Raw genomic sequence first — 57,671 nt, forward strand, 5'->3', positions numbered from 1 at the left:
TGAATGACTGGAACCTCAGCCGTTCGCGCTATTGGGGTACTCCGCTGCCCATCTGGCGCACGGAGGACAATAGCGAGGAAAAATGTATCGAGTCTGTAGAAGAGCTCTACAACGAAATAGAGAAATCCGTGGCTGCCGGCCTGATGCAGTCCAATCCTTACAAGGAGAAGGGCTTCCAGCCGGGTGTATATACCAAAGAGAATTACGACAAGATAGACTTGCACCGTCCTTACGTGGACGATGTCATCCTTGTTTCTAAAGACGGCAAGCCGATGAAACGCGAAACGGACTTGATTGACGTTTGGTTCGATTCCGGTGCCATGCCTTATGCACAGATACACTATCCGTTCGAGAATAAGGAACTGCTGGATAGCCACCAGGTATATCCTGCCGATTTCATCGCCGAAGGGGTGGACCAGACACGCGGTTGGTTCTTCACGTTGCACGCCATCGCTACAATGGTGTTCGACAGTATTTCTTATAAGGCTGTCATTTCCAACGGCTTGGTGCTCGACAAAAATGGTAACAAGATGTCCAAGCGTCTGGGCAATGCCGTAGACCCCTTCTCGACCATCGAGAAATACGGGTCCGACCCGTTGCGCTGGTACATGATCACCAACTCTTCTCCGTGGGACAATCTTAAGTTCGACGTGGATGGAGTGGAAGAGGTGCGCCGCAAGTTCTTCGGAACACTCTATAACACCTATTCATTCTTCGCCCTCTATGCCAATGTAGACGAATTTGACTACAAAGAAGCCGATGTGCCCATGGCAGAACGCCCTGAGATAGACCGTTGGATTCTCTCTGTACTGAATACGTTGGTGAAGAACGTGGATACCTGCTACAATGAATACGAGCCCACGAAAGCAGGACGTCTCATTTCCGAATTCGTGAACGACAACCTCTCCAACTGGTATGTCCGCCTGAACCGCAAACGTTTCTGGGGCGGTGGTATGACGCAGGACAAGCTCTCTGCATTCCAGACACTCTATACATGCCTCGAAACCGTGGCTAAGCTGATGGCACCCATCGCTCCGTTCTATGCTGATATGCTCTATTCCGACCTGATTGCAGCTACGGGACGCGACAATGTGGTTTCCGTACACCTTGCCAAGTTCCCCGAATATAAGGAGGAAATGATAGACAAGGAATTGGAAGTCCGCATGCAGATGGCACAAGACGTCACTTCCATGGTATTGGCATTGCGCCGCAAGGTGAACATCAAAGTCCGCCAACCGCTTCAGTGCATCATGATACCGGTAGTGGATGAAGAACAGCGTGCACACATCGAGGCTGTGAAAGCACTTATCATGAACGAGGTGAATGTAAAAGAAATCCAGTTTGTGGACGGTGCTGCCGGTGTACTGGTAAAGAAAGTGAAATGCGACTTCAAGAAGCTGGGACCGAAATTCGGTAAGCAGATGAAAGCCGTGGCTGCTGCTGTGGCGGAAATGTCCCAGGAAGCCATTGCCGAGCTGGAGAAGAAAGGCTCTTATACGTTCAATCTGGACGGTGCAGAAGCCGTGATTGAAACGGCAGATGTGGAAATCTTCAGTGAGGATATTCCGGGATGGCTGGTTGCCAACGAGGGCAAACTGACCGTGGCTCTGGAAGTTACCGTTACCGAAGAGTTGCGCCGTGAGGGTATTGCACGCGAGCTGGTAAACCGCATTCAGAATATCCGCAAGTCGAGCGGTTTTGAGATAACAGATAAAATAAAGATTACATTATCAAAAAATCCTCAAACAGATGATGCGGTAAATGAATATAATGACTATATTCGCAACCAAGTTTTAGGAACTTCACTGACGCTGGCAGACAACGTAGAAAATGGTACAGAACTGAACTTCGACGATTTCTCGCTGTACGTGAGCGTAGTGAAAGAATAATTAAATACTAACCCTGATTAACACGTAAAAGTTATGGCAGAAAAGACAAGATACTCAGATGCTGAATTGGAAGAATTCCGCGCTATCATTATGGAGAAGTTAGAGTTGGCACAACGTGACTATGAACTGTTAAAGGCCAGCCTGACGGGTGCAGACGGTAATGACACCGACGATACATCTCCTACGTACAAAGTACTGGAAGAAGGTGCCAACACCTTATCCAAGGAAGAAACCACACGTCTGGCCCAACGCCAGTTGAAGTTCATCCAAGGATTGCAGGCTGCTTTGGTGCGCATTGAGAACAAAACATATGGCATTTGCCGCGAAACCGGCAAACTGATACCGGCAGAGCGCCTTCGTGCAGTGCCCCATGCCACTTTGAGCATCGAAGCTAAAAACAACGGCAAGAAATAAAAATGGGTAAATTCTTTACGAAGGGCCGGATAGCCTGCCTTATCATATTTTCGGTATTGGTTATAGACCAAATTATCAAGATTTGGATAAAGACCCACATGTACTGGCATGAGAGTATCCGGATTACGGATTGGTTCTATATATACTTTACCGAGAATAGTGGTATGGCTTTCGGTATGGAAATATTCGCCAAACTGTTCCTGACCTTGTTCCGCATTGCTGCAGTCACGGTCATTGGCTGGTTTCTGTACAAGTTCGTGAAGCAAGGCATGAAGACCGGATTTATCATCTGTGTGTCTTTGGTCTTGACGGGAGCCTTGGGAAACATTGTCGACAGTGTGTTCTATGGCGTGCTGTTCAACGAAAGCACCCATTCGCAGATAGCCTCCTTCATGCCTGAAGGAGGGGGATATGCCCCGTGGTTCCATGGCAAGGTGGTGGATATGTTCTATTTCCCCATCATTGATACAAACTGGCCCGCATGGATGCCGTTTGTCGGTGGAGAACATTTCATTTTCTTCAGCCCGATATTCAATTTTGCGGATGCAGCAATCAGTTGCGGTATCATTGCTTTGCTGTTGTTCTACGGCAAGGACTTCAATGATGCCTATCATGCTGCCATAAAGAAATCATGAAAGGAATAAATCGAATTCAATGGTGTAGCGTAGTCCTTCTGGTGTTCAGTCTGACGGCTTGTAAGGTGAAAAGACCTGAGACCGTCCTTCCGGATGCCAAGATGGAAAACGTGCTTTATGATTATCACATAGCCAAAGCTATGGGTGAAGAAGTGCCGTATAACGAAAGTTATAAGCGGGTGCTATACATTGAGTCGGTTTTCAAGAAATATGGCATTACTCAGGCCGATTTTGACTCTTCTATGGTCTGGTTTGCCCGTAACCCGGAAGTACTTACCAAAATCTACGAGAAAGTGAATGTACGGTTGAAAGCCGAGAGAGACGGTATCAACCACTTGATTGCCCTGCGTGACAACAAGCCGAAAGAATCACTTCCCGGAGACAGTATCGACGTGTGGATATGGCAGCATATCTATCAGTTGACGGGTATGCCCCTGGACAACAAGATAACGTTTACGTTGCCATCAGACACCAATTTCCACGACCGTGACACGCTGCGCTGGAGCGTGCGCTTCCGTTTCCACAACGGTGCACCGGACAGCATACATGCTCCGTTGATGGCGATGCAGGTTCTTTACGAAAAGAATGACAGTGTCATCAGTGCCATTCGGAAAGTACAAGACACAGGTGTGGAAACGCTCACCTTGTTTGCCGATACTTTAGGAGAAATCAAGGAAATACGCGGGTTCATCTATTATCCGCAGCAGGAGACTCCACAGCCTTTGCTGGCAGACCGTATCTCACTGATGCGCTATCACGCCACGGACAGCTTGGTCATTGCCCCAAAGGACAGCCTTCAGCAAGCGACAGACTCCCTTCGCAAAGACAGTATCGGAAAACCTGAGAAATTGAAACCTCTGGAAATTCAGGAGCAGGAAAATACCACGACTCCCAGAACCATACGTCCCCGTCCGAAAGCATGAAACGCTACGCTTCCCATTTTCTGTTTCTTCCCGGGCATGGCTATCTGAAACAATATGTGGTGGAGATAGGTGAAGGACAATGGGTATCACGTATCTTCCCATTGACAGAAGAGGTGGAGAATACGGAATGGCTACCGGGAGTCATAGCTTTGCTTACGGAGGTGGAAACAGACTATCCTCATTTTGATACGTGCTGCAATATACTGACGGCAATCCCTCCGGTTATCGAGGAAGAATTGCCTTATTTGATTCCCTGGTTGTTTTTTCCTTTTGATTTTACTACAATGCAGCCTGGCGCCGGAACTCAGCGCAAACTACTGCTGTGGCAATAGCCACGTTCAATGACTCCGAGGTCTCACGGCTGGCGGGATAATTCGGTATGTATAGTTTGCGGTTGATGAGTGCCTCCACTTCTTTTCCGATGCCATTTCCTTCATTACCCATCACAATCAGCCCATTTTTCGAAAGCGGTTGTCCGTACATATTCTCTCCGTCCAGGAAAGTGCCGTAAACGGGAATATCCTTCAGTGAGCGGATGAACTCGGGTAGGGGAGTATAATGCAGTCTGACGCGTGCGATACCTCCCATCGTGGCCTGCACAGTTTTGGGATTATAGATATCCACCGTGTTGGGCGAACAGAAAATATGCTCTATCCCAAACCAATCAGCAAGGCGGACAATCGTTCCCAGGTTACCGGGGTCTTGCACATCATCCAAAGCCAGACAGAGGGAGTGACTGATGACGGAAATATCCGTCTCCTCATCCGGCTGCCGGAACACAGCCAGCACTTGTTGGGGAGTTTTCAGCAGGCTGGCACGCGAAAGTTCCTCCTCCGATACTTCCGTGGCATCCGTTACGGTGGAGAGAGGGCGGTTCCGGGAAAGCCATTCTGAAGTTGCCAGCAAGAACTGACAAGGAAAATGTCCCAACAAATCCCCTACGAGTTTAGGTCCTTCTGCCAGAAATACCTTGTCGGCCTTCCGGTTCTTTTTCTGCTCCAACGAGTGGATATATTTAATGCGATTTTTACTTAATGCCATAGGACACACATGTTATCATTTGACAAAAATACGTGATTATTTCAATATAATCAAAAACTCTGCACTCTTCCGGCGTTTTTTATTTCGGGAACAAAAAAATACAAGTATATTTGTAGCTGTTTATGCGCAATTAATGACTCGGTATGAATAAAGGTTTCCGCTACGCGATACTTACTACTATCGTACTTTTGTTGGCTTCCTGTTCTTCTACCAAATATGTGCCGGACGGCTCGTATTTGCTGGATGAAGTGCGCATACATACTGATAATAAGGAAGTAAAACCATCCAATCTCTCCATGTACATCCGCCAGAATCCCAATGCGAAGTGGTTCAGCCTGATAAAGACCCAGTTGTATGTCTACAACTGGTCCGGACGGGACTCTACACGCTGGATAAACCGTACATTGAGGAAATTAGGTGATGCCCCGGTCATATACAGTGAGGAGGAAACCAACCGGACCAGGGAAGAAATCACTAAGGCTGTGCAGAATATGGGCTATATGGGCGCCCTGGTGGAACCGGTACGCCAAGTCAAGAAGAAAAAGATGAAGTTGGTCTATAAGGTGACAACCGGCAAGCCCTATAAAGTTCGTACCTTGAAATATGATATCCAGGACAGTAAAATAAAGGAATACATGCGGCAGGATTCCGCAGTAACCTTATTATCCGAAGGCATGTATTTTGATGTCAATGTACTGGATGCAGAACGCCAGCGCATCACAAACAAACTGCTTCAGAATGGATATTACAAGTTCAATAAAGAGTACATATCCTATACTGCGGATACTGTCCGTAATTCTTATCTGGTAGATTTGACACTGCATTTGGCTCCATACAGACAGCATAACGAGGATACGCCGCAGAATCACCGGCAATACACTATCAATAAAGTGAGTTTCATTACCGATTATAATGTGTTGCAGGCATCCACCCAGAACAGCATCGAGGTGAATGATTCATTGCATTACAAAGGCTTTCCCATCTACTACAAAGACAAGCTTTATCTGCGCCCCAAAGTGCTGACCAACAATCTGCGCATCACTCCGGGAACTCTCTATAACGAGCAGAACGTGCAGCGTACCTACTCCAACTACGGACGCCTGCAAGCCCTGAAATATACCAATATCCGTTTTTTTGAAGTGCAACAGAGTGACAGTGCAAAGCTCAACGCCTATGTGATGCTGACCAGAGGCAAGCATCAGTCCGTATCTTTTGAGGTGGAAGGCACAAACTCTGCCGGCGATTTGGGAGCTGCCGCTTCGGTGGCTTTTCAGCACCGCAACATGTTCAAAGGTTCCGAAACATTCATGTTCAAGCTACGTGGGGCATACGAGGCTGTGTCCGGTTTGCAGAGCTCCTTGAATCAAGACTACATAGAATTAGGTGCGGAAGCAACCATCAACTTCCCACGGTTTATGTTTCCCTTTGTATCCAGCGATTTCAAGCGGAGGATAAGGGCTACTACAGAATTCGGATTGCAATATAACTACCAGATGAGACCCGAATTCACGCGCATTGTAGCATCTGCCGGATGGAGCTACAAATGGGGGGTACAACAACAGCGTTCGCAGCATCGCATTGATTTGCTGGACATCAACTATCTGTATATGCCCAGCATAGACCAGACATTCAAAGAGGATTATCTGGAGAAAGACGAGAACTACATCCTCAAATACAATTATGAAGACCGCTTTATTGTCCGCACCGGCTATAGCTATATCTACAACAGTGCCGGAAGAGCATTGATGAATAACTCCGGTATCGGAAATTCCTATACCATCCGCCTCAATTTTGAATCGGCGGGTAACTTGTTGTATGCTGTGGCAAAGCTCGGAGGAATGAAGAAGAATGCATCGGGGGAATACACTTTGTTGAACATTCCTTTTGCCCAATACCTGAAAGGCGATTTTGACTTTGCCAAGAATCTGGTCATTGACAACCGCAATTCATTGGCATTTCATTTTGGTGCCGGTATCGCCATTCCATACGGCAATGCAACAATGCTTCCATTTGAGAAACGCTACTTCTCCGGCGGCGCCAACAGTGTGCGCGGATGGTCTGTACGTGATTTGGGGCCCGGTTCTTTCCCCGGCGATAATAACTTCATGAACCAGTCGGGAGACATCAAGCTGGATGCCAGCATTGAATACCGCACACGGTTGTTCTGGAAATTCAGAGGAGCCCTCTTTGTAGATGCCGGGAATATCTGGACAATACGGGATTATAAAGACCAGCCGGGAGGTCAGTTTGAATTTGACAAGTTCTATAAACAGATTGCCGTGGCATATGGTTTAGGATTGCGTCTTGACTTGGATTTCTTTGTATTGCGTTTCGACGGGGGTATGAAGGCCGTCAATCCGGCGTATGAGAAGAAAAAAGACCGTTATCCCATTATCCATCCTAAATTCAGCCGCGATTTTGCCTTCCACTTTGCTGTGGGATATCCGTTCTAATGGGAAGTGGAAAGGTGAAAATGGTTATTGGGCATCTATGCACCCAGCCATTTTCAACTTTCACCTTTCCATTTTCAACTTTTAATTAAAAGCGTAATAGCTGTCAATCATCGTCGCCTGACGTGCTGCTGCCACACCTTGGGCATCCAGCGTCACTGTCATTTCCTCACCGTTCGGAAGGGTCATTTGTGCAGTGCCGTCATTGTTCATTTGCAGCAATTCTGTGCTGACACCATCGGCAACAACATTCCAAGTATTCAACTCTTTGTTGTAAATGAGTTCCATAGAAGCAGTCTCACCTTCTTTGGTGATAGAATAGCCGTTTTCAAGTGTCTCTACCAGGTAGTCACCGTTTTCGCCTTTCACTTTCTTTACATCACCAATGCTGGCCATAGGGTTTGAACCACTCCAGAATTCGATGGAGTTGATGACCAATGCATCGGCCAGATAGCAAACGCCATATACCGGGATAATATTGAATGCCAGATAAACCAGTTCGTTTACAAACTTGGTACCAATACCTTGATTCCAGCTGACCAGTTTACTATGCAGTCCAAAAGAACCGATACAAGAACTGAAAAGAAACGAGCCGCAAATCATTACGGTCGCAGCCATCTTCAAATTGAACTTTTTCATAATCACTCTTTTTTATTTTACTGTGTTTAATTAGCTTTATAGCTCATCGAGTTATTTTAAGCATCCGCAAATATAGGATTTTTTACGAAAATACATCCTATTTGAGCTTAAAATCTGTTTTCAGTAAAACGGAAGTGTCTATTTACGAGCCTTTTGGAAAAGAGCTTTTCTTATCCAGCGGTCAACGGCAAACTTGCCCGGACCTATGATATACATCAATATGAACACTACCAGATATACAAAAGCCAACTCTTTCGTGGCAAACGGGTCATTACCATGAATTACAAAAAAGGCAACAGCCATTGTAAACACCATTGGTATCATAGCCAAACGATAGAGAAAACCTATAATGAATGCCATGGAACATGCCAATTCACCAAAGATAGCCAGTCCTAAAGACAGCGGACTGCCTACACCCAGCGGGTCAGGGAAAACGGCCGACAGCTCTTGAAAGTTAGTCCACTTCTGGATACCGTGGTTCATTAATAATATACCGAATACAATTCTTGCAATCAATAGCATAGCAGATGTTGCCGTTCCGTCCGGTTTGGCGGGAAATAAAAGTTGTTTTAACATATTCATTTGTTTTTAAGTTCGTATATGAACTATAACAAATATTACTCAATAAAAGTTTACTCCCGCTTCAAGGGTTTGATGATAATCCGTAAAGACGGGTCATAGGTAAAGTAACTCCACATCCAGTCTACGAAGATGAAAAGACGGTTTTTTACACCCACAATACTCATCAAATGGATGAATAGCCACACAGCCCATGCCGGAAAACCGCCAAAACGCAGTTTCTTAAGCTCGACTACGGCATGATTGCGGCCAATGGTCGCCATGGAGCCTTTGTTTTGATATATAAACGGCTGCAACGGCAGGCCTGTTTCTGCACGCTGCAAGTTCCTTATCAAGTTGCGGGCCTGCTGGATGGCTGGTTGCACCACTTGCGGGTGTCCTTTGGGATACTCCTCAGAAATCATAAGGGCCGTATCCCCGATAGCGAAAATATTGGGATATTGAGAAAGACGGTTATAAGTGTCCACCTTCAAGCGGTTTCCCGGTCCATAGGCATCGGCAGGCAATCCTTGAAGGCTGTTTGCCTTGACACCGGCCACCCAGAATACATTTTTGGTATCGATGGCAGTCCCGTCATTCAATGCCAATTGATAATTCTCGTATCCCATCACCCGTTGGTTCAATTTGATTTCCACATCACGCTTCTTCAGATAATCGGCCACTTCTTTGGAAGACTCTTCTGAAAAAGCAGACAAGAGCCGGGAAGAGCCATCCAACAAGATGATACGCATCTCATTGATATTCAAGTCCGGATAGTCTTGAGGAAGGACAAACTTCCTCATCTCGGCCAAAGCACCAGCCAACTCTATTCCCGTAGCTCCACCGCCTACAATGGCAAAGGTCATCAGACGCCTGCGCTCTTCTTTATTACCGGTGTTCTGGGCTTGTTCAAAACTATCCAATATCTGGTTTCGGTTGAACAAGGCTTCCGAAGTATTCTTTAGTGCCATGGTCTGTTTCTCCAGCCCGTCGTTTCCAAAATAATTTGTGTTGCAGCCGGTGGCAATGACCAAATAGTCGTATGCCAGCGTGCCGATGGAAGTCTCCAGCAGATTGTGTTCCGGGAAGACTTGCTGTGCTTCACAAATACGTATATGGAAATGCTCTCTTTTTTTGAAGATTTTTCGGTATGGGAATGATATGGCACTCGGTTCAATACCTGCTGTGGCCACTTGATAGAGTAACGGTTGGAAGATGTGATGGTTATTCTTATCCAGTAAAACTATCTGAAACTTGTTGCTTTTCAATTTTCGTGCCAGCTTTAATCCGCCAAAGCCGCCGCCTACGATTACCAGTCGTTTCTGTCCCTCTTTATCGGGAATGTCCATTGCTGTTTTCATAATTCAATATCATGTTGTTCTTTGTAATATTAAAATAACAGTATAAATCGAGGAAAGTTCTATAAATGATGTAGTTAAAAAGAGTGAACCCCACATGCAATGTAGAAATGAACATTAAAAGAGAAAAATTGGAAACAAAAAGAACAGTAACATTGTTGTAATGAAGAACATAAAAACTAACTTTGCCACGGAAGTTTTCTACAAGTAATGGACACTAAATTGACAAAATGGATATTACCAATATTGATGCTGATTACAGAAACGGCTGTTCATGCACAAACACACCTTGCAGAAGCAAAAAACTCTGTGGACTCAATTTCTACGTATCCGATAGACTCGCTTCCCAAGAAACGCAGTTTTTTCGGAAAAATTTTGAATTACTTCAACGATGCCAACAAAGAAAAGAAAAACAAGAAATTTGATTTCAGCATTATAGGCGGGCCTCATTATTCCAGTGACACCAAATTTGGAATCGGACTGGTGGCGGCAGGACTCTACCGTACCGACCGGAACGATAGTATTCTCCCTCCGTCCAATGTCTCTCTGTATGGGGATGTCTCCACAGTGGGATTCTATTTGCTGGGAGTACGTGGAAACCATCTGTTTCCCCAAGACAAATACCGGTTGAACTACAATCTGTATTTCTATTCTTTCCCAAGCCTTTACTGGGGACAAGGATATGACAATGGAGCCAATGATGACAATGAGAGTGAATACGATCGCTTTCAGGCGCAGGTTAAGGTGGACTTCATGTTCCGGATGGCACGTAACTTTTATATCGGTCCGATGACAACATTTGATTACGTGTATGGACATGACTTTGAAAAACCGGAATTATGGAAAGGAATGAAAGCGCGTAGCACCAACGTGAGCTTGGGGTTTTCCTTGTTGTATGATTCACGCGATTTTCTGACAAATGCCTATAAAGGATATTACCTACGGATAGACCAGCGCTTCAGTCCGGCCTTTTTGGGAAATAAATATGCATTCAGCAATACGGAACTGACGACCAGCTATTACCAGTCCGTGTGGAAGGGTGGGGTGTTGGCAGGCCAGTTCCATACTCTGCTGAACTACGGAAATCCGCCCTGGGGACTGATGGCAACATTGGGAAGTTCCTATTCTATGCGTGGCTATTATGAGGGGCGCTACCGTGACAAGTGTGCAATGGATGTCCAGCTGGAACTACGCCAACATGTATGGAAGCGAAATGGAGTTGCCGTATGGGTAGGGGCGGGAACCATATTCCCGAATTTCTCGGAATTGGAGGCCAGGCATATTCTTCCTAATTATGGTTTCGGCTACCGCTGGGAGTTCAAAAAGAGAGTAAACGTACGTTTGGATTTAGGTTTTGGCAAACACCAGACCGGATTTATATTCAATATCAATGAAGCTTTTTAGAGACATAAAAAAATGGTTCGACAATCAGGAACATTTGTTCTATCTGTTTCTGGTCATTCTGATAGTGCCCAATGTAGTGCTATGCTTTACAGAACCCATATCATGGACGGCAAAGATATGTAATATCCTGCTACCCCTTTCTATATATTATGCTGTAATGGCTTGGTCGAGAAACTGTGGCAGGACATTCTGGCTGCTATTTCCGTTCATCTTCTTCGGAGCCTTCCAGCTTGTATTGCTGTATCTTTTCGGTCAGTCCATTATCGCAGTGGATATGTTTCTGAATCTGGTGACAACCAATTCGAGCGAGGCGCTGGAACTGCTGGACAATCTGATACCTGCCATCGTTATTGTGGTAGTGCTCTATATACCTGCATTAATTCTGGCAACCATATCCATTGTACACAAACGCAGACTGTCCGAAGCATTCATCCGGCAAGCTCGCCGTCGCACTCTGTATGTGTTGTCTGCCGGAATATTATCCTTAGGCACTGCTTATTTGACAGATGACCGGTATGAGCCGAAATCCGAACTGTATCCTGCCAACGTATGCTACAACATAGCACTTGCTTTTCAACGGACGGCCCAGACGCGGAATTATCGCAAGACCTCTAAAGATTTTACCTTTCATGCTAGAAGTACTCATCAGGCTGATGAAAGGGAAGTATATGTAATGGTGGTGGGAGAAACCTCACGGGCATGCAACTGGGCCTTGTACGGCTACGAACGGGAGACTAACCCGGGACTGTCGGGCATTGGCGGACTGACAGCTTTCAGCCATGTGCTGACAGAATCAAACACCACCCACAAGAGTGTTCCGATGTTGCTGTCGCCGGTCAGTGCTTCCAGTTTTGATTCCATCTATTATCAAAAAGGGATTATCACAGCATTCAAGGAAGCCGGTTACCAGACCGCCTTTTTCTCGAACCAGCGCTATAACCACTCATTTATAGACTTCTTCGGCAAAGAAGCCGACACGTATGATTTCATTAAAGAAGATGTGGGGGATTCCAATTACAACCCCTCTGATGACGAACTGTTGAAACTGGTAGCAAAAGAACTGGGCAAAGGAGTTTCCAGGGTTTCCAGGCAATTTATAGTTCTCCACACTTACGGTTCTCATTTTAATTATAAAGAGCGCTATCCGGCAGAGCAGGCTTTCTTCCTGCCGGACATGCCCGTTGATGCGGAAGTGAAATACAAAGACAACCTGATCAATGCCTATGACAATTCTATCCGCTACACGGATAATTTTCTGGTTCGTCTGATAGATATGCTTCAAGAACAACATGTCAATTCTGCCCTGATATACACTTCAGACCATGGAGAAGATATTTTCGATGACAACCGGCATCTCTTTCTGCATGCTTCACCGGTACCTTCCTATTATCAGATACATGTGCCATTCTTTATTTGGATGTCCGAAAACTACCGGCAGAGATACCCATCGTTATTGGAGGCCGCACAAGCCAATAGGCAGAAGAATGTATCTTCCAGTGCCTCATTCTTCCAGACAATGCTGGAAATAGGTGGAGTGGAGACCCCATACCGGAATGACTCTTTATCTGTCACCAGCGCTCTGTTTATCGAAAGACCCAGAGTCTATCTGAACGACCACAATGAAGCCCGCACACTGGATGATGTCGGTATGCTCAAGGAAGACTTCAAGATGCTGGAAGAGAAAGGCATCAGGTAATCAGGGAAAGAGAGCAGGCTGTTGCTATTTTGCCCTGATTCTTGATATAAAATTCTGAATCACCGGATACATCTCCTCTACCGTATTCAGCTCCATGCAAGCCGTCTCCAACGGGCACCAGCCGGTCTTGTCACGGTTAATGATATGGGGAACCTCTTGGGCAAAAGTCGTTTCAATTCCTGCTTCGCACAGCAATGCCAGCGCAGGAGTGCTGATTATATCGGCATAGACCGTTTTAAAGCCTCCCAGTACCATCAAAGCAGCGGCACCTTTCCCTATAACCTTATCGGCAATGGCAGCCCCCTTCATAAATGCAGAATCTGCCTGGTACAAATCATACAAATCCGCTACTCCCCGTTGGGTGAAAGTACGGACTTCCTCCCGGTTCTTCATAACACAAGAGTATCCTCCCTTGTGCAGTATGTCAATGATACTCTCCATTTTATAAAGTCTCTTGTTTCAACTGTTCTACAAATTTGTCAATACGATGCAGTTCTTTGGGAATATCAATCGTTTGCGGGCAATGCGGAGAACACTGGTTGCACCCGGTACAATGGTCGGCCTGCCTCAGTTTGGGTACACTTCGGTCATATCCTACGAGAAAAGCACGACGTGCTTTCCGATAATTCTCATCCTGGCTGCTTTCCGGCACATTTCCTTCATTGACACATTTATTGTAATGTATCAAGATGGCAGGAATGTCAATTCCATACGGGCAAGGCATGCAGTACTTGCAGTCGTTGCAAGGTATGGTGGGGTACTCCATCATCAAATCTGCCGTATCATACAGATACTGAGTTTCTTCTTCTGTGAGTGGTACCAATGGAGAGTAAGTACGGATGTTATCCTGCAAATGTTCCATATAAGTCATGCCGCTCAGCACTGTCAGTACATCCTGGGGAGAACCGGCATAACGGAATGCCCAAGACGCCACACTGCGTTCGGGTTCGCGCTGCTTCAGCCGTGCCACAATATGGTCGGGGACATTGGAGAGCCGCCCACCCAGCAGAGGCTCCATAATGACAGCAGGGATCTTACGCTTGGCCAGCTCGTCATACAGATACTCTGCCTTGAAGTTGCTGCCCGAAGCATGTTTCCAGTCCACATAATTCAACTGTATTTGTACAAAGTCCCAATGAACTTCACCACGGTCATGCATCTGCAAGGCATAGTCATAGACTTCGATATCTCCGTGGAACGACCATCCCAAACGGCGGATGCGTCCTGCTTCACGCTCCTTGACAAGAAAATCAATCATACCGTTGTCTATGTAGCGTTTGCGGAATTGCTCCATGCCACCGCCACCAATCATGTGTAGCAGATAGTAGTCTATATAGTCCACCTGCATATCCTCGAACGACTTACGGTACATGGCGATGGAACCCTCGCGAGTCCAGGTATCAGGATGAAAATTGGATAGTTTGGTGGCAAGATAGAACGATTCGCGTGGATGGCGTTTCAGAGCTATTCCCGTAGACTTCTCACTCCATCCTTGTACATACATCGGAGACGTATCGAAATAATTCACGCCATGGGCAATGGCATAATCCACCAGTTCGTTTACAGCATCCTGGTCTATCATTTCCCCTTTTCCATCCGGAGCAGGAACGGTAGGCCAGCGCATACAGCCATATCCTAAAATAGAAACTTTGTCACTCCCCAAACCAGGAAAACTACGATAGGTCATTTTATCCGTCGGAATGGGGCCCAATACTTTACTGCCTTCACTGCTTCCTTCCTTAGAACCACATCCATAGAGGGCAGCAGTAGATGTGGCGGTTGTAATTCCCACTATCTTCAAGAAATCACGACGGTTCATATTGTTTTTATGATGTTCTTCCATACTTATAGAAATTCTACTTTGTTATATAATTCGATGTCTTTCATGTCCTTCCACATAGATGGCACTGAACGGACGGGCCGGACAAAGATTCTCACATGCCCCGCAGCCGATACAACGCTCCACATTGATTACCGGAATCTTTGGAGAATCCTTGTCTTCAGGTATACTCGGCACCATTTGTATGGCTCCCGTCGGACAATGGCGTGCACAGTTGCCACACTGCACACCATCCGTCAGTGGTATGCAATTTTTCTTTACCCACACGGCATGCCCTATCTGAACGGATGATTTATCAGCTTTGGTTATCGGACGGATAGCCCCTGCAGGACATACCTCCGAACATTTTGTACATTCCGGTCTACAATAGCCGCGTTCGTATGACATTTCCGGTTGCATCAATTTCCTTAAGTCTGCAGAAGGACGAAGAACCTGATTGGGACATGCCGACACACAGAGCTGGCAGGCCGTGCAGTGTTGCGCCATATTGCGGGCACTCAATGAGCCGGGAGGAGTGAGGGGAGTGCTTCGCTTAGGAATCTTCTTATCTTCAATGGCTGCCAGTCCTCCGTCTACTTTCTTTTCCTGCGCTTTTAAAACAGAAGTGGCTGCAACCAGAGCCGTTGCTGTGAAAAAACTGCGGCGGGTTTCGTTTATCTGTTCCGAATCTGCCTTGCCCGCAGCAGGTTTACCGAAAGGATGATACTTGTAGGAAATGGCTCCATGCTTGCACTTCTCAATGCAGTTCATGCAAACCACACACCGGCTTGCATCAATCTGATGCTCCTTAAAGTTGATGCAGGCTGCCTTGCAGTTGCGTGAACAAAGACTGCATTGGTTGCACTTTTCCGAATCTATTGTGATGCGGAAAAGCGAATAACGTGAAAGGAAGCCCAAGACCGTTCCTACCGGGCAAATCGTATTACAATAGGTTCGTCCGTTGCGTCCGGCCAGAACAACAAGCACAGCCAAAGTAGCGGCAGCAATAATAAAAGTCGGCAGGCTCTTCAACCATACATCCGTTTCATAAAAGGCATAACTGTCTGCCCGTTCAGCCAGATAAGCAAGCAGATTGTTGCCCCATTGCCATATAGGTTGAAAAAGATTATTGGCAATACGTCCGTATGCACTATAGGGTGCAAGTAGAGCAGCCAATGAACCAATTCCGGCAATCAAAGCAATGATAAACACATCCAATACGCCATAGCGCAGCCAAGATAAGGCCGGAGAATAAGAGTAAGGAAGCTTCCTGCGTTTTTTAGGTTGCCGGCCCAGCCATGCCAGTATATCCTGAAATACCCCTAAGGGACAAATCACAGAACAATAGATACGCCCGCATACCAAAGTGAGAATTACAAGAAACAATATCACTCCCACATTTAGCGCCAATACAGCCGGCAAAAACTGGATTTTGGCCAACCAGCCGAACCACCCATGCAACGTTCCCGTAAAATCAAGGAACAACAAGGTGATGAGTACAAAGCAAATCATTGCAAAAGTCAGTCTAATCTTCCGTAACATGATAATCCTTTATTTTGAGTTCCTAAACTATATCAGCGATATGAGTACAAAACAACTGCCGAAATAGTGAAATTTTATTTATGCAAAAATACATAAAAAAAGAAAGGTATCATCATTCAATGGAATTAAAAACGAAAGAAAGAAGGACAAATACAAAATGCTCCCATTTGCAGTATTAATTAAGTTCCCCTCCTCGTTACGGCCGGATAAAAGCCAATCTCTTATTTTCTTCTGCAAACAGAATAGCCGTATTGACTAATGCCAAATGCGAATAAGCTTGTGGAAAATTCCCCAGTTGTTCCTTCGTATTAAAATCAATATCCTCACTGAATAATCCCAAATGATTGGAATATGTCAGAACATCATCAAACAAACAACGGGCTTCTTCCTTTTCTCCGATAACAAAAAGCGCACGTATCAGCCAAAAAGTGCAAATGGTAAAAGCCGAGGAAGGAAGCCCGAAATCATCTTCGCTGTTATACCGGTACATCAATCCCTTATGCAAAAGAGCTTTTTTCACAGCCTTCACTGTCTTATGGTATCGGATATCGTCTGCTGCAATAAAACCGTAAGGTTCCATCAACAGCAAAGAGGAATCCATTGCCATATTATCATAAGTCTGCGAGAAACTTTGAAGTTCTTCCTTCCATCCATATGTCATTACATCCTGCCATACCTTGTCAGCTTCCTTTTGCCAACGTTCACTATAACCGTATTTATTGAGCATGGAAGCTATCTTTGCACCACGGTCCAAAGCCACCCAACACATCACTTTGGATGAAACAAAATGGCGGCTTTCTCCTCTGATTTCCCATATCCCCTTATCTGGTTTCTTCCAATCTTCCATTACCGTGGAAAGAATGCTCTTTACCATTTCCCACATATCCTCTATTTCGTCTAATGTACCGGGCATCAGCCGATAGTACTGGTAAATCAAATCCATCAGATAACCGAACGAGTCATTCTGCTTTTGATGGTAAGCATCATTACCTATCCGTACTGGTTTGGAATTCTTATATCCGGACAAATGCTCCAGAATAATCTCGGTCAGCTGCCTTTCTCCCCGAATGCCGTACATTATCTGATAGGATTCGTGCTTGGATACGAAAGTGGACTGTATGAACTTCATAAAACGTCTTGCTGCTCCTATATGGCCTATCTGGAACAAAGTTTCGATAGACATGGAGGCATCCCTCAACCAACAGAACCGATAATCCCAATTACGTACTTCGCCGACGGATTCGGGCAAACTGGTAGTAAGGGCGGCCAGTACGGCTCCGTTATAGTAAGACATCAGTTTCAAAACCAGCATGCTTCTTTCTATCACATCATTATAGAGAGAATATTTCTTAGTACGGTTGGTCCAATTAAGCCAATAAACCAAAGTACGGCAATATTCAATTTTTTCCCGTTCAATGTCCACCGGAATGACCTTTTCATTGTATGACAAAAGAAAGAACTCATCTTTTTCCAATATAATTTCTTTTTTCTGTTCGATGTTCTGCAAAGGAAGGGAAGAATACAAATATTGTCTATCTTTATTATCAGAAGAACAATAGCTTTCTATAAATTCAGAAGTGACATTATGAATCACTTTACCTTGCGCATAATTGGGAGCAGGGACATAGTTTACTTTGAAACGGGGCTTACCTTTTATCCACCTCACATATCGATACAATTCTGCCGGAAGATAATGGGCATTTTCGCAGGAACGGTAATAAGGCATGTAATCAAGTACGACAAATTCTCCCTCTTTCGAAGAAAAAGAAGTAGACAATATGTTAGTGTGAGGAACGTAAGATTGTGAGATATGATAGTCTTCTGTAACGTCAAATCCAAAACTTCCTCCTCTTTCCCGATCAAGTAGTGATGCAAAGATAGACGGAGAATCAAAATCGGGAAAACACAACCAGTCTATGCTGCCTTTTTCGGATATAAGTGCGGCAGTCCGACAATTGCCTACTACCCCATAATTTAAATTACTCATTTTTACTATTTTGTTTTTAACAAGTCTCTGAAAAAATCGAATACCCCTTTCAAGCTTGTTTTGACATTCTCGCCAATGGGTTGTTTCATGTCTTTCTTGTTCGCCAGAATTTGAAGAAAAGGCAGGACTTCCGTTTGTGATGGCATATTATAGCTTGCTGCCTCCGACACATATCCCACCTTGATTGTCACTGCATTCACCGGCAAAGCTTTGAACATATCTTCATCCGTAGTATCATCTCCCATAGCTATGATAAAGTCATAATGTTTCTTTTCCAACTGGCGTCTCACTTCGGAACCTTTATTATAATCGGGAGACTTAATCTCCACCACTTTATCTCCTTGTATGATTTGCAGCTTTTGCTGTATACAGATGTTAACCAGCACATTGATAAGTTGCTGTGCCCGCAAAGCTCCTAACCATGCATCACTTTCCCGGTAATGCCATGCCAAAGCCGTTTCCTTGACTTCAAGGTGGGAACGAGGCGTCTTTTCGACAAAAAGCTTCAAGATGGACACCAATCCGGAACTCCATTCCGCTTTGTTTATGTTTTTGTGCCAGATGCCATTTTCCTTATAGAAAGCACCATGTTCCGCAGCCATTGCAATCGGTAAATTTCCCAACCATTTTTCTAAAGTAAAATGGTCGCGACCACTATTCACAACAACATGGTTGGCCGGGTCGGAAACCAGCTTCTGCAATGTGGCAATGAGTTCAGGGGTGGGCTTAGCATTTTCCGGTCGTGTCTTGAGCGACGCCAACGTTCCGTCATAATCCAGCAAGATAAGCCGTTGCTTAGCCTGGTTATATTTCATTTTGATGGCACCAATAATACCGGCGGATATCCTTTTCTTACGAAGCTGTTCATTCTTACGGCACGTATCGCTCCATTCACTTACAAAGTCTGCCGCCCACTTATTAACCGTTTGTACGGAAATAATTTTCTGCATGTGTTGCAAGCGTTTCAGTTGTTCCTGTTCGGGCATCTCCAAAGCCCGACAAATGGCCTGCTTTATCTCCTCAGTGTCATTGGGGTTAATCAACAATGCATCCGTCATCTCAATAGCTGCACCTGCCATTTCACTCAAAATCAAAACACCCGGATTATTATTTTTCGAGGCTACATATTCCTTGGCAACCAAATTCATGCCATCACGAAGTGGAGTTACCAAAGCTACATCAGCTATATAGTACATTGCCACCAGTTCTTCAAATGAAAAACCGTGATAGAAATAGCAAACCGGAGTCCAGTCCATCGTAGAATACTGTCCGTTTATAGAACCTATTTCTTCGTCAATCTTGGTTTTTAGCTCAGCATAACTATCTACATGGTCACGTGATGGAACAATGACCATTGCCAATGTAACTTTTCCACAATATTCAGGATGACATTCTAAAAAAGCAGCAAATCCCCATAAACGGTGCAGAATGCCTTTGCTATAATCCAAGCGGTCTACAGAAAGAATCAACTTATGATTCCCGAAAAATTTCCGTGTACGGTCTATCGCCCGCCGTACTTCCGGTCTGGAAGAAGCATTGTGATACAGTCCGTAGTTGATTCCCATAGGAAGAGCGTCGGTCCTAACTACTCTATTCCCGAGTTGTGCTTCGTCCAGTTTAAAGTCAATACGCAATACCCGTTCGACAGCACTGATAAAATGCCGCATATAGTCATGAGTATGGAAAGCTATAAAGTCAGCACCCAATAATCCTTTCAGGATTTCTGCACGCTCCGGTAATATCCGGAAAAGTTCATAGGAAGGAAAAGGGATATGATGGAAATATCCGATATTTAAATCCGGGTAAACCTTCCGAAGCATTCCGGGAAGCAGCATTAACTGATAGTCTTGAATCCACACCTTATCACCTGGACGTATCACGCGGCAAATGGCATCGCAGAACAACTGGTTCACTTCCTGATACGATTGCCAGAAAGAGTTCCGATACAGCGTATAAACAAAAAAGTAGTGACATAATGGCCAAATAGTACTATTACTATAGCCTTCATAATAATTCTTTATCTGTATTTCGGACAAGAATACTGGGTGGAAATTTATTCCTTCCAATCTAGAAGTGATTTCCTCTTTACTTTCTTCGTTGTCAACGCATATTCCAGGCCATCCAATCCAATGTTTTTCGTAGGAAATCTGAAGTGAGTCCAAACCGGTAGCCAGTCCGCCTTCACTTCGTGAAAACACGAACGTTTCATCCTCTTTGGTAACCTTAACGGGTAATCTGTTTGATATAATATAAAGTTTCATGTATGAGTTAACACAAGAAATATGCCAATTCATACAATATTTTATTTATTGCTTAAAATCAGTATTTTAGAAAAAGATAAAGAGAAAAACAAACATTCAAAAATGAAAAAGAATGTTCCATTTCGATATGGTCCTACTATTACCAATTATCACTGAAAATGTCTTTCTTCACCAATGCTTCAATTCTTTGCTTATAGCAATTTATCCCTTCTGCTATATTTTTACTAGCTTCCGAAGTCCCCATTCCATAGACTACAAGAGGAGTTTGCCATATCATTCCAGCATGTACAGCACTTGCTTGATAAGGTCTTAACAACTCATCCACCGTAAAACGATTTCTTCCTCCGCTTCTATAAGCATCATGTTCAGAGCCGGCAGTAGTGACCACCATCAATGTCTTACCAGCCACAGCAGGAGTTTTTGCCAGATAAGTAAATACTTCATCCAACCATCTCTTCAATAAAGAAGGAGCCGACATCCAATAGAACGGAAACTGAAATACAAGCGCAGATGCATGCGATATGATAGTGCTCCATATCTCTGCATTAAAAGCATCTTCCACACGCATCTCATATAAATTGTATATGGCCACCTCTCCCATGTCACTAATAGCATCCATCAATGCCTTGTTAGCTCGCGACTCTTTTATATTGGGATGTGTCAGAAGAACCACTACTTGCTTTGAATCTTTATCCATATTGTTTTTCTTTTAGTTTAAAATCATTGATGTGTGTACAAATATACAAAATATAGATATACGAGTAGGAGGAAATAAAAGTTTTCTTCCTACTTTCATTTTCTGACATATATTTTCGAATGTGACGAAAGAGGCGGAAAGCGGGTGAGGGCAAAGGTATAAAAACAAACTTCTGAAGAATTTATTATGCGGACTAACGAAAAATAATGTATCATCCCCATATAGATTTACTAGTGATTCCGTATGAGGAGCTTATACCCATCAAAGCATGTTCTTGTTAAGACAAATTAAAAAAGGAACAACAGTAGTTGTTCCTTTTTTAAGTACACCCTCAGGGATTCGAACCCTGGACCCACTGATTAAGAGTCAGTTGCTCTACCAACTGAGCTAAGAGTGCATTCCTTATTTCTTGTTTGCGGGTGCAAAAGTAGTCCTTTTATTTTATTCGTGCAAACAAAACGGTGTATTTTTTGCGATGAAATGGGATTTTTTATTCAAACTCGTATAAATCAGAAGGAGTAGTACGCTTCAAAGCACACAACTGTACATCCTTTCCTACGATAATTCCTTTTTCCCTTAATTTCCATTCCACTGTTTTATATGCCAATTCAGGATGATTGTTGTCCTTGCTCAAATGGCAAAGCCAAATATACTGTAAATGTTCCGTCATATTTTCCGAAAGAAATTCAGCAGTAGCAATATTACTCATGTGTCCGGTGCGGCTGGTAATCCGTTCTTTCAGGTATTGGGGGTAGGTACCCATGCGTAACATTTCCTCATCGTAGTTGGCTTCCAATATCAGATAATTGGCCTTTCTGATATATTCTGCGGCCGTAGGAGTAATTTCACCAAGGTCTGTAAGAAAAGCAAACACTTTTCCGTCTATCTCAATACAATAGCCCACATTGTCCGTGCCGTCATGAGGTACCTCGAAAGATTCGATATGAAAATCTTCCAACTGCATGGGTTGCTGCTTTTCCAGGTAACGGACAGACGAATATAACTTTTCTGTCATGCAATAGCTCCGGTTAATACCCTCATGAATCCGGGCAGTTGTATAAATAGGAATATTCTGTTTCTCACCCAATCCGCCTACCGCTTTAATATGATCTGCATGGTCGTGCGTAACAAATACCGCACGTATCATTTCCATGCTGATACCTGCTTCCTTCAGTCCTTTTTTTATCGTCCGTACTGCAATGCCGGCGTCGATGAGTATTCCATATTTTTCTGTGCCTATATAATAACAGTTGCCGCTGCTTCCACTGGCAAGGCTTATAAATTTTACTTTCATCCTAATCTCCTTAATTACAAAAAAGCCGTCGCTTTTAAAAAAAGTGACGGCAAATATACAAAAAGTATGCAATATATAAACCTTATGCCTTCTTCTTTTTGTCGATGAATTCGGTAGTTTTGGCAAAAACGAATAATGCTATTGCCGCAACCAATCCTATAGCAGCGAAATAATACCAGATATAATGTGCATTGACACTGGCTGCTTCCCACGCTTCGCGGGTTTCAAACAAGACTGGATCAGGACAATATTTTGTCAGAAGCACCCCCGCAATACCGAATCCGAAAATAGAAGAGAGGAATGAATGAAGATGACTGAAACCGAGGTACATACCTTCTTCGCCCTTTGGGGCCTGCAAAGAGAAGTATTCCAGATAACGCGGTGAGATAAAACATTCTGCCAAAGCTTGCACAACAATACCAAACACCATCATCAAAGTAATATTGCTCATGCCGGAAATAATATCGTTGCCCAGCAAATTACCGCATGCCATCAGCAATGCCGATACCGGAATAAGAAACATGCCTATATTCATAGAAGTAATAGCTGTGCGCTTTGCCATCCACCGGGTGATAAAACTTACGCAGCAAACCACTACAAACGGGTTTACATTGGCTATCCACCCCGGTTTGGCTGTTTCACCCGCCATACGGATGACATATTTGGGCATAGTTGCATAGAGCTGTTGCTGCACCATCCAAAAGCCGGTTACGATGAGGATAAGAATCAACAAACGCCAATTAGTGATAATACGCAGAAAACCTTGCCCAATTTCACGCATGCTTTTCCCTTCACCTGCTGTATGTGCCGATTTATACAATAAGATGACAGCCAATAATGCCAGCACTGTCATGGCAGCCGAGAAGTAATTGATATAAATATAAGCTTGCTCACCGATAACATTCCGTAGAGGGTCGACCACCGTTTTTCCGGTAAAAGCTCCTATATTCACCATCATATAGAAGATGGAATAGCCGCGAGCACGGGTAGCCTCTGTTGTTTCCTTAGCCACCGATCCCGATATGATAGACTTGATGAACGAACCTCCTACCATGATAACAAACAATACGGGGACAATCATCCAGCGGTCATTACTATCCGGCAATCCTGAAAAACGGGTTGTCTCGCCATACTCCACCAGACCGGCTGTTTCCAGTAGGGTGGGAAGCAATCCCAAGCCCAAATACCCGATGGAAAGCAGTGAGAAAGCAATAATCATCGACTTTCGGAAACCTATCTTATCGGCATATGCGCCCGTAAAGATAGGCAACAAATAGAGCCCTCCCGAAAACAGACCGGAAATCATGCTTGACTCAAAATCATTGAAACCTAAAATATTGGAAAGATAAATGGTAAGAACAATAAATACAGCATAATATGCCATGCGTTCGAACAGTTCTACTGTACTGCTTACCCAAAAAGCTCTGCTGAAGCCTTTGGAAGCGGGTTGGGGTGATGTCATCATCCTTTTGTACGATTAAAATTTATGTATTAAATGAAAAAATAAATGCAAAAATAGGAAATTAATATCGTGTTTGCAAGATATTAATTTTCTGCAAACACAATATTAATAAGTTGCAGACAAGATATTAACTTCCCATTTATCACTATTTATCTTTTCATTTATATAGAATACTCCGTATCTTTGGACGCTTTTATAAAACGACCATTCATGAAAGATAAAATCGAATTTATAGCTTTTGACGCTGATGACACACTGTGGGAAAGCGAACTTTATATTCAGGAGTTCGAGCACAAATTCTGTAACCTTTTAAGGCAATATCTGCCTGCTTCATCCATATCACAAAGGTTTTTTGAAACAGAAATGAAGAATCTGCATATGTATGGCTATGGGCTGAAGAGCATAATGCTCAGTATGACTGAAACCATCTGCAAAGTGACAGACGGAAACGGGAATATGCATCTTATAGATGAAGTAATAGGATGGGGACAAGAGCTTCTGCAGAAACCGGTTACACTACTGGAAGGCGTGAAGGAGACCATATCGTCACTTCATGGGAAATATAAATTGGTGTTGGCCACTAAGGGGGACTTGTTCGACCAGAAAAGAAAAATAGAAGCTTCCGGACTGCGAGAATATTTCCATCATATCGAAATTATGAGTGACAAGAAAATCGATGATTACCAGAGGCTGATTGATACATTGGGCTGTCCGCCTGAAAAACTCCTGATGATAGGTAATTCTGTAAAATCAGACATACTTCCGGTATTGGAACTTGGGGGATACGCTGCCCATGTACCATACCACGTGACTTGGGCATACGAGCAACATGAAGGGGAAATACGACATCCCAATTTTATACGATTGGATAGTATCAAAGGAATATTAGATAAGCTATAAGTTATGGGTGAAACTGCATAACTTATAGCTTACTATTGCTTTTTAGAATTGGAAGAAATTCTTAGCGTTATAATAGCTGATATCTTCAATCATCTGGTTTACGCGTTCCATCTCGGAAATAGGAATTTCACCATTTTCTACATCACGGCCTACAAGATTACACAATGTACGGCGGAAATATTCATGGCGCGGATAGGAGAGGAAGGAACGGGAATCGGTCAGCATACCAACAAATCGGCTCAATAAGCCCAGTACAGAAAGGGCATTCATCTGCTTTTCCATACCATCCTTCTGGTCAAGGAACCACCAACCGGAACCGAATTGAATCTTACCGGCAACCGTACCATCCTGGAAGTTACCCAGCATAGTAGCAATGACTTCGTTGGCGCATGGATTCAAATTATAAAGAATAGTCTTGGTCAGCTTACCATTGGAGTTTAAGCGGTCGAGAAATTTAGCCATAGCTTTTGCTGTAGTAAATTCGCCAATGGAATCAAAACCGGTATCAGGACCTAACAGTTTGAACATCTTACTATTGTTGTTGCGAATAGCACCATAATGGAACTGTTGTGTCCAACCTTTCTCCCAATCCATTTCGCCGAACACAACCAGCATGGCCGACTTGAATTTCAGAATTTCCTCCTTCGTCAATCCAGTACCGCCATATACCTTGTTAAAGATAGCCTTAACTTCCGCTCCTGTATAATCCTCGGCATAGAATTCTTCAATTCCGTGGTCAGACAGTTTACATCCTTGTTCCGCGAAAAAATCGTGACGCTTACGCAAGGCAGCAACCATATCGTCAAAGCAGGAAATAGCCACATCGCTCACTTCGGCCAACTTTTCTACATATGCGCGAAAATCGGCAGGAACTTCCACCGCCATTGCCTTATCCGGACGCCAAGTAGGCAACATCTTGATTTCAAAACCGCTCTCGCGTGTCTTGATATGATATTCCAAGGAATCAATAGGATCATCTGTAGTACAAACCACTTCCACGTGATAACGGCGCATCATGCCACGGGCGGAATATTCAGGCTGTTTCAGCTTCTCATTACATTCATCATAAATTTCACAGGCCGTATGAGGATTGAGAATTTTATCGATTCCAAAAGCGGTCTTCAATTCAAGGTGGGTCCAGTGGTACAACGGATTACGGAAAGTATAAGGTACCGTTTCGGCCCACTTTTCAAACTTTTCCCAATCTGTAGTATCCTTACCGGTACAGAAACGTTCGTCCACACCATTGGTACGCATGGCACGCCACTTGTAGTGGTCACCTCCCAACCAAATCTGAGTCAGTGACTTAAACTGATAGTCTTCCGCCACCATTTGAGGAATCAAGTGACAATGATAGTCGATAATCGGCATTTTAGCCGCATGCTCGTGGTACAACTTCTGTGATGTTTCCGTTTGCAACAGAAAGTTTCCGTCCATAAAGTTTTTCATCTTCTTGTGTTTTAAGTATCTAAAAATATTACTTTCTATTTATTACACCTATATAGTATTGATTGTAAAGCTAATAGGTCGTATAATTGTTTTTAGTTTTATTAACCGTTATCGAACACAAAAGTAGAAATTTTACTTGGAGAAACAAAATAATTCGTATCTTTGCGGCGAATATTTATAATATTTAAGCTTCAGACGTCTCACCTTTACCGCCTTAGGCAGCATACCTCAAGATGGAAAACAAGAACTATACCATTAAAGACATAGCACGCATGGCCGGCGTCTCTGCCGGCACTGTAGACCGCGTACTGCACAACCGCGGAGACGTATCCGTTTCCAGTAGGGAAAAAGTCCAGAAAGTACTCGACGAGATAGATTATCATCCCAATATGTTTGCCATCGGGCTGGCGGCTAAAAAGCGCTATCATATTGTCTGCATTATACCTTATTATATAGAACATGATTATTGGCATGCTGTAGCAGCGGGAATTGACCGTGCCGCACAAGAATTACGGCCGTTCAATGTTGGGGTTAGCTATCTGTACTATCGGCATGCGGACAAATCCTCCTATAAAGAAGCATGTGCTGTGCTCCGGGAGGAAAATGCCGACGCCGTACTTGTTGCCCCGAATTTCCGAGAGGAGACCATAAAACTCACTACTTATTTGGAGGAAGCGGATATTCCCTATGCATTCATAGACTTCAATATTGAACAGACGCATGCCTTGTGTTATATCGGACAAGATTCCAAAACCAGCGGATACATTGCTGCCAAGATTCTGATGCGTAGCTATGAAAAAGGGCAGGAGCTTGTGTTATTCCTGAGCAATCAGAAAAACAATCCGGCAGAAATCCAGATGCAACGCCGCCTCGAGGGGTTCATGCAATACCTTTCCGAGGAACATAAGGATTTGACTATCCATGACATTGTGTTGCACAAGGAAGATACTGACGGCAACAGACGGATATTGGATGCTTTTTTTAAAGAACATCCCCAAGCCGTACTGGGAGCTGTTTTTAATTCCCGTGTTTATCAAGTGGCAAGTTATCTGCACGAAAAGGGGTGGAAGCTGGCAGGACTTGTGGGATATGACCTTTTACACAAAAATACAGAGTTCCTGAAAACCGGTGAAGTAACCTTTCTCATCGGTCAACGTCCAAGCCTGCAAGGCTATTGTGGCGTAAAGACTTTATGCAACCACGTGGTATTTAAAAGACCGGTCACTGCAGTGAAATACATGCCCATCGACATATTGATGAAGGAAAACATAGACTTTTACTTTGAGTTTGAATAATTAAAAAATTACATATCAACCATTTAAATCATTTTTTAAATGAAAGCATTAAACAAAGAAACTGCTCCCAAAGCACAACGCCCGGAACGCATTATCCAGTTTGGCGAAGGTAATTTCCTTCGCGCATTTGTGGATTGGATTATTTATAACATGAATCAAAAGACCGATTTCAACAGCAATGTGGTAGTAGTCCAACCCATCGATAAAGGTATGGTTGACATGCTGAATGCCCAGGATGACCTTTATCATGTAAATCTGCAAGGTCTGGATAAAGGAGAAACCATCAACAGTCTGACTATGATAGATGTAATCAGCCGTGCCTTAAACCCCTATACTCAAAACGATGAGTTCATGAAATTGGCCGAACAACCGGAAATGCGTTTTGTCATTTCCAACACGACGGAAGCAGGTATAGCCTTTGACCCTGCTTGTAAGCTGACAGATACACCGGCGTCTTCTTATCCGGGTAAACTGACACAGCTGTTGTATCACCGCTTCAAGACATTCAACGGCGACAAGAGCAAAGGGCTGATTATCTTCCCCTGCGAACTCATCTTCCTGAATGGCCACAAGTTGAAGGAGACAATCTATCAATACATTGAATTATGGCAGTTGGGTGATGAGTTCAGAACTTGGTTTGAGGAAGCCTGCGGTGTATATGCAACACTAGTAGACCGTATCGTTCCAGGATTCCCCCGCAAAGACATTGCCGCTATAAAAGAAAAGATACAGTACGATGACAATTTGGTAGTGCAGGCTGAAATTTTCCATTTATGGGTCATCGAGGCTCCGCAAGAAGTCGCCGAAGAATTCCCTGCCGACAAAGCCGGACTGAATGTATTGTTTGTTCCTTCCGAAAAACCTTACCACGAAAGAAAAGTAACCTTGCTGAATGGACCTCATACCGTACTGTCTCCGGTAGCCTATCTGTCGGGGGTAAATATTGTACGCGATGCCTGCCAGCATCCTATAATCGGACAATACATCCATAAAGTGATGTTTGACGAGCTGATGGAAACGTTGAACCTGCCGAAAAACGAATTGAAAAAGTTTGCAGAAGATGTATTGGAGCGCTTCAACAATCCATTTGTTGACCATGCCATAACCAGCATCATGCTGAACTCTTTCCCTAAATACCAAACCCGTGACCTTCCCGGCCTAAAAACCTACTTGAAACGTAAAGGAGAACTGCCGAAAGGTCTGGCATTGGGACTGGCTGCCATCATCACGTACTACAAAGGAGGTACCCGCGCAGACGGCACAGAAATCATCCCGAATGATGCTCCCGAAATCATGCAGTTATTGAAAGACCTTTGGGCAACGGGGGATACTCACAAAGTGGCAGAAGGCGTATTGGCAGCCAAAGACCTTATTTGGGGGGAACACGGAGACTTGAATACCGTTCCAGGATTGACAGACATGATTACCTGCTTCTTAAAATCCATCCAAGAAAAAGGTATGTCAGAAACAGTAAAAGGCATTCTTTAATTCCTATGACTTTAAACAAGCAGACCGTACAAAAACTTTTTTTGTACGGTCTGCTTTATTTATACCACATTTAATGGGAAATACACAGTTTTCTTTTTTGTCTAAAGGCTCTCTTGTTCTGCCGCTCGCAATATAAAAGTAGTGGCACCAATAGTTACAATGGCTCCATCCTCAATGCGAATGCGGTCTTTGTCACCCAAAATTTCATTATTAAGGAAAGTTCCCGTCAGGCTGGGAGCATCGCGTAAGGTATAAATCAACACTCCCTGCTTATTACGCTTTACATTAATGATACAGTGACGCCGGTCCATACTCATATCCGAAGTCTCAATCGGCACATCGATAACATTCCCCACGCAACGCCGGCCTATGATATTGTCACCTTCTTGCAATGGAAGTACCTGCTTAAAACCAAACACGTTCTCAATGACCGTGATGCTGCCAAAAGCCTCTTTAAACTCCGCTTCATCCGGACGTTCTTCCTTTTGAGGGGCTTTCATCTTTGATTTACCTAAACGGATACTGAACTGCTTCTTACACTGGTCACATACAAAGACCAGTGATTGGCCTTCGGTATACTTGGTTTCATCGAATGTTAAGTAATTCTCACATTTGGGACAACGGATACGCTTCATGATAGTTAAAAATTAAAGAATTAAAAAATAAAGCAAGGGTAGATTACTTTCTACTTCTTTAATACCCAAGCGTTCTTATACGTTTCATTCTGGCGAACTCTGTTCAATGCCTGATATGCTTCTGTTTCTGTGCCACAAGACTCAATGCTGACACGCATTTTACCATCTCCAACAATTGCTTTTGCATGAGGGTAACCTTTTTCAATCAGTTGCTTTGCCATTGCTTCGGCATCCTTCTCAGTACCTACACTGGCAATGATGACGTGGTATTTCTGTGCAGAGACAAGTGACGGGGCGACAGTCCCTGCTGTGGTCTTTTGAATTTCACTCTTTGTTGTTACAGATGTTGAAGAGGACACTTCTGCCGCCTGCTGCTTAGGCTGAGAAACAACCGGAGCATTCTGCGCGTTAGCTTGGCCCACCTTAACCTCTCTTACGGCAACCGGAACCACCTTTTTCTTTGCCTTCTGCCCCGTGTTTTTTTGAGCCGACGCTTTCGGAGTGTCGGCCTTCCGGCTAACAACAATCGGATTAATGGCAAGGGATTCCTTTTCTATCATCTCAAAAAGTTCATTCGGAAGTAATTGCGCATAATTTCCTTCAACCACTTCCGTATTCTCTATCGGTGTAGACAAAAAGAAAAACAAGGCAACCACTGCAATCATGGCAACCGCATTCGACAAATAGGAACGGTTGAATTTAATCTCAAACCTTCGCTTTTTGTCTTCCGGCACAACTGGAACAGAATAACGGATGGTCTTTTCCATGTACGGTTTCTTCAGTTCCGCCAGTTCCTGCATTTCAAAACTATCCAACCCATATAAGTAAGGAGTGGTTATCTTGTGGTCATAGGGAACAAAGTCATAAATACCATGAATGGAGTAACGCAATTCGCCAATGTTGGGCAAATCCACCTTACCTTCTTCATGGAGAGCAGTGAATATATGCGCCACTTCTTTTTCTACAATCCGCGTAGCATCAGAAAAATCAGTATCATAGACAGCCATATAAGATTGTACAAGTAAGCCGTCATTCATCTTCAGTTGAGGATTGAAACCGATAATACGGGTAGGGGGCAGAAAAACATTCTCTTCTGCTACTCTCATTGCCGGAGTATAATGGGCTACAAATCCTCCCAAACCGGGAACAATGACACAATCGTTCTCCAATAACAATACTTCTATGTGCTGTGCTAATTCAATCATGCTACAAAAGTAGCGGAAATATCGGATATACGCTAGTTTCAGAGCTTTTTTCTTATCAACAAATTATGAACATTGCACATTGAAAATGTATTTGAAAAAGGTTTTTCGGCAAGAGAAGGGATTTTTACCGGAAAAATTTCTACTTTTGTACCGTTTAGCTATGCTTGTCAAGAATAGAAGGACAATTGCCCTCGCAAGAGTATACAAACCTAAACACTTAACAAAAGACTATTATGCGTATTATCTTCTGTTTGATGGTTTTCTTGTTCATAGGAAAAAACACGATGCTGGCACAACAACTGTCCTCATTCGTAGAATATGGAACAACCCTGCATACCGGTGACAACACCCCTCTTTGGCAGGTCAGCAACCAGCAAGGACTCACTTCGCTCGACAACAATACTTACATACGTGGAGGAATATCCTACAAACACCAACTTGGAAAATGGAAGTTTGAAGAAGCACTGGATTTGGTTGCAGCAGCCGGATTCAGCACGACCTCCTTCATTGTACAGCAGGCTTACGTAGACATCCGTTACAAGTGGTTTGGATTCTTTGCCGGAAGCCGGGAACAGAATTCTCCATTGCTGAATCAAGAGCTGAGCAGTGGCGGCATGACCTGGTCGGGTAATGCGCGTCCCATCCCACAAGTACAGATAGGCATACCCGAGTATGTACAGTTGCTACCCCGTTTAGGCCTGAAAGGAGAAATCTCGTACGGATGGTTTACAGATAACAAATACCAGCGGGAGCAAGTCGGAGAAAAATACTGGTACACCAAGAGTATCAAATACCATCATAAAGAAGGGTTCCTGCGTATCGGTATACCCAAAGGAAAATGGCAACTGGAACTCGGAATGACCCTCGACACCCAATTCGGAGGATACAAGATTGGAGGTTCCGAATCGGGAGACTTGGGCAACGGATGGAAGGATTACGTACGCGTATTCTTCCCCGGCCACGGGCGTGAGGACGGACCGGTAGGTGAACATCTGGCTTTCCAAGGCAATTTTCTGGGTAGCGAATATATCAAAATGACTTATCGTCCTAAGGAAGATTTCTCCATCAGCGCCTATCTGGACAATCATTTTGATGACTTCTCCGCCATGGCCAAACTCAACGGTTGGGATGGCTTATGGGGTGTGGAATATAAATCCAACCATAGACAAGCCATCAACGGAATCGTTATCGAATATCTCCAGACTACCAATATGAGCGGTCCACTGCACGGTTTGCAAAATTCTGTAGTAGGTAAGACCGGAGGAGCCGACAACTACTACAACAACGGTTACTACCCAGGATGGGCACATTGGGGTATGGCGATAGCCAATCCGTTGATAGCATCGCCTATCTATAATAAGGATGGCGATATGAGTTTCAAGTACAATCGCGTTAAGGCCCTGCATCTGGGATGGAGCGGCGACATCAGCAGTGAGTGGAGATATGTGGCAAAATTGTCCCACAACAGAACTTGGGGAACTCCTCATCGTCCAATACCCGATATATTAGAAAATTTTTCTACTTTTGCATCGTTTTACTATATTCCCCGTAAATGGAAGGGCTGGTGCTTCAACGCGTCCCTTGCATTGGATATGGGAGAGATATATGGAGACAATTTTGGATTCCAACTGAAAGTACATAAAACATTTTAAGAAAATGAACTACATACAAACAGAGATTGACGGCGTATGGCTGATTGAGCCGAAAGTATTCCATGATGCCCGCGGATACTTTATGGAAGCATTTAAGGAAGAAGAGTTCCGTGCACATGTCGGAAACGTTCACTTCATCCAGGACAATGAGTCCAAATCCTCTTTCGGTGTATTACGTGGTCTTCATTACCAGAAGGGTGATTGCAGCCAGGCCAAACTGGTACGTGTCATTAAGGGAAAAGTGCTGGACGTGGCTGTCGACTTAAGAAAATCTTCTCCCACTTTCGGAAAGTATGTCAGTGTGGAGCTAAGTGAGGGGAACAAAAGACAATTCTTCATTCCGCGTGGTTTTGCCCACGGTTTTCTGGTGCTGAGCGATGAAGCTGTCTTTACATACAAGGTAGACAACGTATACGCACCACAATCCGAGGCATCCATCCGTTTTGACGACGAAACCATCGGTATTGAATGGCCCGTTGCTACGGAACAGCTTCTATTATCAGATAAAGACGGACATGCCGTATCGTTCAAGGATGCGGTCTATTATGAATAAAATATGAAAATAGCCATTGTCGGTACAGGATACGTCGGTTTGGTAACCGGAACCTGCTTTGCGGAAATCGGTGTCAACGTTATTTGCGTAGACACGAACAGTGAAAAGATAGAGTCACTGAAAAAGGGTGTTATTCCTATCTATGAAAATGGACTGGAAGAAATGGTTAGCCGGAATGTGAAAGCAGGACGCCTGCAATTCACCACGTCTCTGGAGAGTTGTCTGAATGAGGTGGAAGTGGTATTCAGTGCCGTAGGTACACCACCCGATGAGGATGGAAGTGCCGACTTGAGCTATGTGCTGGAAGTTGCCCGCACCATTGGACGCAATATGCAGAAATATGTGTTGGTGGTAACCAAAAGTACCGTTCCCGTAGGTACTGCCAGAAAAGTGCGGGCTACCATTCAAGAAGAACTTGATAAGAGAGGGATGAACATTGACTTCGATGTCGCTTCGAATCCCGAGTTTCTGAAAGAAGGTAATGCTATCAACGATTTTATGAGTCCCGACCGTGTAGTGGTGGGAGTAGAGTCCGAACGAGCCAAGAAGATAATGAGCAAGCTCTACAAACCATTCCTGCTGAACAACTTCCGTGTCATCTTTATGGACATCCCTTCTGCAGAAATGACAAAGTATGCAGCTAACTCCATGCTTGCCACCCGCATCAGCTTCATGAACGACATTGCCAATTTGTGCGAATTGGTGGGAGCGGATGTAAACATGGTGCGCAGTGGTATCGGTTCGGATACCCGTATCGGACGCAAGTTCCTCTATCCGGGGATAGGTTACGGCGGTTCATGCTTCCCTAAGGATGTAAAGGCACTGATTAAAACGGCTGAACTGAGCGGCTACAAGATGCGTGTACTCCATGCAGTAGAGGAGGTGAACGAGAAACAGAAGAGTATCTTATTCGAAAAGTTGCAGAAGCATTTCAATAATGATTTGGAGGGAAAGACCATTGCCATTTGGGGGCTGGCCTTTAAACCCGAAACAGATGACATGCGTGAAGCCCCGGCTCTGGTATTGATTGACGAGTTGCTGAAGGCCGGTTGTAAAGTACGTGCCTACGACCCGGCTGCCATGAACGAATGCCGACGCCGCATAGGAGAAAGTATTTATTATGCGACAGATATGTATGATGCTGCGCTGGATGCAGATGCACTGATGCTGGTGACCGAATGGAAAGAATTCCGCCTGCCTTCATGGGCAGTCATCAAGAAAACTATGGAGCAGCCGTTGGTATTGGACGGACGTAACATTTATGACAAGAAAGATATGGAAGAACAAGGTTTCACATATCATTGCATCGGAAAATAAAGTTGCAGAAAAAAGAAAAGAAATAAATAGGGACGTTATGACAATAAAAGGAAGTGCGATTCTCATTGTACTTGTTGTCTCATTGGCCTCATGCAGCAACAGACAAACAGGAGAGGTTTCCGTAAAGGAAGACCTCATTGCAAAACAACTGTTACAAGGCATCTGGGTGAACGATGAAACAGAAATGCCGTTGATGCGCATCGAAGGGGATACGGTATATTATGCCAACCCGCAAAGCGCTCCCGTACCTTTCAAGGTTGTTCACGATACAATCTACATATACAGCAATGAACCGGTGGCCTATAAGATAGACCGTCAAACGGAATACAGCTTCTGGTTCCACTCGCTGGCCGACGAAGTAATTAAACTGCATAAATCAGAGAATGCGGAAGATTCTTTGGTTTTCACCAGTCGAGAAGTAGAGGTCATTTCTACTACTCCGGAAGTGATAAAGAAAGACAGTATCGTAACATACAAGAATACAAGATATAGGGGATATGTATATATCAACCCCTCAAAGATGAAGGTTTTCAAGACTTCCTATTCTGAAAATGGAATCAGTGTGGACAATGTGTATTATGATAATGTAATCCACATCTGTGTATACGAAGGGAAGAAGATGCTTTATGGCCAGGACATCACTAAAAAGATGTTTGCGGATATATTCCCTGCCGAAATGCTGGACCAGGCCATTCTTGCCGATATGAATTTCATGGGTGTGGATAGTAAGGGGTACCATTATCAGGCAACCCTCGGCATACCCGAAAGTTCCGTATACAATTTGGTAAATATGATTATTGGTTTTGACAATACAATGAACATAGAAAAAGCGGAATAAATCCGCTTTTTCTATTTCTTTTCTTCACCACAATGTTTATTTCTTCTCGCCGCCATTCTGTGGACGTTTGGCTCTGGGCTTTCCACCTTTACTGTTGTTACGGCCGTTCTTGTTTCCTCCTGGCTTACGTCCGTTTCCACGGCCGCCCCGTCTTCCTCCGTCAAATGCTCTCGGCTTGTATTCGGGGGCTTCGCCCAGCTCCTCGGGAACCGGTATCTTATAGATGTCCCTATCCAGGAATTTTTCGATATTCTTAAAGTTCCCCTGCTCCTTTTCGGAAACGAAAGTGATGGCTACGCCGTCATTATTGGCACGCGCCGTACGTCCGATGCGGTGCACATAATCTTCACTGTCGTGGGGAACGTCATAGTTTATCACCAGACGGATGTCATCGATATCAATACCTCTCGCAACGATATCTGTAGCTACCAGGATATTGATACGTCCTGCCTTGAATTCGTACATCACTTCTTCGCGCTGTGCCTGCTCTAAATCGGAGTGCATTTCACCAACGTTCAGTTTCATCTGCTTCAAGGCTTTGGTCACTTCCTTCACTTTCAGTTTGGAAGAAGCAAAGATGATGACGCGTTCCGGCGTCTCCTCTGCAAAGAGGCTACGGATGATGCCCAGCTTCTGATTCTCGTAGCAGACATAGGCTGCCTGCACAATCTTTTCCGCTGGTTTGGAAACCGCCAACTTCACTTCGGCGGGATTGTTCAGAATGTTGCCAGCCAACTGTTGTATCTTGGCAGGCATGGTAGCAGAGAACATAATGGTCTGCCGCTCTTTAGGGAGAAACTTGACAATCTGCATAATGTCATCATAGAATCCCATATCCAGCATCCGGTCTGCTTCATCCAAAATAAAATAAGAGACACGGGAAAGATCTACATAACCAAGGCTAAGATGGGCTATCAAACGCCCCGGGGTAGCAATAACGACATCAGCACCCAGTGTCAACCCTCTTTTCTGCTGCTCGAACAGTATTCCGTCATTACCGCCATACACAGCCACGCTGGAAACCGGCATGAAATAAGAGAAACCTTCCATCTGTTGGTCTATCTGTTGCGCCAACTCGCGGGTAGGAGCCATGACAATGCAATTGATGGCATCGGCAGGGTGTCCGCCCTCTGAAAGCTTGTTCAATATAGGCAACAAATATGCGGCTGTTTTTCCCGTTCCGGTTTGTGCCACTGCTATTAAATCTCGACCTTCGAGTATGACGGGAATTGATTTTTCTTGTATGGGGGTGCACTCTTCAAAGCGCATGGCATCCAGTGCCTCCAGCACATCGCCATTTAAATGTAGTTCTGAAAACTTCATGTATCTCTTTTAAATTTGCGTACAAAGATAGGAAAAAGACTTATAAAATAGACTCTTACAGTAAAAAAATAAGCCCTTGGGACAATAATTATCTCAAGGGCTTGCAAATTTGTTTCAAGCATCTGCCTTCAACGGGGAATATCAATGTATGAATCCTTAAATCCCAGAAAGTAAAGTACGCCATCTAAGCCGATGGTGTTGATGGATTGCTTGGCATTGGCAACTACTTTGGGCTTTGCATGGAAAGCGATTCCAAGGCCGGCAATTCCCAGCATGGGCAGGTCGTTGGCACCGTCGCCCACAGCAATAGTCTGCGCAATATCCACTTTCTCCACCTGAGCTATCAAACGCAGCAACTCCGCCTTACGCTTACCGTCGACTACATCACCGAGATAGCGGCCGGTCAGTTTGCCATCCTCTATTTCCAGCTCGTTGGCATACACATAGTCTATACCGTACTTCTTCTGGAGGTACTGCCCGAAGTAGGTAAACCCTCCCGAAAGAATAGCTATCTTGTAACCGTATTTCTTCAAAACATACATCAGGCGATCCACACCTTCCGTAATGGGAAGATTCTCTGCAATCTCCTGCATCACGGACTCATCCAATCCTTTCAACAAAGCCACTCGTTCGCGAAAGCTCTCGATGAAATCTATCTCACCACGCATGGCACGTTCGGTAATGGCCTTCACCTGGTCGCCCACACCTGCACGTATGGCCAATTCATCAATCACTTCCGTTTCAATCAGCGTAGAGTCCATATCGAAGCAAATGAGGCGGCGCATCCGGCGGTACATATTGTCCAACTGGAAAGAGAAATCCATTTCCAGTTCGGTTGCCAGTTTCATTAACTGTTCTTGCATGGCAATACGGTCTTTCGGAGTGCCACGAACGGAAAATTCGATGCAGGCGCGTGTACGCGATTCGCATTCGTCCAGCGGGATACGTCCTGTAAGGCGCTTGATGGCATCGATATTCATGCCTTGCTCTGCAAGAATACGGGTAACGGCAGATATTTGACGGGCAGACAACTTACGCCCCAATAAAGTAAGAATATAGCGGTTCTTTCCCTGCATATTCACCCAATCCTCGTACTCTTTGGTAGTAATGGGGTAGAAACGGACAGTCACTCCCAGGGAGGAAGCCTTGAAAAGCAGTTCCTTCATAATGAACCCCGAGTGTTGTTCTTCCGTCTTGCACAAAATGCCCAACGAAAGAGTATTGTGAATATCTGCCTGGCCAATATCCAGAATGGTAGCATCATATTTCGCCAGAATTTCCGTCACGGAAGCTGTCAGTCCCGGACGGTCTTCACCCGTAATACGTATCAGGATGAGTTCAGTGTTCAATGGTTGCATAAGTCATCTTTTTGATAGAATAATAGGCTACAAAAGTAAGGAAAATTCCCGCTATTTATGCTAAATAACATAAAAATATGCCTCTAAAAAGTGAGAAAAATGCTTGTTTATTTGGAAGTTTGTTTAGGAATTACTTACCTTTGCACCCGATTTCAGAATTAAAAGCTTTGATTATCAGTGTCTTTATCACTATTCAAGGCTTTGACAAGACGATGTTCCGGGAAGAAATCACTGTTGAAGGACAGTCCCGGATAGTATTAACCAAAACCGTGCCGCATGAAATATGCAAAATGGATTTTTGTTGTATTACTAATAAGTTCCTTGACTTCTTTTGTAGAAAAAGACAAACCTACCGGAGGTTTGAATGTGGGTGACATGGCCCCGGATTTCAAAATCCAAACCATGTCGGCAGAGCAATCCCAAACCGAACTTTCAGACTTGAGAGGAAAGTATGTATTGCTCAGTTTTTGGGCAAGTTACGACGCGCAGTCCCGGATGCAAAACGCAAGTTTGAGCAATGCGCTTCGCTCTACTGCCCGCAACAATGTGAAGATGGTTTCAGTTTCATTCGATGAGTATCAGTCAATCTTTGAAGAAACCATCCGTAAGGACCAAATAGTTACGCCCACTTGTTTCGTGGAAACTAAAGGCGAATATTCCGGCCTCTTTAAGAAATATCGCTTGGGCCGCGGATTCACTAACTATTTACTGGATGATAATGGTGTAATTATTGCCAAAAACATCTCTGCTGCAGAACTTTCCGCTTACTTGAATTAAGCTTGCTGATGCCCGGTGCATACAACAGCAACTTAAAGAACCTGTAAGACGAAAGTGAGGGTGTTCCCTAGAAACCGACGTCTCTTTCCGGCAAAAAAGGGAACAGAACAAAAGAGGAAAATGAATACAACAAAAAGCCCCTCCCGCACTTGTACAACGCAAGAGTGGGAGGGCTTCTTATTTTAATGGGCTTCCAGAGACAAACATCCTAAACCTCTGCTTTAGTACGCCAAACCTCAACTTGAGCAAGCTGAAGTAGAGGTTTAGAATGCTTATTTCGGCGCTTTCCTATATAGATAGAATGCAATGAAGGCATACATTATATTCGGTATCCACACAGCGATGACCGGAGGCATGTTGCCGTTCACGGCAAATGTGGAAGCAATGGTCTGAAACAGAATATAAGAGAAACTCAATGCCAAGCCTATACCTAAATGCAATCCCATTCCACCTTTCGTTTTCTTGGAAGACAAAGACACTCCAATCAGCGTCAGGATAAAGGAGGCAAACGACATGGCAATGCGTTTGTGGTACTCTATCTCAAATTCCTTAATGTTGGCAAAGCCGCGTTGCCGCTGCCTGTTGATGTACTCGCTCAGCTGAGGGCTGGTCAACATCTCCTGCTGGTTCTTCATAATCAGGAAGTCGGCAGGCTCCATAAAAAGGGTAGTGTCTATGCGGTCACCCTTCGTGATACTCTCTTTCATGCCATCCATCTGGCGAATCATATAATCCTTGATTTTCCACTTATGCACGGCCGTCGTGTCGTAGGTAATGGAACGGGCTGTAAGGTGGGAGACCAGTTGCTTGTCATTGAACTTGTCCAAAGAAAAGCGATAACCGGTCTTGCTGTAGTCTTCAAAACGTTCGATATAGGCAATTACCCCCGAATCCACTTCCAGCTGGATGTTCCGTGCCGTATTCGCCTTACGGGGTTTGTAGTACTTGTCCTCAAAATTGATACGTGTCACACTGCCTTTGGGAATGACATAAGACCCGAGGCAGAACGTCACTACCGCAATGATTGCCGCAGATACCATATAAGGGCGCAACATACGCTTGAAACTCATTCCCGTAGAGAACATGGCAATAATCTCCGAGTTCTCCGCCAGTTTGGAAGTAAAGAAGATTACGGCGATAAATACAAACAGCGGACTGAACAGATTGGCAAAGTAGGGGATGAAGTTCAGATAATAATCAAAGACAATAGCATTCCACGGCGCTTCATGAGACATGAAGCGGTCCATCTTCTCGTTGAAGTCGAACACCACCGCAATGGAGATAATCAATGCGATGGCAAAGACATATGTACCCAGGAACTTCTTAATAATGTACCAGTCCAGCCGCTTCAGGAATTTACCTCTCGGCAGCTTTATATTCTTCCATATCCTCCAGTTCATTTTTCTCATAATCTTGTCGATACGCGTTTCACCATCATCGGTTTCCAGATAGCAAAGTCGCCTGCAATGATATGCTTACGTGCCTCGCCTGCCAGCCACAGATAGAAAGCCAAGTTGTGGATAGATGCTATCTGCATGGCAAGCAGCTCTTGTGCATGGAACAGATGGCGCAAGTATGCCTTGCTGTACATGGTATCTACGTAGGAGGCACCGTCTGCTTCAATGGGAGAGAAATCCGTTTCCCATTTCTTGTTGCGCATATTCATGATACCGTCCTTGGTAAACAGCATGCCGTTACGTCCGTTGCGGGTAGGCATCACGCAGTCGAACATATCGACACCGCGTTCAATGCCTTCCAGGATATTTACCGGAGTCCCGACTCCCATCAGATAGCGAGGCTTGTCTTTGGGAAGAATCCCGTTCACCAACTCAATCATCTCGTACATCTTGTCTACAGGCTCGCCCACAGCCAGACCTCCGATGGCATTACCGTCAGCACCTTTAGAGGCAACAAATTCTGCCGACTGCTCGCGGAGGTCGCGATAGACGCAGCCCTGCACAATGGGGAATAGGGATTGCTGATAACCGTACTTCGGCTCCGTTTCATTAAAACGCTTGATACAACGGTCCAGCCAGCGATGTGTCAGTCCCAGTGATTTCTTGGCATATTCGTAGTCCGAATCCCCCGGAGGACATTCATCAAAGGCCATCATGATGTCTGCACCGATAGTACGTTCTATATCCATCACCTTCTCCGGCGTAAAGATATGCTTGCTGCCGTCGATGTGCGAACGGAATTCCGCACCTTCTTCGCGCAACTTGCGGATACCGGACAACGAGAACACCTGGAAGCCGCCACTGTCTGTCAGCATAGGACGGTCAAAGCCGTTGAACTTATGCAGTCCACCGGCTTTTTCTATCACTTCCAGTCCCGGACGCAGATAAAGATGATAGGTATTACCCAATATAATCTGCGCCTTTATATCCTCTTTCAGCTCAGGCAGATGCACGCCTTTCACTGTTCCCACTGTACCTACCGGCATAAAGATAGGTGTCTCAATCTGCCCGTGGTCAGTAGTAATCAGTCCGGCACGTGCATTGGTCTTGCTGTCTGTATATTGTAACTCGAATGTCATTCCTCTTTCTTTTCGGTCTTTTCTTTCTTTACGGACAAGTCGATGGCATCGGCTACTTTTTCATCAGTCAGCGCAATGGCAAACACTTCCTTAATATCTTTCACATAGTGGAAAGTCAGTCCTTTCAGATATATATCCTGTATCTCTTCTATATTCTTGCGGTTCTCGTCGCTCAAGATAATCTCCTTGATACCGGCACGCTTGGCAGCCAGTATCTTCTCCTTGATGCCTCCTACTGGAAGTACCTTACCGCGAAGTGTTATCTCTCCCGTCATGGCAAGATTGGCCTTCACCTTTTTCTGGGTGAGGGCAGAAGCGAGGGAGGTAGCCATCGTGATACCGGCAGACGGACCGTCTTTCGGAATGGCGCCTTCGGGCACATGGACATGGATGTTCCAGTTATCAAAAATCTCTTCGTCAAGATTCAGCAGGGAGGCATGCGCCTTGATGTATTCCAATGCCAGCATGGCCGACTCTTTCATTACATCACCCAAATTGCCGGTCAATGTCAAACGTCCACCCTTGCCACGGCTCAAGCTGGTTTCCACGAAAAGTATTTCACCACCTACGGCAGTCCACGCCAGACCGGTCACCACCCCTGCATACTCATTACCCTGATACTTGTCCCGGGTATATTCGGGTGCACCCAGGAATTCATACAAGTCTCCCGGTTTTATTTCGGTCTTCGCAAAATAACCGTCCGTAGCATATTGGCGTGCAGATTTACGGAGTATCTTTCCGATTTTCTTTTCCAGTTCGCGCACGCCGCTCTCACGGGTATAATTCTCTATAATGGCTTCCAGTGTGTTCTTCGGAATCTTGATATCATTCTTTTTCATACCGTTTGCCTCCAATTCCTTCGGAACCAGATGGCGGCGGGCAATCTCAATCTTTTCTTCCGTGATATAGCCGCTTACCTCAATCAGCTCCATACGGTCCAGCAACGGTCCGGGGATGGTATTCAGATTATTGGCAGTAGCGATGAACATCACTTTGGACAAATCATAGTCCACATCCAGAAAGTTATCATGGAATGTAGTATTCTGTTCCGGGTCGAGCACTTCGAGGAGGGCAGAGGAGGGGTCTCCCTGGCGGTCGGCACTCACCTTGTCTATTTCATCCAGAATAAATACCGGATTGGAGGAGCCTGCCTTTATCAGATTCTTGATAATCCGTCCCGGCATGGCACCGATATAGGTTTTACGATGACCGCGAATCTCAGCTTCATCATGCACGCCTCCCAGCGACATACGGATATACTTACGCTTCAAAGCGGCAGCAATGGAACGCCCCAAAGAGGTTTTTCCCACACCTGGAGGGCCATACAGACAGATGATGGGGGACTTCATATCGCCCTTCAGCTTTAATACAGCAAGATGTTCCAGAATGCGTTCCTTCACCTTCTCCAAACCATAATGGTCTTTGTTCAGTGTCTTTTCTGCATTGACAAGGCTCAGATTATCCGTCGTATAAATGCCCCACGGTAAACTAAGCATCGTCTGCAGATAGTTCAGCTGCACGCTATAGTCGGGAGACTGGGGATGGGTACGTTCCAACTTATCCACCTCTTTCAGGAACGTAGCCTTCACCTCATCATTCCATTTGATGGTCTCCGCCTTCTTACGCATCTCCTCTATTTCCTGCTCTTGACCGCCGCCACCCAGCTCATCCTGAATGGTTTTAATCTGCTGCTGCAGGAAATACTCACGCTGCTGCTGGTCTATATCCTCACGTGCACGCATCTGGATAGACTCTTTGATTTCGGCAAGCTGCACTTCACGATTCAGAATCTCAAGCAGGCGGTAGGTACGCGCCCGCAAAGAGTCGATACGGAGCAGTTCTATCTTTTCGTCTTTCTTGAGTGGCAGGTTCGTACAGATAAAGTCTACCAAAAACATTGGATTGGTAATGTTCTTGATGGCAAATGCCGAATCCTGCGGAAACATATCGGATGACTTGATGTAGCGTACTGTCAAGTCTTTACACGCCTCTACCAATGCATGGAATTCCTTGTCATTCTTCTCCGGAAGTTCTTCATTCAGCGTAGCTATCCGTCCCTTCAGATAAGGAGTCGTATCCGTAATCTCCTTCAGTTCCATACGTTTGGAGCCTTGCAGAATGACTGTAGTTGTCTGGTCTGGCATTTCAAGCACACGTACTATCTTGGCAACTGTACCGATGGTATGTAAATCCTCAAACAGAGGTGTCTCTGTTTCAGCCACCTTTTGGCATACAACAGCTATATAAGAATTTTTCTTTTCTGCTTCACGCACCAATTTGAGGGAAGATTTTCTTCCTACAGATACCGGCATAAACACCCCAGGGAACAATACCATATTTCGGAGAGGCAATATCGGTAAAACCTCTTCTACCTCAATGTCCATCAATTGTTCTTCATTCCCCTCAAAATCAGCAATTACAGAGAAAGCGTTTCCGCTTCTATCTTCGACATCACTCAGGTAATTTCTTTTCTTCATTTCTTTCTTTTTAGTTTATGTCATATTGGCAGGCCAATAAAGCGCCTGCAAAGTTAAGCTATTTCTTCATAAATAAACGTTCTTCACCCTTTAAAAAGACAAAAACAGTGCCAATTTTATGACAAATATGCAGGCTTTGATTATTTTTGAGCCCAATTAAAGAAGATAAACATGCCAAAATCATCTTTTAAGTTTAAACAATTTACCATATTTCATGATAAATGCGCCATGAAGGTCGGCACAGATGGTGTACTACTTGGGGCATGGGCCCCGGCAGACAAAGCAAAGCGTATACTGGACGTTGGAACCGGTACCGGATTAATAGCCTTACAGTTAGCGCAAAGGAATCCGCATGCCCGGATTACTGCAATCGAGATAGATGCGGCTGCAGCCGGACAAGCCACAGAAAATGTATCTCACTCTCCATGGGCCGATAGAGTAGAGGTCATATGTCATGATTTCCGAGATTATCAGCCGGAAAACAGATTTGACCTCATCGTTTCCAATCCTCCCTATTTTATAGATGCGTTGAAATGTCCTGACGAACAAAGGTGCACAGCACGGCATGCGGGCAATTTGAATTACGATTTACTGTTTCATCGTTCGGCATCTTTGCTTGAAGAGCAAGGAGTCGTAAGCATCATTATTCCAGCGGAAGCTGAAAAAACGGTTGTGGATACAGCTTGGAACCATAAGTTGTTTCCATTGCATCGTGTGCAAGTCTTCACCAAGCCCGGAAAACCGTGCAGACGGGTATTGCTGAACTTTGGTTTTGAAGCAAAAGAGTGTAGAGAAGAGAAACTCTGTATTGAGGTGAATCACAATGAGTTTACCCCTGAATATGTAGCTTTAACGAAAGATTTCTATCTGAAAATGTAATTTTAATTGCATAAAACTTGCCTAAATGTTTGGTTGGTATCAGAATTGTTTTTACCTTTGCACTCGCTTTTCAGAAGTAAAGTATTCGGGGTGTAGCGCAGTCCGGTTAGCGCACCTGCTTTGGGAGCAGGGGGTCGTGGGTTCGAATCCCGCTACCCCGACTGAAAGAAAATGCAATCAACTAATTTATAGTTGGTTGCATTTTTCTTTCTCTGTATTTTTCTCTGTATTCTTAGAATAACACCATACCATACTTCATAATAGGATGTAATAGGAATAGTTCGGATTAGTAATAAATTCCATATTTGCACAAATCAATTTACGCATACTGTCGAAATGAACATATTCTTAATTAATCAACTATAATACAGAAAGTTAAACAATACACTAAAAAATTATAATTACGCACTTATCTTACGCACTTTTTTGCGCACCTAAATTTGCGCAAAGACAATAAAAAGAGTAACCCCGAAAAACGAGATTACTCCCTCAAAAAAGATAATGAATAAAGAAGTATCACCATACTTCTCTAGTACTTAAAGAATCATATACAACTTTGAATAAGTCAATTTTACCCATTGTCATATATCAATAAATATCTCATTCATTTTCATATCACGCATATATCTTTCCGAATAAGACATCGGTGAAGGATTGAGATAATAACCCCTACATACGTGAGGCAAACCATTTTCTTTTAAGCAATCTTCAAAGAAAGCATCAATCAAAGAAATTACGGAAGTACATGAAGATACTTCGCAAATAGACACCTTCTGTTGGTATTTAACCGATATTTCTGATACAAAACTTTTTAAAGTAGTAAAATCGCACTGTTCTTTACGCTTATTAAAATTGACGACAGCAAAGGTAAGCAAATAGCCCTCATTCATGCAGTAACCGAATATTGGAATATAACGGAAATCTTTTTTCATAATATCCGTTTGTAGTTCTTTTATTACTCCTTTCTCTACGCAATCAATATCATTAACTCCTATCAACGCAAATCCATACCGCAAGTATCGCCACAAATTTTCAACAACAATTTCATCAAATGGCATTAATGGATGATTATTATTGATGGAAGCCCCAAGTAATTTTTGCACAAAGTTCATACTTAAATATTTTATAATTTATATACATCCTATTACCAATACTCTAAAAGTGCAATTATGCCCCTATTAATTCATCATTTGCATTGCACTGATAGACTTTTCTTTTCTCCTCTCATATTCACGCACAAGACTTTCATCTCCTGTCGCCCTTGCAATTTCAACAGCCCTCTGATATAGGATAACTATACGTTGTTTTAACGCCACACCACTCAACCCCGTATTCCCACCTCTTTCACGATATAGTTCGGCTAATTCATCAACAGTTTCACGTAACTCGTTTTCTATGTTAAGTAACTTCATTGTTAAATCATTTTGCCTGTTTCTTTCCTCTCTATCCCTATCAGATTCTTTATCTTCATCAGTGTCATAATTGTAATATTGCTCAGTTGTACTGGAGTTAATATTTGTCGGAATATAATCATATTCTGATGATTCATTGGAAAACATTCCCAATTTAAAGAATAAAACAAATACGCCACAAACTATTGACAGTATAAATACTCCTATTTTTGTGCCACTATTAAACGAAGACTGTGTTACTGGTTTCAAATCTTCTTGATTGTTATTTGATTTAAACTCTGACATGGGAAAACCACATTCGGGACATTCATTTGTGTCCTTTTCCACCATTGTAGAACATTCAGGGCATTGTGCTTTTGCCTTTTCTACAACAAGAGGAAAACCGCATTCTAAACATTTACTAACCGTTTTTTCTATCAATGCTCCACATTCGGGGCAAGATATTAATGTCTTTAATGAAATAGATGTAGATACACCACAATGTATGCAATTTTTCGATTTGTCAGAAATTTGTGCACCGCAATTGGAACAATTAATAAGTGCCATACTACTTATAGTTTATATAATTGGTAACTTGGGATTCAGTTCTCTAAAGAAAAAATTAAAAACAGAACATTAAAATGTATCATTCCCATCTTTATCTACAAAGCCTTTTTTATCACCTTTTGTAACAACCGCCAATCCCTCTGAAAAACTTTCAGTAAAATCATACTTACAAAGAATTGCTAATTCTCCTTTTTTGTTAATAAAACCTTCTTTGCCATCTTTATTAACACGAGCTAATCCTTCTGAAAAGCTACTAGCAAGATTGTAGATGCAAGAAATAACCATCTCTCCGTTTTTGTTGATAAAACCTTGTTTATTATCCTTTGCAACAACTGCTAATCCTTCTGAAAAACCCCAAGCCATGTCATAAATGCAGGGAATCACCAACACTCCTTTCTTGTCAATAAAGCCATACAACCCATCACCATTAGTTACCACTGCTAATCCTTCCGAGAAATCGCTACCCCAAAAAGCCTGTTCATAGGATGTTTTATACGTGCAAGGTATTACAACTTCCCCTTTTTTATTTATAAACCCAAACTTTCCATCCTGTAGTACTCTACACAAACCCTCTGAAAAGTTTCCAACCATATCATAGTTACAAGAAATAACCATCTCTCCCTTTGTATTAATAAAACCATTCATATCATTTTGCATAACCTCTGCCATGCCATCAGAAAAGTTCCCAACTCTATCATAAACACAAGGTATTACCTGCTTGCCTTTTTTATCAATAAACCCCTCCAATTCATCCACTCTTACTCTCGCTAATCCCTCAGAGAAGTTTTCTGCCATATTATAAACACAAGGAATCACTAATTCTCCTTTTTTGTTAATAAAGCCATACTTATTATCCTCCACAACTAACGCTAGCCCTTCAGAAAAACCCTCAAGAATATTCCATTTATCTTTTTCAGATATAATCAATGTTCCTTTTTTATTAATAAAACCATGTATCTCATCCGATTGAACTTTTGCCAAACCATCTGAAAAGGCATTAACATAATAACACTTTTCTATAGTTTTTCCAATCCCCCTCATATCAGCTTTATCATCCTGCATTTTCCAAATGACTATACTTATAATAGAAAACGCTAATACTGATAATAATATCAAACAGTTTTTTTTAGTCTTTGAACACCCTTTTGCAAGTGTAACTAAAGAATAACCGCATTTAGGGCAAACAGATGCCTTATCAGACACCATACTCCCACATCCTTCACATTTAATTAAAGCCATACTTACATTTATATATCGTTACTATATTAATTCACATCTCCAATGGTGTCTTTGCCATATTTATCAACAAAACCAATTTGCCCATACAAACTAATAACAGCTAAGCCATCTGAGAAATACGTATTATTAATAGGAGTATATTTGCATGGAATAATCTCCTTCCCTGTTACATCAATAAAACCTAATTTACCATCACGGGAAACAGCAGCCATCCCATCCGAGAAAGGTCCCATTGCTTCATATTCTTCAAATCTAATATTCCCCTTCGTATCAAGGAATTTGCAACAAGAGTTATTTTCTGACCATACACGAACAAAACCATTTGAAAAATCCTCAATTTCATTCCCTTCATTCCAATATGTATAATATTTCAATGGCACAACTTCCCTTCCTGTCTTGTCTATAAATCCCCAAAGAATATCATTAGTTCCCGAATACGTGCCAACAGCAAACATCCCATTGGAACAAGATTTTATTTCATCGCATCGATATGAAAAGATAGGATTTCCCTTTGTATCTATGATAGTCCATTCATCAGAATAAATATCAATTTTAACAGCAGCCAACCCTTCCGAAAAAGGAATCGCATTACTATATTTCAATGGAACAATTTCTCTTCCTGTTTTATCAATATACCCATGTCTGTTTTGATGTACACTATATACAGTAGCAAAACCATCACAAAAAGAGCCACATAAATTGTATTCTTCACACGATATTACCTGATTTCCCAATCTATCAATATAGCCGACAAAACCGTTATCCCCATTTTTTGCAAAAGCCAATCCTTCTGAGAAATCCTCAACCAAACCATATTTACAAGGAATAACCTGTTTACCTTTTTTATCAACAAATCCCCACTTATCATTTTCACATACAGCAACCAATCCTTCATGAAAATTTCTAAGAGGTTCACCGCCTAAACCCTCATCGACATAATTATAAATGCACGGAATACATTCTTTACCTTGCTTATCTATATATCCCCACATTCCATTTTTACATACAGCAGCCATTCCTTCATGAAACTCCCGTATTTCATCGTAACGATGAGTAGCAGCAATAAGCCCTGTAGATATACTGCTATTATCATTATTAAAAAATCTCCAAGTTCCTATAAAACCAACAACTAATACAACTATTAATGCAGCATATAAAAAAAAGTGTCTTCCAATAAAAGAGGTTGTATTAGTTCTCTTATTTTTCAATGGTTCTTCAATTTTTAATTTGTCATTATTTGTATCTGCATTTTTACAATACGATTTATTATTGATAATAGGAGTGCCACACTTGGGACAAGAACTCGCCTTATCAGATACCATATTCCCACATTTTGAACATTTAATTAAAGCCATAACCGCATTTATTAATCTATTAAACCTATAAAAACAAAAAACATAACAAAGAAGAACAATAGCCAAGAAGAAATCCCCACCCACAATCCTATTGAGTACCATTTATGAGCAGTATGTGATGCAAAAATTGCACCGTCAATATCACCTTTTCCCCATAAATCATCCACCCTATTGGCGTATATAAAACTTACAATAGCAAAAGGCAGACACCAAACAGTAAACAAAACGAGTGAAGCCAATCCCAACAAGACAGAATGAATCATATAAGATTGGGGGCGTAAGACATCTGGTATCGGGCTTTTTATATAGTCCCGATAACGCACTCTGTATTGAGGTTTTACAATAGCATTACCACAATGCGGACAAGATACCGCCTTGTCAGATGCTATTTGCCTGCATATATTACATTGAATCAACGCCATGGATTAGTATATTACACTAAAAAAACAATAGTCGTATAATATTTACAGCCAAACCCATCAAAGATGCAACCAAAGCATTTTTCGCCTTTACAGGAAATTCTTTCTTTTTTATAAAATAATAAATAATACCTACTATAGGAATCAAGAAACTAAGTATCCACATTCCTATACCTAATTTGTCCTTTTTCAATAGTACGCCATTGCCATTATATAATTCATAAGAAAAACTTGTTGAATAACTGATTTTACAAATATAGTTTTCGTTTGTATCAAGTGTCAATTTTATAGGTGTATTTACTCCTTGACATTTAATATTAAGTATCATATTTGACAAAACTGGAATATCCATATCAAAACCGACATTAAATGGGTATATTCCAATAGTCTTACCATTAGATTGGATTTCTAAAGTTACACTTGCAAGCGGAATTTTCCCTATTCGCATAATTCTTAGTAATGAGCTTGAATTATTATTTAGCATGATTGGTTGGTTTACGGAATCATTGACAGGAATACCACAATACGGACAAGATTTTGAGCCACAAGGAATCATTTGCCCACATTCTTCACACTTTATCATTGAAGGTTTGAAAGGCGCACCGCAATTCGGGCAACTAATAGATGATGGTGGAACAATTTCACCACATTCCTCACATTTTATCGGTATCACTACGGGAGCACCACATTTAGGACAAGATGCCGCTTTATCCGATACCATATTTCCACATTCAGAACATTTCATTAAAGCCATGAACAATTGTTGAATATTCCCGTAGGCTCTAAAGGGAGGGTTACAAAAAGGAAGTGGAGCCAAAATTCTATTTTATTCCTCTTGATGGGCCTTCGACTGCCTTGTGTGATGAATAAAAAGAAAAAACAGCTCCACTTTGACCGTTATATCGAGTTAGGATAATAACAAGCCAAAGGAGAACGTTCTCTTTACTATTCCAAACACACATTAATGAGTTGTCGAAGTTCATCAAAAGTGGAATAATTACGAAACGCTTCCTAAAATATGTCTGTTGCAACTGCAACGATGCAAAAATAGAAAGAATTTAGTAAAGAACATCCTTTTAGAGCTGTTTATTTTTCACAAAGGTAGTGTTTTAAAGCAAGATAAAACACTACACTATATATCTTTGTATCAATCGTTGAACTTGAACAATCTGAAACTTGCAGCCTTTAGAGGTAACAAAACCTTGTTCATTCAGTCGAATTGTCATTTGCGATAGTGTTAATTCCTCTTTTACCATTGAACGAAGCAATGCAACCGCACGCATATTGTTGACGTTATTTTGCGCTTTGGTTCTGTTGGTCTGATTGCTGTGTGCAATTGCCTCATTATGTTTTTTCATTAGATTTTCACTTTTTCCAAGCTGAACACCTCGTTCCTTTTTTGCCTTCAATGACAATCGTGTACGTTGGCTTATCAAGTTGGCTTCATATTCCGCAATACTACTTATAATGTGTAATATCAAGCGATTTGCTTGGGGAAAATCACAAAATGTAATTTCAACATCACTTTCCAATAACTTTGAGGTAAAAGCTACATTACGACTTAATCGGTCAAGTTTCGCCACAATAAGGATAGAATTTGTTTTTCGGCACAGAGCCAATGCCTCTTGTAATTTAGGGCGGTCTGACTTTTTTCCACTTTCGGTTTCCACAAATTCAGCTATTATTAACCCTTTTTTCACAAAAGAATGAATAATACTTCTTTGCGCCTCAATCCCCAAACCGCTTTTTTCTTGTTTGGTAGTAGATTGTCTCAAATATGCTATATAGTTACCCATAATTCCATTTTTAATTGATTACTTACATTTGCTAAACGACCATTCAATAAATGTAAGTTACTATCAGAAATAGCTGATTTCACACTTTTTTAATCTCCGCAATACAAGTTCCGCCCATAACCCATCGCATAAGAAACGACATCAGAAGACAAACCTTCAAACTCTTTTTTCTTAGGCTTCTCGTTTTTACGAGCGTTGTGCGCTGCCCAACTCGCAGCTATCATAGCATCAAGCTTTGCCGCTTTCGCCTCACGAACTCTAACAGCATCTTTTTCCCAACGCCATGCAGCTTTTAGACATTCACCCCATGTACGTCCCTTGCGTTGAAAATCGTTGCTGTAAATTCTGTGTGCATCCTTCATCACTTGTCTTTTATCGTATCGGTTCATATTATTGTAGTGTTATTGATTTCTTATTGCATTGCAAATGTAGTGCTTTTAATATACATACACAAATAAAATCGTATATTTTTAGAACTACATTAACTTATTTTATGTATATCTATCAATATACATATTAAAAAGAAACGTATATTTGTATTTATAATAAAAATGAATACTTATGGCACTACGAATTAAAGAGATTATCAAAGAAAAAGGTATGACCGTTCAAACATTAGCGGATAAAATGGGGATTAACAGAGTAGGACTATCCAATCATATAAATGGAAATCCATCAGTTGCAGTATTGGAAAAGATTGCTGCTGCATTGGAAGTGTCGATACAAGAATTGTTTGAAAAAGAAAAGAATGAAAATATTAATGGATATATTGAGATTGGGAGTGAAATCTTTAAAGTCACTTCTCTTCAAGATATGGAAGCCCTGCTTACTCGTTACAAACAGTCTGCAAAATGAAAAAAAATCATATAGCCAACTGCTTCATGTCTATGTATAATGGTGTGTGATTTGATTTATATAATTGATATTCAACAATATAATACGTATAGTTGAATTTATATACTTATTACCATACTTGCAAAAAAGATGAATAAAAATGCAATAAATAACACGAAAATATGGGAAAGTTACCAATGAAGCAACTTATATATACTTTCAAGGATATAAGTATTGATGCAATAATTAAGAAACATATAGAGTTGTTGAAGAACCAAAATCAACCTCAACGAACTATTACTAACTTCAATGAGGTCACTTGTGACAGTAGTTTTATCGCTAAAATCGAAACTGTTGAGGGAGCAAACAAGTCATTTCCAAAAAAGCAAATATTATATAAAAAATATGCGTTCTTTATTCATCGGCTTATTCAACGATGCAAATCCAACAAAGAGGGAAACTTTACCCGTTTCAATTCGCAAATATTACAAACTGTATTTGGGCATGTTTATATTGATATGTTAAAGACATTGGAGACATTGGGCATTATAAAAGTATCAAGTAGTTATATACCATCTATTCAGGCTCGTTTAATTGAACTTAATTCTAATTTGCCCACTGTATCGGAAATGAAATATTCATCTTATATTGAAGAATATTCCGACAAGATGCAACAAGAATTGAAGAAATATGAGCAGATACAAATTCAGGAGATAAAATCTGAAATGGGGAATAGCTTATATGATAATTTTACAAAATCGTTGAGAATGCTCAAATTAGCACATAGAGAAGAAGCGGAAGATTATAGGGATAGGCACCATTTTATAAGTTTGAAATCAAAAGAATATTTTACTTATATTCTAAATGAATATAGCAAAGGAAACTTTAATATATTATCTGTTGATAAGAACTTACGTACCTACTCCATACTGACCCAATCACCAAGAATATTTAAGAATTTTCTTAATATAAAATTTTCTATAGATATACATAATAGTCATCCTTTATTATTTAATAAATTAATAATTGAAAGATATAATATAAATAAGAATATCTTACATATATTATATAATAATCTTTCTATTATAGATAATTCTTACTATTCTGTTAGTAAACAACTCTGTAAGCTATTGGTAAACAATGGAATACAAAAAGAAAAAATTGCAAATATCCCCAATGATATTTGGGAATACATTTATAATACTTCAAAGGGGATATTTTGGGATGATTTTACGAGATTGGACGAGTTTAAACGATTATTACGTTCTGACATAAAAGTAGCATTGTTCCATGAAGTCTTTTATTCCAAGACACTGACGACAAAAGGAAAAGACTTTGCCAAAGTGTTTAAAAAGAAATATCCAAGTGTCTATAAATTGGTGAAGGAAAGTAAAAGAGAAGACCGTACTTTCTTGGCTAACCAAATGATGCGCATTGAAAGTAATATATTCAGGAGTATATTAACCAAACTGTACGTCAAACGATTTAAAGTGCTCACAATTCATGATGCAATTGTTGTATTGGATGTAAAAACCAACAACCAATGTACTCCTGAACTTATACGGTTGATTATCGAAAAAGAATACCTGCGGATAGGTTTGTTTCCCAATGTATCAGTTGACTACTATTCAACGGAGCATGTAGCAAGAGAACTGCGACAAGAAGAACAAGATATGAAAGAAATAAATGAATTGATAGATAGCTTTAAAGCAATAGCCAAGGATAAATCCCATTCAAGGTATCAAACTTGCAGAGATATACTAAAAGAATTGGAAGACGGGACATCAGAAATTTATATCAACCATGCAACAAATGAATTTGTGTGGCACAAAATTTTCAATTAGCAGACAAAGTGTTTAGAAACTTGTTTTCATTTTGAAAGGAAGTTATTTTTTTCAGAAAAAATTACAAAAAAAGGAACTATCCGTTGGCAATTTAGCCCCCCCTCCTCCAAGGAGGGGTAGCCAAGAGAGGGGTTACAGCGTTAAAAATTATCATGCCCTACATATTCCATCAAATCTTCTCTTTGAATAATCCACTGCCCACGTGCATCCTTCTTGCCTTTTATCTTACCATTATTTAAGTATTTATTGATAGTATCTTTGCTTTTTATTCCCGTAATTTCCTGAGCCTCCTTACTATTGAATGTTTGCTTTTTCTTTTCAACAGTAATTGGTGCGGATATTTTTCGTGTCAACTCTTTAGATTGTTCATCCACTATCTCCAATAATAATCTTTGGGAAGCAGATAATAAACTGATTGAAAATTCACATACATGTTTACAACGTTCTATTTTTTGCTCCGTAGTAAGTTCAGACAGTTTATCTTCAAGAACGAAATACCCCGAAGTGAATGTCGATGAGCCAAAATCGGAGGGGTTAGACTTTAAAACTAAATCCAACAAATTTTCATACAATGGTTTCAAATCATCTTCAAGTTTGACTGTTTTCCTTTTCATAACTATTTTTCCAATTCTGCATTTATCATTTTTAATTTTTCTCTCTTTTTTATTCCAAATAAATCAATGTAATATTTTAGAGTATCGATTTTTTTATGTCCTGTCATAGACATTAAGTCATAAGTATCAAGTCCATACTCTATCATAATTGATATAAAAGTTTTGCGCCCCGTATGGCATGAGATAAATTCATTTTTAGGCAATTCTATTGTTTTTCGTTCCTTCTGCATATAGTCAACTGTAATTACATTGGCATAGAGATTATAATGTTGCAACATTTCTTTAATAGCACGGTTTAGTGCTTGATTTGTATAGCCTTTAAATGAAAAATTGTACTTTTCTCCAATTCTTTTTGCCTTATCAAATAAGTAAATTCGACAATTGATATTTGTTTTATTGGTAGTTAACACGAGTTCATTGTTTTCTTTGTCGTAATAAGTCTTATCTAATTTAGCAAAATCCCCAAAACGTAATCCCGTATAACATAAAAATAGAAAATAGTTTCTGACTTTAACAAATCGCTCTTCTTTTATATCAAGGTTTTCTAACTCTTTCAATTCCTCTCTATCCAATCGAATTACCTTTTTCTTTTCAATATCTAAATGAGGTTTTTTTATTCCATTAGGAACAGCACCATATTTACCAACCAAAAAAGTAAACAATGAATCTAAGCGTTTTTGTATTGTCTTGTTCACCATTTCTCCCTCAGTTTTGTATTTATGTGTATTAGTACTTTCACGAGGAAGGTAACAGTACTCTATTAATTCTAAAAGGAAATCTTCATCAATATCTTGGGGTTGAATCGGTTTTGAATAGTTGTCATATTCAAAATCAATCAATAGATTCTTAGTTGAAGTATAATCTTTTGAAGAAGGGTGATTTTTCCGTCCTTCTCGTCCTTTTAAAACTTCTTCTTTGTATTTCTTTTCTTTGTATGCCTCTATCCATTCTTCAAAATCTGTAATAAGTCCATTTTGCGAATTAGCTTTCAATTTACTTTTTTCCAAACGAAGAATGCATTCGTCCACTAACTTTTTTGTTAGAGAAAAGTTGGAAGATTTATCCTTCATCAATTCAATTATTGCTGCATTGACGGACTTTGCCAAATTTTCAATTCTTTCAATCTCAAACAAATAATCATACAAATCATCTTGTTGTTTAAGATGTTTGGTCTTAGCATTGAAGCAGTCTTTAGGAACTTTGAAAGCATTATAACGGAATGTTTTTCCGAAATAAGCATAGGAGAATACTATATTACCCTTATAATATGCCAAGTTCAAGACTGAATTTATTTTTGAAGAAGCATTTCCCATTGAATTTTCTTATTTATATTTCTCTGTGTTTTTCTCTGTATTTGCAAAGATATAACAAATATTGTTGATTACCAAACAATCCTATCTTATCCTAATTGTAAAATATACATCTATATACCAATGGTTTACACACAAATAAGTAAGAATATTTATGAGTGATTAATATGATAAAATGATAATTTCTAAATCCGCTACCCCGACAGAAATTAATAAGCTACTGATTTTTCAGTAGCTTATTTTTGTATATACCCTCTTTTCCATTTATCCAAATAGCAACGTAAAGCAACTCCCTTTTCCCGCAGCAGACTGCACCGTAATATTGCCGCCATGCCGATTCATCACTTGTTTACATAAACTGAGCCCGATGCCCGAGCCGGAAGGCTTGGTGGTGAAGAACGGTACAAAAATCTTATCCTGCACTTCCGGTAAGATACCTTCGCCATTGTCGCTGACAGTAATAAGGCATTGCCACGAGAGGGCGGGTAGCATCTTCACTTCTATCAGGGGATGTTCCTTCCTGCTACATGCTTCTTTGGCGTTTTTAATCAGATTAATCAGTACTTGTTCTATCTGTGTCCGGTCTATCTGGAGTATGCGGTCGGCCTCCGGAAGCTCTATCCGGATATACTCTTCCGAAAACAGCTTCTGCAAATCCTGCAACAGCTCGCGGACGGCAACCGGACGACGGACGGGGGCGGGAAGTCTTGTCAGCTTCCGGTAATTCTCCACAAACTCCAACAACCCCTTACTACGGCGGTGGATAGTCTGCATTCCCTGCCGCATGACGGGATAGTTCTTTTCCGACATTTCCCGCTCGCTCAAGGTTTCGGAGAGGGAGATGATGGGAGTGATTGAATTCATTATTTCGTGCGTCAGCACACGTATCAGCTTTTGCCACGCTTCCATCTCATTGCGTTCCAGCACGCGGGTACGGAAATTCCTCATCGCTTCGGAAAGCTCGTCCACCATATCCTCCATAGACCGGTTCTTGTAGGGAGAACGGAATGACAGCATCATGTCGTCATAGCGCAGGCTCTCTGCCAGATGGCGCATCATGCGCACCTGCATCATCTGCAGGCGGTACAGATGAACGGCAATCGCCAGCAATATCAAAAAAGCCATCAGTGCACTGAACCACAGTCCGGCATCCACCAGCAGATAAACGCCGACCGAAAGGAAGGCTATGCCGATGATGTGCAGTGCCACAATCAATGAATATCGTTTCATAAGCCCAGTTTTTCAAGTTTCCGGTACAAGGCGAAGCGAGTAATGCCCAAGTATTCGGCGGCACGGGTCACATTTCCCTCGCTGAGCCGCATGGCACGTTCCACCGCCTGCCGTTCCAATTGTTCCAGGTTGAGGACTTCTTCTTCCTTCTTCTGGCGGGAAGCCGAAGCTTGGAACATGAAGTTTTCCGGACGAAGCAAAGAGCCGCCTCCCAGTATCACGGCACGTTCCATGGTATGCTGCAACTCACGTACATTACCCGGCCAGGCATATTTCAGCAACTTGTTCTTCGCCTCGCGGGTCAGCCCGCGCATCTCTTTC

51 protein-coding genes and 2 tRNA genes (2 of these 53 cut by a window edge) are annotated in these 57,671 nt (G+C 42.3%); 20 read left to right on the plus strand and 33 right to left on the minus strand.

What is annotated here, in order from left to right; translation table 11 throughout:
• The 5 genes in view from ileS to DWZ67_RS04835 are tightly spaced (at most 33 nt apart) and all read left to right on the plus strand, a layout consistent with a single transcriptional unit that may run on beyond the window.
• Positions 1 to 1,889, plus strand: the 3' portion of a protein-coding gene (gene ileS, locus DWZ67_RS04815) for an isoleucine--tRNA ligase (protein ID WP_117962486.1). It extends 1,600 nt beyond the left edge of the window; 1,889 of the gene's 3,489 nt are visible here — the last part of the coding sequence; the start codon falls outside the window, past its left edge; it ends in the stop codon at positions 1,887 to 1,889.
• A gap of 33 nt (positions 1,890 to 1,922) precedes the next feature.
• Complete coding sequence (locus tag DWZ67_RS04820) at positions 1,923 to 2,303, plus strand: TraR/DksA family transcriptional regulator (RefSeq protein ID WP_004290962.1); 381 nt, start codon at positions 1,923 to 1,925, stop codon at positions 2,301 to 2,303.
• 2 nt (positions 2,304 to 2,305) lie between these two features.
• The gene (locus DWZ67_RS04825; protein WP_005825525.1) at positions 2,306 to 2,938 is read left to right on the plus strand and encodes a lipoprotein signal peptidase; all 633 of its coding nucleotides are present in this window, start codon (positions 2,306 to 2,308) and stop codon (positions 2,936 to 2,938) included.
• On the plus strand, positions 2,935 to 3,861 hold the full coding sequence (locus DWZ67_RS04830) for a DUF4296 domain-containing protein (protein ID WP_016273746.1): 927 nt from the start codon (positions 2,935 to 2,937) through the stop codon (positions 3,859 to 3,861). The genes DWZ67_RS04825 and DWZ67_RS04830 overlap by 4 nt, the downstream gene beginning before the upstream one ends.
• Complete coding sequence (locus DWZ67_RS04835; RefSeq protein WP_016273747.1) at positions 3,858 to 4,193, plus strand: hypothetical protein; 336 nt, start codon at positions 3,858 to 3,860, stop codon at positions 4,191 to 4,193. Before DWZ67_RS04830 ends, DWZ67_RS04835 begins: the two co-directional genes overlap by 4 nt.
• On the opposite strand, the gene DWZ67_RS04840 is transcribed toward DWZ67_RS04835, so the two are convergent.
• The gene (locus DWZ67_RS04840) at positions 4,141 to 4,902 is read right to left on the minus strand and encodes an RNA methyltransferase (RefSeq protein ID WP_005837117.1); all 762 of its coding nucleotides are present in this window, start codon (positions 4,900 to 4,902) and stop codon (positions 4,141 to 4,143) included. The genes DWZ67_RS04835 and DWZ67_RS04840 overlap by 53 nt on opposite strands.
• A gap of 143 nt (positions 4,903 to 5,045) precedes the next feature.
• Here DWZ67_RS04840 and DWZ67_RS04845 point away from each other — a divergent pair, with 143 nt between their 5' ends.
• Positions 5,046 to 7,355 (plus strand): BamA/TamA family outer membrane protein, encoded by a 2,310-nt coding sequence (locus DWZ67_RS04845; RefSeq protein ID WP_016273748.1) that lies wholly within the window; start codon positions 5,046 to 5,048, stop codon positions 7,353 to 7,355.
• A gap of 81 nt (positions 7,356 to 7,436) precedes the next feature.
• Here the strand turns inward: DWZ67_RS04845 and DWZ67_RS04850 are convergent, their stop codons facing one another.
• The 3 genes from DWZ67_RS04850 to DWZ67_RS04860 all read right to left on the minus strand — a co-directional run bounded on the left by DWZ67_RS04850 (position 7,437) and on the right by DWZ67_RS04860 (position 9,910).
• Positions 7,437 to 7,991, minus strand: a complete 555-nt coding sequence (locus DWZ67_RS04850) for a DUF3332 domain-containing protein (protein WP_005825518.1) — start codon at positions 7,989 to 7,991, stop codon at positions 7,437 to 7,439.
• Between the two features lie 138 nt (positions 7,992 to 8,129).
• Positions 8,130 to 8,567, minus strand: coding sequence for a DoxX family protein (locus DWZ67_RS04855; protein ID WP_009038432.1), 438 nt, complete (start codon positions 8,565 to 8,567; stop codon positions 8,130 to 8,132).
• Between the two features lie 56 nt (positions 8,568 to 8,623).
• Positions 8,624 to 9,910, minus strand: a complete 1,287-nt coding sequence (locus DWZ67_RS04860; protein ID WP_008664590.1) for an NAD(P)/FAD-dependent oxidoreductase — start codon at positions 9,908 to 9,910, stop codon at positions 8,624 to 8,626.
• A 207-nt stretch (positions 9,911 to 10,117) separates the two neighbouring features.
• Between DWZ67_RS04860 and DWZ67_RS04865 the strand changes: the two genes are divergently transcribed.
• Positions 10,118 to 11,311, plus strand: coding sequence for a BamA/TamA family outer membrane protein (locus DWZ67_RS04865; protein WP_117962492.1), 1,194 nt, complete (start codon positions 10,118 to 10,120; stop codon positions 11,309 to 11,311).
• Positions 11,298 to 13,007, plus strand: a complete 1,710-nt coding sequence (locus tag DWZ67_RS04870; protein WP_120138251.1) for a lipid A phosphoethanolamine transferase — start codon at positions 11,298 to 11,300, stop codon at positions 13,005 to 13,007. The genes DWZ67_RS04865 and DWZ67_RS04870 overlap by 14 nt, the downstream gene beginning before the upstream one ends.
• Positions 13,008 to 13,031: 24 nt before the next feature.
• On the opposite strand, the gene DWZ67_RS04875 is transcribed toward DWZ67_RS04870, so the two are convergent.
• The 9 genes from DWZ67_RS04875 to DWZ67_RS04915 all read right to left on the minus strand — a co-directional run bounded on the left by DWZ67_RS04875 (position 13,032) and on the right by DWZ67_RS04915 (position 24,072).
• Positions 13,032 to 13,448, minus strand: coding sequence for a DUF1893 domain-containing protein (locus DWZ67_RS04875; protein WP_005825513.1), 417 nt, complete (start codon positions 13,446 to 13,448; stop codon positions 13,032 to 13,034).
• Between the two features lies 1 nt (position 13,449).
• Positions 13,450 to 14,850 carry an aldo/keto reductase gene (locus DWZ67_RS04880; RefSeq protein WP_009038429.1) on the minus strand — a complete coding sequence of 467 codons (1,401 nt, stop codon included), beginning with the start codon at positions 14,848 to 14,850 and terminating at the stop codon, positions 13,450 to 13,452.
• Between the two features lie 21 nt (positions 14,851 to 14,871).
• Positions 14,872 to 16,368 (minus strand): 4Fe-4S binding protein, encoded by a 1,497-nt coding sequence (locus tag DWZ67_RS04885; RefSeq protein WP_120138253.1) that lies wholly within the window; start codon positions 16,366 to 16,368, stop codon positions 14,872 to 14,874.
• Positions 16,369 to 16,564: 196 nt separating this feature from the next.
• On the minus strand, positions 16,565 to 18,355 hold the full coding sequence (locus DWZ67_RS04890; RefSeq protein WP_005825506.1) for a glycoside hydrolase family 15 protein: 1,791 nt from the start codon (positions 18,353 to 18,355) through the stop codon (positions 16,565 to 16,567).
• 5 nt (positions 18,356 to 18,360) lie between these two features.
• Positions 18,361 to 20,616, minus strand: a complete 2,256-nt coding sequence (locus DWZ67_RS04895) for a bifunctional alpha,alpha-trehalose-phosphate synthase (UDP-forming)/trehalose-phosphatase (RefSeq protein WP_035458035.1) — start codon at positions 20,614 to 20,616, stop codon at positions 18,361 to 18,363.
• Positions 20,617 to 20,755: 139 nt separating this feature from the next.
• Positions 20,756 to 21,313 carry an NAD(P)H-dependent oxidoreductase gene (locus DWZ67_RS04900; RefSeq protein ID WP_120138255.1) on the minus strand — a complete coding sequence of 186 codons (558 nt, stop codon included), beginning with the start codon at positions 21,311 to 21,313 and terminating at the stop codon, positions 20,756 to 20,758.
• A gap of 324 nt (positions 21,314 to 21,637) precedes the next feature.
• A tRNA-Lys gene (locus DWZ67_RS04905) sits at positions 21,638 to 21,710 on the minus strand.
• Positions 21,711 to 21,803: 93 nt separating this feature from the next.
• Positions 21,804 to 22,607 carry an MBL fold metallo-hydrolase gene (locus DWZ67_RS04910; RefSeq protein ID WP_025835841.1) on the minus strand — a complete coding sequence of 268 codons (804 nt, stop codon included), beginning with the start codon at positions 22,605 to 22,607 and terminating at the stop codon, positions 21,804 to 21,806.
• Between the two features lie 82 nt (positions 22,608 to 22,689).
• Positions 22,690 to 24,072 (minus strand): MFS transporter, encoded by a 1,383-nt coding sequence (locus DWZ67_RS04915; RefSeq protein ID WP_120138257.1) that lies wholly within the window; start codon positions 24,070 to 24,072, stop codon positions 22,690 to 22,692.
• A 207-nt stretch (positions 24,073 to 24,279) separates the two neighbouring features.
• Here DWZ67_RS04915 and DWZ67_RS04920 point away from each other — a divergent pair, with 207 nt between their 5' ends.
• A complete protein-coding gene (locus tag DWZ67_RS04920) occupies positions 24,280 to 24,969 on the plus strand; it encodes an HAD family hydrolase (RefSeq protein WP_044468857.1) in 690 nt (229 codons plus the stop codon).
• Positions 24,970 to 25,011: 42 nt separating this feature from the next.
• Here DWZ67_RS04920 and uxaC read toward each other — a convergent pair whose 3' ends face one another.
• Positions 25,012 to 26,418 carry a glucuronate isomerase gene (uxaC, locus tag DWZ67_RS04925; protein WP_120138259.1) on the minus strand — a complete coding sequence of 469 codons (1,407 nt, stop codon included), beginning with the start codon at positions 26,416 to 26,418 and terminating at the stop codon, positions 25,012 to 25,014.
• Positions 26,419 to 26,651: 233 nt separating this feature from the next.
• On the opposite strand from uxaC, the gene DWZ67_RS04930 reads away from it, so the two are divergent.
• Entirely contained in the window at positions 26,652 to 27,713 is a 1,062-nt protein-coding gene (locus DWZ67_RS04930) for a substrate-binding domain-containing protein (RefSeq protein WP_044467637.1), read from the plus strand.
• Positions 27,714 to 27,752: 39 nt separating this feature from the next.
• Positions 27,753 to 29,201 carry a tagaturonate reductase gene (locus DWZ67_RS04935; RefSeq protein WP_016273756.1) on the plus strand — a complete coding sequence of 483 codons (1,449 nt, stop codon included), beginning with the start codon at positions 27,753 to 27,755 and terminating at the stop codon, positions 29,199 to 29,201.
• 101 nt (positions 29,202 to 29,302) lie between these two features.
• Here the strand turns inward: DWZ67_RS04935 and DWZ67_RS04940 are convergent, their stop codons facing one another.
• Both DWZ67_RS04940 and DWZ67_RS04945 read right to left on the minus strand, forming a co-directional pair.
• Positions 29,303 to 29,836: an FHA domain-containing protein gene (locus DWZ67_RS04940; protein ID WP_005825486.1), complete on the minus strand. Its 534-nt coding sequence runs from the start codon at positions 29,834 to 29,836 to the stop codon at positions 29,303 to 29,305.
• A gap of 50 nt (positions 29,837 to 29,886) precedes the next feature.
• Positions 29,887 to 31,041 (minus strand): SPOR domain-containing protein, encoded by a 1,155-nt coding sequence (locus DWZ67_RS04945; protein ID WP_005825483.1) that lies wholly within the window; start codon positions 31,039 to 31,041, stop codon positions 29,887 to 29,889.
• A 233-nt stretch (positions 31,042 to 31,274) separates the two neighbouring features.
• Here DWZ67_RS04945 and DWZ67_RS04950 point away from each other — a divergent pair, with 233 nt between their 5' ends.
• From DWZ67_RS04950 to DWZ67_RS04965, 4 genes are read left to right on the plus strand one after another with little or no spacing between them, the layout of a single operon-like run.
• Positions 31,275 to 32,693 carry a capsule assembly Wzi family protein gene (locus DWZ67_RS04950; protein ID WP_057258612.1) on the plus strand — a complete coding sequence of 473 codons (1,419 nt, stop codon included), beginning with the start codon at positions 31,275 to 31,277 and terminating at the stop codon, positions 32,691 to 32,693.
• A 4-nt stretch (positions 32,694 to 32,697) separates the two neighbouring features.
• The gene (gene rfbC / locus DWZ67_RS04955; protein ID WP_016273757.1) at positions 32,698 to 33,246 is read left to right on the plus strand and encodes a dTDP-4-dehydrorhamnose 3,5-epimerase; all 549 of its coding nucleotides are present in this window, start codon (positions 32,698 to 32,700) and stop codon (positions 33,244 to 33,246) included.
• A gap of 3 nt (positions 33,247 to 33,249) precedes the next feature.
• Positions 33,250 to 34,563, plus strand: a complete 1,314-nt coding sequence (locus tag DWZ67_RS04960) for a UDP-glucose dehydrogenase family protein (protein ID WP_005825480.1) — start codon at positions 33,250 to 33,252, stop codon at positions 34,561 to 34,563.
• A 37-nt stretch (positions 34,564 to 34,600) separates the two neighbouring features.
• Positions 34,601 to 35,401 carry a DUF4738 domain-containing protein gene (locus DWZ67_RS04965; protein ID WP_005837141.1) on the plus strand — a complete coding sequence of 267 codons (801 nt, stop codon included), beginning with the start codon at positions 34,601 to 34,603 and terminating at the stop codon, positions 35,399 to 35,401.
• 36 nt (positions 35,402 to 35,437) lie between these two features.
• On the opposite strand, the gene DWZ67_RS04970 is transcribed toward DWZ67_RS04965, so the two are convergent.
• Both DWZ67_RS04970 and serB read right to left on the minus strand, forming a co-directional pair.
• Positions 35,438 to 36,724 carry a DEAD/DEAH box helicase gene (locus DWZ67_RS04970; RefSeq protein WP_044467634.1) on the minus strand — a complete coding sequence of 429 codons (1,287 nt, stop codon included), beginning with the start codon at positions 36,722 to 36,724 and terminating at the stop codon, positions 35,438 to 35,440.
• 128 nt (positions 36,725 to 36,852) lie between these two features.
• Entirely contained in the window at positions 36,853 to 38,082 is a 1,230-nt protein-coding gene (serB, locus tag DWZ67_RS04975) for a phosphoserine phosphatase SerB (protein ID WP_005837143.1), read from the minus strand.
• A gap of 276 nt (positions 38,083 to 38,358) precedes the next feature.
• On the opposite strand from serB, the gene DWZ67_RS04985 reads away from it, so the two are divergent.
• Complete coding sequence (locus DWZ67_RS04985) at positions 38,359 to 38,859, plus strand: thioredoxin-like domain-containing protein (protein ID WP_044467870.1); 501 nt, start codon at positions 38,359 to 38,361, stop codon at positions 38,857 to 38,859.
• 272 nt (positions 38,860 to 39,131) lie between these two features.
• On the opposite strand, the gene DWZ67_RS04990 is transcribed toward DWZ67_RS04985, so the two are convergent.
• Genes DWZ67_RS04990 through lon form a run of 3 tightly spaced genes read right to left on the minus strand, consistent with a single transcriptional unit; the run spans position 39,132 to position 43,872 of the window.
• The gene (locus DWZ67_RS04990) at positions 39,132 to 40,268 is read right to left on the minus strand and encodes an LptF/LptG family permease (RefSeq protein WP_005825471.1); all 1,137 of its coding nucleotides are present in this window, start codon (positions 40,266 to 40,268) and stop codon (positions 39,132 to 39,134) included.
• Positions 40,265 to 41,395 carry a tRNA guanosine(34) transglycosylase Tgt gene (gene tgt, locus DWZ67_RS04995; RefSeq protein ID WP_120138261.1) on the minus strand — a complete coding sequence of 377 codons (1,131 nt, stop codon included), beginning with the start codon at positions 41,393 to 41,395 and terminating at the stop codon, positions 40,265 to 40,267. Before tgt ends, DWZ67_RS04990 begins: the two co-directional genes overlap by 4 nt.
• Positions 41,392 to 43,872 (minus strand): endopeptidase La, encoded by a 2,481-nt coding sequence (lon, locus tag DWZ67_RS05000; protein WP_005825468.1) that lies wholly within the window; start codon positions 43,870 to 43,872, stop codon positions 41,392 to 41,394. The genes tgt and lon overlap by 4 nt, the downstream gene beginning before the upstream one ends.
• Positions 43,873 to 44,043: 171 nt before the next feature.
• On the opposite strand from lon, the gene DWZ67_RS05005 reads away from it, so the two are divergent.
• Both DWZ67_RS05005 and DWZ67_RS05010 read left to right on the plus strand, forming a co-directional pair.
• Complete coding sequence (locus tag DWZ67_RS05005) at positions 44,044 to 44,751, plus strand: tRNA1(Val) (adenine(37)-N6)-methyltransferase (protein WP_005825467.1); 708 nt, start codon at positions 44,044 to 44,046, stop codon at positions 44,749 to 44,751.
• 86 nt (positions 44,752 to 44,837) lie between these two features.
• Positions 44,838 to 44,912: transfer RNA gene (locus DWZ67_RS05010), tRNA-Pro, on the plus strand.
• Positions 44,913 to 45,332: 420 nt separating this feature from the next.
• Here the strand turns inward: DWZ67_RS05010 and DWZ67_RS05015 are convergent.
• From DWZ67_RS05015 to DWZ67_RS05050, 8 genes are all read right to left on the minus strand, one after another.
• Positions 45,333 to 45,863: a hypothetical protein gene (locus DWZ67_RS05015; RefSeq protein ID WP_120138263.1), complete on the minus strand. Its 531-nt coding sequence runs from the start codon at positions 45,861 to 45,863 to the stop codon at positions 45,333 to 45,335.
• A 66-nt stretch (positions 45,864 to 45,929) separates the two neighbouring features.
• On the minus strand, positions 45,930 to 46,709 hold the full coding sequence (locus tag DWZ67_RS05020) for a zinc ribbon domain-containing protein (protein ID WP_120138265.1): 780 nt from the start codon (positions 46,707 to 46,709) through the stop codon (positions 45,930 to 45,932).
• A 69-nt stretch (positions 46,710 to 46,778) separates the two neighbouring features.
• Positions 46,779 to 47,948 carry a WG repeat-containing protein gene (locus DWZ67_RS05025; RefSeq protein WP_120138267.1) on the minus strand — a complete coding sequence of 390 codons (1,170 nt, stop codon included), beginning with the start codon at positions 47,946 to 47,948 and terminating at the stop codon, positions 46,779 to 46,781.
• Positions 47,949 to 47,974: 26 nt separating this feature from the next.
• Positions 47,975 to 49,303: a WG repeat-containing protein gene (locus tag DWZ67_RS05030; RefSeq protein WP_165852458.1), complete on the minus strand. Its 1,329-nt coding sequence runs from the start codon at positions 49,301 to 49,303 to the stop codon at positions 47,975 to 47,977.
• Between the two features lie 11 nt (positions 49,304 to 49,314).
• Positions 49,315 to 49,725 (minus strand): CD225/dispanin family protein, encoded by a 411-nt coding sequence (locus DWZ67_RS05035; protein ID WP_120138271.1) that lies wholly within the window; start codon positions 49,723 to 49,725, stop codon positions 49,315 to 49,317.
• Positions 49,726 to 49,741: 16 nt separating this feature from the next.
• On the minus strand, positions 49,742 to 50,476 hold the full coding sequence (locus tag DWZ67_RS05040) for a zinc ribbon domain-containing protein (protein ID WP_133302936.1): 735 nt from the start codon (positions 50,474 to 50,476) through the stop codon (positions 49,742 to 49,744).
• 373 nt (positions 50,477 to 50,849) lie between these two features.
• Positions 50,850 to 51,518 (minus strand): recombinase family protein, encoded by a 669-nt coding sequence (locus DWZ67_RS05045; RefSeq protein WP_120138275.1) that lies wholly within the window; start codon positions 51,516 to 51,518, stop codon positions 50,850 to 50,852.
• An 89-nt stretch (positions 51,519 to 51,607) separates the two neighbouring features.
• Positions 51,608 to 51,907, minus strand: a complete 300-nt coding sequence (locus DWZ67_RS05050; RefSeq protein WP_165852459.1) for a hypothetical protein — start codon at positions 51,905 to 51,907, stop codon at positions 51,608 to 51,610.
• A gap of 172 nt (positions 51,908 to 52,079) precedes the next feature.
• On the opposite strand from DWZ67_RS05050, the gene DWZ67_RS05055 reads away from it, so the two are divergent.
• Together DWZ67_RS05055 and DWZ67_RS05060 are read left to right on the plus strand one after the other, a co-directional pair.
• Positions 52,080 to 52,373: a helix-turn-helix domain-containing protein gene (locus DWZ67_RS05055; protein WP_120138277.1), complete on the plus strand. Its 294-nt coding sequence runs from the start codon at positions 52,080 to 52,082 to the stop codon at positions 52,371 to 52,373.
• Positions 52,374 to 52,534: 161 nt separating this feature from the next.
• Positions 52,535 to 54,196, plus strand: a complete 1,662-nt coding sequence (locus DWZ67_RS05060) for a hypothetical protein (protein WP_120138279.1) — start codon at positions 52,535 to 52,537, stop codon at positions 54,194 to 54,196.
• Positions 54,197 to 54,336: 140 nt separating this feature from the next.
• Here the strand turns inward: DWZ67_RS05060 and DWZ67_RS05065 are convergent, their stop codons facing one another.
• The 4 genes from DWZ67_RS05065 to DWZ67_RS05080 form a co-directional block, all read right to left on the minus strand.
• Positions 54,337 to 54,810, minus strand: a complete 474-nt coding sequence (locus tag DWZ67_RS05065; RefSeq protein WP_120138281.1) for a helix-turn-helix domain-containing protein — start codon at positions 54,808 to 54,810, stop codon at positions 54,337 to 54,339.
• 2 nt (positions 54,811 to 54,812) lie between these two features.
• The gene (locus DWZ67_RS05070) at positions 54,813 to 56,123 is read right to left on the minus strand and encodes a tyrosine-type recombinase/integrase (RefSeq protein WP_120138283.1); all 1,311 of its coding nucleotides are present in this window, start codon (positions 56,121 to 56,123) and stop codon (positions 54,813 to 54,815) included.
• Positions 56,124 to 56,384: 261 nt separating this feature from the next.
• Complete coding sequence (locus DWZ67_RS05075) at positions 56,385 to 57,350, minus strand: sensor histidine kinase (protein WP_120138285.1); 966 nt, start codon at positions 57,348 to 57,350, stop codon at positions 56,385 to 56,387.
• On the minus strand, positions 57,347 to 57,671 hold the end of the coding sequence (locus DWZ67_RS05080) for a sigma-54-dependent transcriptional regulator (protein ID WP_117652669.1). The gene runs 1,049 nt beyond the window's last position; only the last 325 of its 1,374 coding nucleotides appear in the window; its start codon lies beyond the right edge, outside the window — the gene reads right to left on this strand; the stop codon is at positions 57,347 to 57,349. The genes DWZ67_RS05075 and DWZ67_RS05080 overlap by 4 nt, the downstream gene beginning before the upstream one ends.

It is taken from the genome of Bacteroides sp. AF34-31BH (genome assembly GCF_003602795.1).
In the GTDB taxonomy this organism is placed as follows: Bacteria; Bacteroidota; Bacteroidia; order Bacteroidales; family Bacteroidaceae; genus Bacteroides; species Bacteroides uniformis.

Excerpts from the sequence above, each read along its gene's own strand:
- DWZ67_RS04840 (WP_005837117.1), bottom strand. The coding sequence starts at position 4,902 with ATGGCATTAAGTAAAAATCGCATTAAATATATCCACTCGTTGGAGCAG.
- DWZ67_RS04945 (WP_005825483.1), bottom strand. The coding sequence starts at position 31,041 with ATGATTGAATTAGCACAGCACATAGAAGTATTGTTATTGGAGAACGAT.
- DWZ67_RS04825 (WP_005825525.1), top strand. The coding sequence starts at position 2,306 with ATGGGTAAATTCTTTACGAAGGGCCGGATAGCCTGCCTTATCATATTT.
- DWZ67_RS05030 (WP_165852458.1), bottom strand. The coding sequence starts at position 49,303 with ATGGCTTTAATTAAATGTTCAAAATGTGGGAATATGGTATCTGATAAG.
- DWZ67_RS04985 (WP_044467870.1), top strand. The coding sequence starts at position 38,359 with ATGAAATATGCAAAATGGATTTTTGTTGTATTACTAATAAGTTCCTTG.
- DWZ67_RS05035 (WP_120138271.1), bottom strand. The coding sequence starts at position 49,725 with ATGGCGTTGATTCAATGTAATATATGCAGGCAAATAGCATCTGACAAG.
- DWZ67_RS04895 (WP_035458035.1), bottom strand. The coding sequence starts at position 20,616 with ATGAAACTTTATATTATATCAAACAGATTACCCGTTAAGGTTACCAAA.
- DWZ67_RS05045 (WP_120138275.1), bottom strand. The coding sequence starts at position 51,518 with ATGGGTAACTATATAGCATATTTGAGACAATCTACTACCAAACAAGAA.
- DWZ67_RS05060 (WP_120138279.1), top strand. The coding sequence starts at position 52,535 with ATGGGAAAGTTACCAATGAAGCAACTTATATATACTTTCAAGGATATA.
- DWZ67_RS05075 (WP_120138285.1), bottom strand. The coding sequence starts at position 57,350 with ATGAAACGATATTCATTGATTGTGGCACTGCACATCATCGGCATAGCC.
- DWZ67_RS04880 (WP_009038429.1), bottom strand. The coding sequence starts at position 14,850 with ATGGAAGAACATCATAAAAACAATATGAACCGTCGTGATTTCTTGAAG.
- DWZ67_RS04890 (WP_005825506.1), bottom strand. The coding sequence starts at position 18,355 with ATGAGTAATTTAAATTATGGGGTAGTAGGCAATTGTCGGACTGCCGCA.
- DWZ67_RS04900 (WP_120138255.1), bottom strand. The coding sequence starts at position 21,313 with ATGGATAAAGATTCAAAGCAAGTAGTGGTTCTTCTGACACATCCCAAT.
- DWZ67_RS04830 (WP_016273746.1), top strand. The coding sequence starts at position 2,935 with ATGAAAGGAATAAATCGAATTCAATGGTGTAGCGTAGTCCTTCTGGTG.
- lon (WP_005825468.1), bottom strand. The coding sequence starts at position 43,872 with ATGAAGAAAAGAAATTACCTGAGTGATGTCGAAGATAGAAGCGGAAAC.
- DWZ67_RS05040 (WP_133302936.1), bottom strand. The coding sequence starts at position 50,476 with ATGGCTTTAATGAAATGTTCTGAATGTGGAAATATGGTATCGGATAAA.
- uxaC (WP_120138259.1), bottom strand. The coding sequence starts at position 26,418 with ATGAAAAACTTTATGGACGGAAACTTTCTGTTGCAAACGGAAACATCA.
- DWZ67_RS04930 (WP_044467637.1), top strand. The coding sequence starts at position 26,652 with ATGGAAAACAAGAACTATACCATTAAAGACATAGCACGCATGGCCGGC.
- DWZ67_RS05015 (WP_120138263.1), bottom strand. The coding sequence starts at position 45,863 with ATGAACTTTGTGCAAAAATTACTTGGGGCTTCCATCAATAATAATCAT.
- serB (WP_005837143.1), bottom strand. The coding sequence starts at position 38,082 with ATGCAACCATTGAACACTGAACTCATCCTGATACGTATTACGGGTGAA.
- DWZ67_RS04950 (WP_057258612.1), top strand. The coding sequence starts at position 31,275 with ATGCGTATTATCTTCTGTTTGATGGTTTTCTTGTTCATAGGAAAAAAC.
- DWZ67_RS04885 (WP_120138253.1), bottom strand. The coding sequence starts at position 16,368 with ATGTTACGGAAGATTAGACTGACTTTTGCAATGATTTGCTTTGTACTC.
- DWZ67_RS04960 (WP_005825480.1), top strand. The coding sequence starts at position 33,250 with ATGAAAATAGCCATTGTCGGTACAGGATACGTCGGTTTGGTAACCGGA.
- DWZ67_RS05055 (WP_120138277.1), top strand. The coding sequence starts at position 52,080 with ATGGCACTACGAATTAAAGAGATTATCAAAGAAAAAGGTATGACCGTT.
- DWZ67_RS05065 (WP_120138281.1), bottom strand. The coding sequence starts at position 54,810 with ATGAAAAGGAAAACAGTCAAACTTGAAGATGATTTGAAACCATTGTAT.
- DWZ67_RS04820 (WP_004290962.1), top strand. The coding sequence starts at position 1,923 with ATGGCAGAAAAGACAAGATACTCAGATGCTGAATTGGAAGAATTCCGC.
- DWZ67_RS05070 (WP_120138283.1), bottom strand. The coding sequence starts at position 56,123 with ATGGGAAATGCTTCTTCAAAAATAAATTCAGTCTTGAACTTGGCATAT.
- DWZ67_RS04910 (WP_025835841.1), bottom strand. The coding sequence starts at position 22,607 with ATGAAAGTAAAATTTATAAGCCTTGCCAGTGGAAGCAGCGGCAACTGT.
- rfbC (WP_016273757.1), top strand. The coding sequence starts at position 32,698 with ATGAACTACATACAAACAGAGATTGACGGCGTATGGCTGATTGAGCCG.
- DWZ67_RS04860 (WP_008664590.1), bottom strand. The coding sequence starts at position 9,910 with ATGAAAACAGCAATGGACATTCCCGATAAAGAGGGACAGAAACGACTG.
- DWZ67_RS05005 (WP_005825467.1), top strand. The coding sequence starts at position 44,044 with ATGCCAAAATCATCTTTTAAGTTTAAACAATTTACCATATTTCATGAT.
- tgt (WP_120138261.1), bottom strand. The coding sequence starts at position 41,395 with ATGACATTCGAGTTACAATATACAGACAGCAAGACCAATGCACGTGCC.
- DWZ67_RS04855 (WP_009038432.1), bottom strand. The coding sequence starts at position 8,567 with ATGTTAAAACAACTTTTATTTCCCGCCAAACCGGACGGAACGGCAACA.
- DWZ67_RS04915 (WP_120138257.1), bottom strand. The coding sequence starts at position 24,072 with ATGATGACATCACCCCAACCCGCTTCCAAAGGCTTCAGCAGAGCTTTT.
- DWZ67_RS04870 (WP_120138251.1), top strand. The coding sequence starts at position 11,298 with ATGAAGCTTTTTAGAGACATAAAAAAATGGTTCGACAATCAGGAACAT.
- DWZ67_RS04865 (WP_117962492.1), top strand. The coding sequence starts at position 10,118 with ATGGACACTAAATTGACAAAATGGATATTACCAATATTGATGCTGATT.
- DWZ67_RS04990 (WP_005825471.1), bottom strand. The coding sequence starts at position 40,268 with ATGAGAAAAATGAACTGGAGGATATGGAAGAATATAAAGCTGCCGAGA.
- DWZ67_RS04835 (WP_016273747.1), top strand. The coding sequence starts at position 3,858 with ATGAAACGCTACGCTTCCCATTTTCTGTTTCTTCCCGGGCATGGCTAT.
- DWZ67_RS04875 (WP_005825513.1), bottom strand. The coding sequence starts at position 13,448 with ATGGAGAGTATCATTGACATACTGCACAAGGGAGGATACTCTTGTGTT.
- DWZ67_RS04940 (WP_005825486.1), bottom strand. The coding sequence starts at position 29,836 with ATGAAGCGTATCCGTTGTCCCAAATGTGAGAATTACTTAACATTCGAT.
- DWZ67_RS04970 (WP_044467634.1), bottom strand. The coding sequence starts at position 36,724 with ATGAAGTTTTCAGAACTACATTTAAATGGCGATGTGCTGGAGGCACTG.
- DWZ67_RS05020 (WP_120138265.1), bottom strand. The coding sequence starts at position 46,709 with ATGGCACTTATTAATTGTTCCAATTGCGGTGCACAAATTTCTGACAAA.
- DWZ67_RS04845 (WP_016273748.1), top strand. The coding sequence starts at position 5,046 with ATGAATAAAGGTTTCCGCTACGCGATACTTACTACTATCGTACTTTTG.
- DWZ67_RS04965 (WP_005837141.1), top strand. The coding sequence starts at position 34,601 with ATGACAATAAAAGGAAGTGCGATTCTCATTGTACTTGTTGTCTCATTG.
- DWZ67_RS04850 (WP_005825518.1), bottom strand. The coding sequence starts at position 7,991 with ATGAAAAAGTTCAATTTGAAGATGGCTGCGACCGTAATGATTTGCGGC.
- DWZ67_RS04920 (WP_044468857.1), top strand. The coding sequence starts at position 24,280 with ATGAAAGATAAAATCGAATTTATAGCTTTTGACGCTGATGACACACTG.
- DWZ67_RS05050 (WP_165852459.1), bottom strand. The coding sequence starts at position 51,907 with ATGAACCGATACGATAAAAGACAAGTGATGAAGGATGCACACAGAATT.
- DWZ67_RS04935 (WP_016273756.1), top strand. The coding sequence starts at position 27,753 with ATGAAAGCATTAAACAAAGAAACTGCTCCCAAAGCACAACGCCCGGAA.
- DWZ67_RS05025 (WP_120138267.1), bottom strand. The coding sequence starts at position 47,948 with ATGGCTTTAATTAAATGTGAAGGATGTGGGAGTATGGTGTCTGATAAG.